Below are 56,367 nucleotides of genomic sequence, written 5' to 3' on the forward strand. Positions count from 1 at the left end.
TGTGCTGTTTTAGTCCCTTGTAAAATCAGGTCATACTAAAAGCATAAAAGAGCAGATTTTCCGCATAAATCAGTTTTAGTCCCTTGTAAAATCAGGTCATACTAAAAGGTTCTCCCTTGAAGTTTCGTAATGCAGGGTAACATTATACATATCAAAACCTTAAATCCCCATAAAATAATGATTTTAGGCATATATTCGCTGTGAGAGTGCGTGTTTTGCGCGGGTTTTGGGAATCGTATTTTTGAAAAAATTGCTGTTTTTGTGATTTTTGGTGGGGGGATTTTGAGGGTTTGGTAAGATTTTGGCAAGGAATTTGGGATAAAAATTGGACTAAAAAATGAGGCTGAAGTTTTGCATATTGAGGTATTTTGGCTTAAGAAAAGATTTTTAGATATTTTGCTAACGCTTAAATGACGGATATAATACCCACCCCCTTAATCCCCCTCGTGCTCCTTGCGTGAAATGCAATCGGAAGTGCGGAGGTAGGATTTACCCACCCCCTAGCCCCCTCCGCAGAGGGAGGGGGGAAAGAGAGAGGTAACTCCGCAGAGGGAGGGGGGAAAGAGAGAGGTAACTCCGCAGGGGGAGGGGGAAAAGAGAGAGACAACTCCGCAGGGGGAGGGGGAAAAGAGAGAGGTAACTCCGCAGGGGGAGGGGGAAAAGAGAGAGGTAACTCCGCAGGGGGGAGAACTACACATTATGCCTACCTGCAATGGAGGGTGGAAATAATTTGCTTGCTCTCACTCGCAATGGAGGGGAATCTTTATCGTCATTGCGAGAATCAAAAATAGATTGCCACGACTTGACTTCGTCAAGTCTCGCAATGACGGCGTGGTGGAGTTTCTTTGGTAATGACGAATTTTTCCGATTTTTGCTAAGCCAAAAAATACCCACCCCCTAGCCCCCTCCGCAAGGGAGGGGGAAAAGAGAGAGGTAACTCCGCAGGGGGAGAACTACACATTATGCCTACCTGCAAAGGAGGGGGAAATAATTTGCTTGCTCTCACTCGCAATGGAGGGGAATCTTTATCGTCATTGCGAGTAAGTCGCAAGACTTGCGTAGCAATCTGTGTATTTTTCTTTGAGTTATAGATTGCCACGCTTGCTTCGCTCACTCGCAATGACGAATAAAGGCGTGAATTTCTAAAGAAACTTCGCTTCGCTTGTTTTTGCGAGGCAGTGGCTTTGGGCATAATGAAGCAATCCATAAACTCGTCATTGCGAGCAAATGCCTTAGCATTTGCGTGGCAATCTATGTATTTTTCTTTGAGTTATAGATTGCCACGCTCGCTACGCTCGCTCGCAATGACGAATTGATGAACTTTTGGATTATAGGTTTTGACAAACCTATAATCTCGCAATGACGAAAATGGCAAATGATTATAATCCATTCCAATCATCATCGTCATCTTGGTGTAATCTATCGCGTATATTTTGCGAGTATCTATCATCTATTTTGCGCGTGGCTGGGGTGTAGCTGGCGGGTTTGTTTTGTGGTATTGTGCTTTGGGTGCTTTGGAGTTTGGAGACTTTGCGTAGAGATTCTATGCGCGATTCGACTTCAAAGTTAGCTTTTTTCAAAAGATTTTTATAGGCGTTTATGCACTCATTTTTTATCCCCTCATCTATGCCTTTTATCTCTATATGCGCATCGCCGTAGCCGTAGAACTTCGCCCCGCCAAATTTATAGCACTCGCCCTTGTCATCGCGCAGGGCTGTTAGACATAGCAAAAGTAAGCCTAGCTCGGATTTAGTGAGATTGAAATAGCGGAGTTTGCCTACAAAGACACTGCCTTCGCGAAGCGGAGAAATGGTGGATATGACTTTGTCGTTTTTGGCTTTGGCAGCGTTTGTGGGAGTGATTTTGCCTAGTGGAGCGTAAAATCTAAATCCGTTTTTGTCTTTTAGTCCCTTTGTGGTAGCGATGTTGGGCGACATTAGAATGTATTTGATATGTTTTTGTGTGGCGTGGCGAACTTCACTAGCGATAAAATGCGAAAAGCTAATGCGGGATTTTAGGGCTTGGACTTTGGCATTTTGAGAGACTATGCCAAAGATTCGCTCTACCATATCTAGCTTGGATTCGTTTTTGTCAAAATTGCTTCTAAATCGCTCTGTAACATTGCCTTTTTCATCTTTATAATCAGGGGCGTTTGTGTGAAATTTCGCATAGCTAAGCACCTCTGCAATCGTGCGAATCACTCCTCGCACACTTGAGCCACTAAGCGCGTAATTTTCCCCGATTTTAAAAAAATCTTTTGGTGTTTGTGTGTCGGCGTTTTTGCCTGTGAATGCGCCTGTGAAAATATCGCTTTTTGCAGTGATTTTTATCTCTAAAATCCCGCTTTGGAAATCACTAAAAGGCTTTTCAAAGCTGATTTTGTCATCGCTTACTTCGCCAAAATCTTGCGGATAAAATACGCGCTTATCTGGCTTTATGAAATTATATGGTGATGGGGCTTTGCGTGCTTTTGGTTTGGAATTATAATTATTGCGATAAAATTTACCCATTTTCGCCCCCTTTGTTATGATTTTCAAAATCTCGCACTTCTAAATCTTTGTCAAAATCTTGGCTAAATTCTCGCGATTCAAATCCTGCAAATATACTAAATTTATGTTTTAGCACGGGTAGATTTTCACAATTTTCATCTATCACTTCCTCCCAAATCTGCGCGATTTTGGCGACTTTATTATTGATAGTGATAAATCTCTCAAAATTTTTGTGCGGATAAGATTCAAGGCAAAATCGTTGCACCAAAAAGCTATCGTTAATTTGCCGAATGCAAATGCAAGTCTTGCGCTCTTTGCAAAAAAGTGCGGATTCTACGATGAAATTGCCTCCATTGTGAAGCGAATCAAAGTCGGGCAATGGCGCGGACTCTAAAATAATTGGCTCTTTGTCGCTTAAAAGTATATAGCCCTCAAAGTTATCTTTGCTCTCGCGTAGTGCGCTAAATTCTGCTTTTAACTCCTCAAAATTTTTCATAGTTTTGCTCCGTTTTTGTGAATTTTCTCGCCGTTTTTATGCAAATCTCCGCTAAAAAATCCGTGTCCTTTGCTACTCATCGCTCCAAGTGGCAACGCACCATTGCAAATATCAACTAGGGCTTTTTCAAAGGCGTTTGTGGCAGTGGCGAAATCTTGTGGATTGTGGCTGTTTGTGGTTGCCACAAAAATGTCTATACAAAGATTTGGTGTGGGGGCAAAAGTGGCTTTTTCTTGGAATAGTGCGCCATCAATCACACTCGCACTAAATCTATCAATGCTATTATGCACGAAAATTTGACTATTGCGCTTTTCGTCATAGTCCAAATACATATCACGCACTAAGATTCGCCCTTTTGTGGGCTGATTTGTTTGGCTATTTGCGCTACCAAAAAGTGTGGCGTGGATTTGGGCGGACTTCGTATCATTAGAATCACTTGTAGATTCTGCGCTGTCGATAAAATTCCTTAAATGCTGATTTATGTAGAATTTTGTCCTTTGGCTTATCGTGCCTTTTATGGAGCTAGCTGGGATTAGTAGCTTTGCTTCGCTTAAAGTGCCATTTGCATAATCCACCACCTTTTCGCTCACGGCTATACTATCGGCGTATTCATCGCCAAAGCCACTGTCAAACAAATCGCCAAAGCCACTGCCAAACAAAAAGACATTTTCTGGTGTAAGTGTAAGCGCGTAGTGTGTGAAGTGGGATTTTGGCGTAAAATCTTGGGGTGTAAAAATCTGTGATAGAGATTGATTTAGCGAGCTTGATTTGCTAAAAGGATTTTGCAAAATCTCATAGCGGATTTCTAGTGTTTTTATAACGCCAAAGCCCTTTGTGCTGCCTGCACCAAAGCGAATGTAGGGCGAGTAAAAAAGGCTTAGGACTTTAAAAAAATCCTCTTTATCACGCTCGTTTTCACACTTCATTTCCATAGCACATTTGAAACGAGTGCCTTTGTAGATAATTTCCTCATCAAACTTCGCGCCGTCTTTGCACACGCCTTGTGCGCCGATAGCGTTGTGCTGTCTTTGTGGGAGGTGCAAAAAATAGCTTAAAAATTTGGATTTTTTTAGTGCGCTAAAGGGAATAAGGGATTCATTAACTTGCATTTTTTCATCAAGCAAAAGTGCGTTTGAAAAGATGATTTTCGAGCTAGAATCCTCTCTGCCCTTAGAAAATCCAAAGAGATTTTCTATTTCACTTTGGCTAAAAATCTCTTTTGCATTTGCGCGAATCACACCACAAATGCTAGTGCCTAAAATGAGTGGCAAACCATTAAAATCCCTCTGAATCGGACTATCATAAAGCATATCAAAATCCCCACACCCAAAACGAAGTGCGGAATCTGCCTCAAAAATGATATGTGCTAAAATCCTCATTTGCCACCTCCGCTTGTGGATTTGCTAAAATCTAAATCCGCCTTTGGCATACGCGTAGCCAAAAGCGCGATAGAATCTCTGTCGTGTCGCTCAATAAAATCTTGCAAAATCTCTTTGCCCTCTTCCCATTTATCTTTTAATCGCTCTTCTTTTATATAGCAAATGATTCGATTTTTTAATGCCTTATCATCTACCATTTGTGCAAATGCGCGAATCGCTCCCCATTGTGCGTTGGTAACTTTGCTAAATTTGCCTTTGTGCGTAGCGATGAAATTATCTATGGCATTTGCGCTTTCTACTTCGCGCATTTGTAAATCGCGCAAATCTTTTGCGTAAGCGACTAAGTCATTATCTAGGTTATTTTGTGGCGTGGCAATCTCGCCTTTGGGGCTATCTATGTGGCTTTGATTTAGCGCAAAGGGCTTATTATCTTTGCCTTGCATTAAAAAGCTAGGATTTACCAAAATCTCTCCATAGCCCTCACTCAAAAATCCACCGCACAAAATCCTGCCACTTTTTAGCTTGTCTTTATCGCTTTGGCTTAGATTGTGTAGCGTAATCACACTGCCTTGCTCTATGATAAGCCTTGCGCTGTCTTTTGCTTTGCGCTTTTGGTTGTAGGGTGTGTGGATTTTGGTTTTGATATGTGTTTTCTCCCACAATATTTGGGCTGAATCTAATCCCAAATTTTTCGCATTTGGGATAAAAGTCGGCATAGTGTTATCAAACAGTGCAAGTGATGAGGCGACATAAAGTGCCACCTCACTAAAATCTTGGCTAAAATCTTGCGCGTTTAAATTTAAATCGTGCTTTACGGGGGCAAAATCCTCGCTAGATTGTATTAGCACTTCGCCATACTCGGCATTTTTGGATTTGCCTATGAAATGAGTCCCACACAAAATTTGCGTGATTTTTTCTATATCATCATTTGATACTGATTCATCAAACTCCACCACAAAGCCAAATACCACGCCTTCACAAATCGCTTCATAGCCAAACATTTGGTTGTCTTTGGTGGATTTATCTTTCCCGTTTTTGAGATTTACTTTTTGTGTGTAGCGATATTTTAATTCAGCCTTTTGCAAATCCTCATTGATATAGCCACTGCGGATTTGTCTTAACTGCAAATTTTGCAAAGATTTAGTAGCAAAATCACAAAATAGCGCGTTATAAACTTCTCTTAAATCTTTGGCTTCTTTTGGGGCGAAAAAGCAAAGCGGAATCTTATGGCTTATCTTGCCACTAATAAGTGGCTTTGCCTCGCCAAATCGCACCGCCCCGCTATGAAAGATAGCAAAAGGGTTGCTAAACTCATCATAATGCTTTGCCACAATGCCTAAAATCACGCTACCATTGATAAAATCCCTGCTTTCATTTTTGCCTTGCGTGTTTGAGCTTTTTTGCAAGACTATGTCGCTTAGAAGTGTGAGGCTAAAAAATTGTTGCTTCATTTGTGTCCCCTTTATTTGTTTAGATTTTGGGTATTTTCTAAAATCTCTATTTTTAGTCGCCCTAAGCCTCTGTTGCGATTTAGCCCCATTGACTTTAGGCTTTTTAGCGTGTTTGTCATCGTGTCTGCGTAGTTTGCGGGGACATTGTGTATCGTGCCATAGAGGCTAAGTGGCTTTGCTACTTCTATTTCTCGCAAAGAGCCTTCTTTGGCAGAGCCAAAGTTTTCATCAATGGCAGTGGAGGCTAGTTTGGCATAGAGAAAGTGCGTGAGGGTTTTTAGCGCGTCTTTGGTGGCTTGGTTTAGAGTGGCGTTGCTAAAATGGCATTTGCCCTCTTTTGGCACTCTATCTTTTTGGACTACTTCGCCAAAGCATTCATTTACAAAATCATTGCCAAAAGATTCAGCCACTTCTCTTAAAACGCCTTTTAGTGTTTTGGCAGGGACAAATGGGAATCCCTCGCTATCTTTTATCACGCTACTATCAAGCCTCGCGCCACTGCTTAAATGCCAAAAATCTAAAAATGTGATTTTATAATAAATAGTATTACTCATCTAAATCCCCCTTTTTGATTTCGCTTGTTTGCGCAGTGTTTGAGATAAGGCTAATAATGTCATAAATGGGCGTTTTGCTAAATCCGTCTTTTTGGATAATGAGATTTGATAAAGATAAATCTTTGTGGAGATTTCTAAACGCGCTATCGTGATTTGTAGCAAAATTGGCATAGATTTTAGCGATTTGTTTTAGCTCATTATCTGCTAGGTTTTTGCTAGAATCAAGCATACTTAGCCATTGCCGTAAGCGCGAAGTGGGCGCGTCAGTTTCTCTAAAAATCTGCACCAAAGAAAGCAAATGCTCTATCGTTGGGATTGTCGCTCTAGATTGACTATGCAAGAAATACGCTCCAAAATCTAATCGCACAATATGTTCTCTGCCTTGATTTTTGCCTAGTGATAATTCATCATCGATAAACGCACTAAAACTTTGCACCGCTGAACTTTGGATATTGTGAAACATAAGCGATGAGGGAGGATTTGTCAAATCTAGTGCTTTAGAGCGAATCTTTGCTTCTTTGCACAAATCTTTGGCAAGTTTCAAAGCGTAGTGAATGGGGTATTTGTGATTGAAAAATGCGATTCCAGCACAAGCGGTTAGATTTTGATTGTTATGGATATTTTGCGTGAGATTTTCAAAATGCTCTAAAAATGCTTTGGCAAAATCTAGCGCAATATCTGCACTACAAACCACGACTAAATCATCGCCACCGCATATCACTTCACGGATTTTGATTTCGCCATATTTATCTTTTATCTTCGTGCAGGATTTGGCAAAAGCATCTTTTGTAGCGTTATCTAGCGCGGTGGAAAAGGACTTCATCTCATCTTTGCTTAAATTGCGAACGATATTGCCTAGTGCGTTGCCATCGGCATAAATTAGGGCGATTTTGTTTTTGGCATTTTTTAGTTTTGAGAGTTCGTTTATGGAATTTGGATTAGATTTATCAAAGCTATCAAAGGCTTGGAGTTTTTGGAATGTAGATTTATCGATTTTGCGGTATTTATCATCGCTTTGTGTGTTTGGAGCTTGGGGTAGTGCGGTTTTTGGATTGTGCTTTAAGATGCAGTGAGAAAAATCAAGGGGAAAATCTAACTTATTTCGAGCGATTTTTAGCTTTTGTTCTAGTAAGCTAGTCGCACTTGCATAATCGCCATCATATTTTACTACCGCTTGTGCGATTCCTAGCCCGTAGGAATGCTGGGCGATGAGCTTAGGCAAGTGCAAAACGACTTTTTGTAAATCTGCTTCATCATCAAAAATCGCTCGGAGATTCCCCGCACTTGCCAAAATTATCTCTGGGTTTTTGTTTAAGCTAATGTCATTTTTGCGGAAAAAATCTTGCAAATCTTTGCCTAAATCATCAATGCTTTTGATAATCTCACTCGCACCGATGATTTCTTGCAAGACATTTGTCCTAAAGATAAAATCTTGCAACCCGACAGCACCAAATCCGTATAAAAACGCCATATTCTCCTCCTTAAAAGTAACCTCTTGCTTTATGGCGTTATTTTATCAAAAAAAAAAAAAACACTTAAATGTGGTTTGCTTTGTAAAAAATTTATTTTGTTGTCAATGGCTAGAAGTTTTGGTGGTGGATTATTTTTTAGATTTTTTCTCTTTTTGTGCTTTTAGCATTTGCTTAAACTCGCTTATGTCTTCTTGGGTAGCGATAAACTCGCCTTGTGAGTCGATGACTTGGCTGGATTTTGCTGTGAGTTTTTCTTTTTTGGTGGTATTTTCGCTCTTTTCTAGGAGGGATTCTTTGGATTCTTGTTTTTGGTTTTGTGTCGTATCCATTCCCTCTAGCATTAGCTCCGCATAAAAATCTCGCAGCTCAATACTAAGCCGTTTGTTTTCTAGCTCTAGCTCGGATAGCTGTGTTTTTAGTATGTGATTTTCTTTTAGCTCTACGCGGTATTTTTTGTAAATGTCTTCGCTAAAGAGTTTTTGGGCTGGCTTTGCTTTTGCCACAGAGCCGTCTTTTAGGTAGATTTGCACGCTTTTTAGGGCGGCAGGGAGGAGCTTTTGCCTAGATTCTAGGACTTTTTTTTGCTCTGCTTTGACGCCACTTTTTGCTTTTTCTACGATTAGGTCTTGGGTTAGTTGTGTGATTTCTTCTTGTAGCTTTTGCTTTTGGGACTCTAAATCCTCTATGGTGTTTTTGCCCTCTGTTAGTTCTTTTCGCAAGCCTTTTAGCTCGTCTTGGTAGGTTAGAATCTCTTGTTTGTAGCTTTTTATTTCTTCGGCGATTTCCTTTTTTTTGCGCCCGATGAAGCCACGCATATCCCAACTATCTTTTATGTCTTGTATGTTTTCATTTTCTGCGCGTCTTAGCACTTCTTTGATGATTTCTTTTTCTAGTTCCATTTTTGCTCCTTTAAGGATTAGCACTCTAGCATATTTAGTCGCATAAGCACTATATCGCGTCCTTTGATGATTTCTACTTCATCGCTTTGGCAGTGGGCGCATTGGCTGTATTTGAGATTTTGTGCGTTTGTTTGTTTGCCACATTTTTTGCACTCTAGGAGGACTTCTTGCCTTTCTATGATGAGTTTTGCCCCATTGCATATCGTGCTTTCTTCTGCAAACGCTTCAAATGCGCGTTTTAGTAGCTCTATTTCTACGCCACTTCGCTCGCCCACACTTAGCGTGATTTCATCGATTTTGGTGGCGTTGTTTTGCGCGGCTATGGACTCGCACTGCTCTATGAGTGCGGCGACTATGGAGTATTCGTGCATTTTGCTACCTTTTGGGGTTGTGCTTACTTGACTTTTATGAAATCTTGCTTTGCTTTTTGCACTTTTATCGCAAAAAATTGTAGCACATTTTCGCATAATTTCGTATTTAGAGATTTTGGCTACAATATCGGGGTTTGTTTATTTGCATAAAATCCAAAAACACCACATAAGGAATCATAACAATGCCAAAATCTAACAACACTTCCAAAGCTAACGATAAAAACCCAAAAACTTCCACAACAACGAAAAAGACTACAAAAAATAATGCAAAAAGTGCCACTTCTGCCACTCTGCCCCCTCGCTATCCTACCAAGCAGATATTTGTAGGCAAAGTCGCTATCGGTGGAGATGCGCCAATATCTGTGCAAAGTATGACTTTTTCTAAAACAAAAGACATACAAGCCACCAAAGAGCAAATCGATAGGCTTGCGCTAGCGGGTGCTGACATTGTCCGCGTAGCAGTGCACGACTTAAAGGATGCAAACGCACTAAAAGAGTTAAAATCCATATCCCCACTTCCACTTGTAGCAGATATTCATTTCCGCTATGAATACGCGCTTATCGCTGCGGAAAGTGTGGATTGTATCCGCATAAACCCCGGGAATATCGGTAGCAAAGAAAAAATCCAAGCCGTAGCAAAAGCCTGCAATGAGCGGGGAATCCCTATCCGCATAGGTGTGAATGGTGGGAGCTTGGAAAAGGAGTTTGACATAAAATACGGCGCGACACCCACAGGAATGGTGCAATCTGCGCTGTATAATATTAGATTGCTAGAGGATTTTGGATTTGACAATATTAAGGTATCGCTAAAAGCTAGCGATACAGAGCGCACAATGAGCGCGTATAGGCAGCTACGACCGCTTGTAAGCTATCCATTTCATCTAGGCGTTACAGAAGCTGGGACGATGTTTCACTCCACGATAAAATCCTCTATGGCACTAGGTGGGCTACTTATGGAGGGTATAGGCGATACGATGCGCTGCTCTATCACGGGCGAGCTAGAAAACGAAATCGCACTAGCACGAGCGATACTGCGATATAGCGGACGACAAAAGCAAGGAATCACTATCATTTCTTGCCCTACTTGTGGGCGTATAGAGGCAAATCTAGTCGAGGTGGTGCGTGCGGTGGAATCACGCATAAGCCATATCACTACTCCTATGCAGGTAAGCGTGATGGGCTGTGCGGTAAATGCGCTAGGCGAGGCAAAGCACGCAGATATAGCGATAGCATTTGGCAACAAAAGTGGAATGATAATCAAAAAAGGACAGATTCTAAAAAAGCTCCCCGAAGCGCAGTTGCTTGAAGAGTTTGTCGCTGAAGTGGAAAATCTAGCCCAAGAAATGCAAGAAGCACAATAAAGTGCAATAAGTGGATAACGCATAAATATTGATTTTGGATAGTTTTTGGGCATCTGCGTAGTGGTGGATTTATCTATGTCTAGCTAGAAAATCTGCAGATTGGCAAAAAAACTTAAAATAAAGATTTTGCTTTTTTGGTTGCTTGATAGATTATTTAGGAAGTGTTTGGTTTTGCTCTCTAGCAAGTATTTGTAGGCTTTTAGCTATTGTGGATTTGCTTGGCTATTGTTGGGTCGCTTGATTTTGTTGCTCGGCATTTGCTGGGTTTGGGACTCCTAGCTCTTTGTAGATTCTATCTATCCTAGTAGCTTCTTCTCTTTGGATTATCTCTTTTTCTGCCCGTTTGCTTGCGCTGATTGCTATTTCATTATCACGGAGTTTTAGTAGTAGGATTTTGCGCTCAATTTCTAGCTCGGAGCGAAAGTCGCGGATTTGCTGGACTTTGGCTGCTAGCTCTTTTTTCATAAGTTTGTTTAGCCTTAGGGCATTTATCTGTTTTTCTAGTTGCGCGCTAGCAAAGACTTCTGGGGGGATTCCTTTGATTTGTGTGGAATCTGCCGCTTTGGCAAAAATCCCACTTGGCAAAAGCGCGAAAATCAAAAAAGCTAGATTTTTCATACTCCATTCCTTGTATTAAATTTTTAGATTTCTACATTTTGCTTATTTTGCTTAAAAATTTCTATCACAAGCAATCTATGCAAAAATCTAAAACGAAAAATTACCACCCACTTTTAGACTAAGATAGCGCGGGAAAGAACCCCATTTTTGGGTTTGTGCTAGCTCTGTGCCACACTGCAAAGCAACATCTAAAAATCCCAAAATATTTACCCCTGCGGTAATGATAAGCCCATCGTCTTGACGAATGTCTTTCATAAGCCCCGCCCTTATGTCAAATGCACGCAAGTCAATCTTTATCCCTCCGCCTATCATTTGGCTATATGGCTTTTGATTGCTTTGGCTCATCATTTCATTTTGGTTCAAATCTGCATCTAGGGCTAGGACTAGGTTTTGTTGATTATAAGCAAGCCCTAATCGAAATTGTGGCTTTATATCCACTTCGCCATTTGAGTAGCGAAATCTAGGTGAGTTTATGTTTTTTGCGACAAATCCAAAGGTAAGGTAGCGAAAATCTGGCAAGTCAATCTCTAGCATAGCACCCGCGTCAATAGCAAAGTTTGCCTTTGTGTCAAAGTTGCCTTTGTTTGCGAAGTTTTTCGCTTCATTTCCTAGATTTGTTTTGCTTGAGAGTCCTACTGTGCTTTTGTTTAGAGAGCCACTTAGTAGCCTGCCACTTATTCCTAGATTGATATTGACATACTTGGTGTAGAAAGTGTAGGCATAGCCTATGGGAATCTCATTTAGCAAAAATCCTTGTGCGACTATGCTGTGGGCATCTCCTTGCTCTAGTGAATATTGTAGAGATGAGTTTTTGTAAGCCGCTTCATCGCTTGCGCTGCAGCCACCGCTAGAATCCACCTTGCAATACGCATCTCCTTGCATACCAGAATACTTCAAAATCAGCTCCATTCTGTTTGGGTCTGCCTTTATCGAAGAGCCACCATAAAATGAAGCAAAATATCCCACGCCAAATGTGCCTATGCTACCGCGCAAAAGTGCGGGTGCGAATTGGAAAGTTATGCCATTTTGGCTTATGAGGTTAAATGCGTTTTGACTAAGTGCACTTTTTAGCTTTTCTAGATTGCCTTGAATGGTTTTGAAGCCAGCTGAAGTCGTAGAAGTTTCTGCGCTAGAATTGCTTAACCCACCTAAGTTTATATCCACGATTTTATCGAGATTTTTCTCACGCACTTCAATCCCTAGTGAGTAGCCAAATCGCACGCGTTTTGTCTCCGCGCTAAGCAAGGCGGGATTGTAATAAAGCGCGAAAGGAGAGTTTTTTACCGCTACGCCTGCACCTCCCATACCTGCAGAGACATTGCCCATCGTGCCAAACTCTAGCCCAAAGCAGTAGGTAGCCATAAGTGCGACAGCACAAACGCTTGCAAAAAATGTTTTGACAAAATGTATAAAAGATTTTATCATTGCTTTGCCACCGTTATTTTACTCTATACTTTATATGACTACACTTTGCTACGCCACACTTTCTTTATGCTTGGGAATCGCTTTATTGATTTACAAACAAAACCTAGCTTAAAATGCCTTTTTGGATTACTTCGCTACTAGCACAGGGATAGGCGAAGAATTCACAATGCTGTTTTGATGGGAATTAAAGATTCTATGCAATAGAGAGGATTCGCTAGCACCTATGACTAACAAGTCGTATTTATCTGCGATTTCTAGCACGACATCGACAGGATTGCCTGTGCGCAAGATTTTGTTGCACGAGATTCCCTCGCTTTTGAATGTCAGCTCAAACTCCTCTAAAATCTCGTTTGATTTTTCTTTCTCGATGTTTTCTATCGTGCCATAATCCACAATCCCACTTTCTGCATACACAAGCACTTCAGGCGTAACATGCAATAGCGTTAGCTCTACTTCTTGTCTGTGTCCAAATAGTCGAATAATCGTCTTTATCGCTCGCCTGCATTCCTCTGTGTCGCTTACCCCAAATAGTAGCTTTGACATTTTGTCTCCTTAAAAGATTTAGAATCTACTTAATTGTAGCAAATCTTATTTTATTTTTGTTTGCTTATTTCAAAAATCGCTTATAGCTGTAAAAAATTTAGCCAAACTACCCAAAAACTCTGCTTAAGGCTTCGCTTTGCACCAACACCATATAACCCGCAGTCCCACCTATCACGCACAAAACACCTAGCCTGCTTACGACATATAGTAGCACCACAAGCGCGATTCCTGCTAGTTCATTTAGCCCAAAAGGCGATGAAGTAAAATCTGTATCTTTGAAGCAATACACAAGTAGCATTCCTATCATCGCAGGGGGCAAAGCCTCTCCTAGACTTAGCAGTCGTTTTGGGACATTGCCTTTGGCAAAGACAACAAATGGCGCAAATCTGCTAGCAATCGTAGCGACAAACACCACAAACAAAATCGCTAGGCTTTTTAGTATTAGTAAATTATCTTGTGTGAGGATAGATTTGGCACAATCGCTAAAGCCAAAAAATCCCAAAAAAGAATCTAGCCCCAAAAAACAACCCGCTGTGCTATTTAGAGAATTTTCCATAATGCCACCTCTATAAAATCTACAAAAAAGCAAAATATCGCAAAATGCAGGCGGTATTTTAACATAAGATTACCTTTTAGGGCTACAATAAAAATGCTTTAGGTTCTTTTCACAAACCAAATCAAAAAACAAAGGAGAAAACAATGAAAGAGAATACAAAAAGCAAAAAAACTAAAGTTATTGAGCAACTTCGCAAAATGCAAGCAGACAGCATTGTGCTTTATATGAAAGTGCATAATTATCATTGGAATGTGCGTGGAAGTGATTTTCCTCAAGCGCACAAAGCACTAGAAGAGATTTATGATGAGTTTGCTGATATGTTTGATGACTTGGCAGAGAGAGTGGCACAGCTTGGTGGCACACCTGTGGTTACACTTAGCGAAGCACTCAAACTATCAAAAGTCAAAGAAGAGACAAAGACTTCTTTCACTTCCAAAGAAACACTAAAAGAAGTGCTAAAAATCTATCAACAGCTTGAAGCAGACTTTGAAACTCTCGCTTCTCTTGCAGAAAAAGAAGATGATAGAGTAACTACTGCGTATTGCGATGATAAGCTGGGCGGACTACAAAAAGCTATCTGGATGGTAGAAGCACAGCTTGCGTAAGGACTGATTGGCTGATTTTAAGTTGATTTAAAATTGACTTTTGAATCACTTTGCTAGTTTTGTGTTTAACCCTAGATTTTGGCAAGCCTTTGGTTAAAAAGCCCAAAGGCTTGCTTTGAAATATTTAATATAAAAGTCGCGATGGGGAATCGCAAAAATCGCAGAAGTCATATTATGGTATTAAAATTATAAATGCTTAGGGTTTCGTGCTGATTTTTGCTACACCTTTTTTGTTTTGCCCTGATTTTTATTGTTTTTAGCTTCTTAAATTAGATTCTAGTATCTTGGTTGGTTTTCCTCTTAAATTTTTACTTTTTTAAAAATTGCTTTTTTAGACAATGATTGTGATAAAACATATTTCATAAAGTGTATAAGGCATAAGGTAGGGCAATGGAGTATATTTGGCTAAAAGAGGTGGATTCCACCCAAAAAGAGATTAAACGCATATTGAAAGAATCTAAAGAATCCGTTACAAAAACTAGAGCAGAATCCAAAAGAGCAAAATCACAAAAAGAAACAAAAACAAAATCCCAAATAGATTCTCAAGCGCAATGTAAAGAGAGTGGCACAACCCCCTCCCAAAAAATATCTCAAGCAAAATCTAAAGATATATGTGTCATCGCCCAAACTCAAATGGCTGGTGTAGGCTCTAGGGGTAGTTTGTGGGAAAACGCAAAAGATTCTCTTATGTTTTCATTTACTTTTTCTTATCCACCAAAAGATTTGCCAAAGCAGAGTTTGGCGATTTATTTGGGATTTGTTTTTAAAGAAGTGCTTAGCTCTCTAGGCTCGCGTGTGTGGCTAAAATACCCCAATGATTTGTATGTAGAAAATAGCAAAGTTGGTGGGGTTTTGGTAGAGATATATGATAGTCATATTATTTGTGGAATCGGGCTAAATTTCCAAAGTGTGAAGTTTGGTAGCTTAGATATTAGTCCCGATAAACACGAGGTTTTGGAAAAATATTTTAAAATTTTGCAAAAACCTCCAACTTGGAAGCAAATTTTTAGAAAATATAGGCTAGAATTTTACAGAAATTTTTCTTTCTGCTTTCATTTTCAAGGTGAGCAAGTCAGCTTAAAAGAAGCAATCTTGCGTGAGGACGGGGCTTTGGAAGTGGGGGGGAGGATAATTTATAACTTAGAAAGGTATGGAGTTTAGCAATGTGTGAAGTCATAACCATAGCAAACCAAAAAGGCGGAGTAGGCAAAACCACAACGGCTGTGAATCTTGCGGCGTGTTTGGCGGCAGCAGAAAAAAAGGTGCTTTTGATTGATTTTGATTCACAATCAAACGCGACAAGGAGCTTGGGGCTTCGCCGCACAAAGATAGAATCCAACATCTATCATGTCCTTATGGGAAGCAAGACAATCTCTGAAGTGATACAAAAAACGGATATAGAGTTTATGGATATAGTGCCTTCAGACATTGCGCTTGTGGGGATTGAAAAGAGCTTTTGGGCAAACAAAGAGGGGAGAGAGCTAATCTTAAAGAAAAAAATCGCCGAAGTGCAAGGGCAGTATGATTTTATCATCATTGATTCTCCGCCCGCTCTTGGACCGCTCACAGTAAATGCACTTGCAGCGGCTAACTCGGTGATTATACCTGTGCAGTGCGAGTATTATGCTTTGCAAGGTGTTACGCAACTGCTAAATACCATAAAACTTGTCAAAGAAAACGGAATCAATCCTACGCTAAAAGTGCGCGGACTTCTACCTACAATGTATGCAGCGCAAAATAACCTACATAAGCAGGTTTTAACAGAGCTAAGAGAGTATTTTGATAGCAATCTTTTCAAAAAAGATGAAGAGGCACAAAGCGAGGAAAGTCTTGAGCCTTATATCGTTATACCGCGAAATATCAAACTTGCAGAGTGTCCTAGCTTTGGCAAGCCTATCATAGAATACGATATAAAATCCAGCGGTAGTGTAGCCTACCAAGATTTGGCACAAGTCATTTTGCGAGGAGCGTGATTTGGCAAAGAAGCAAAAAAAGGCACTTGGTAGCGGACTAGCTGAACTGCTAGGCGATACTATGCGCGCCTATGAGGAGGACCTAAGCAATGCTAGGGTAGGTGGGCGTGTGTCTAGCCAGTTTGAGGTTGTAGAGCTAGAAGTGGAAAATATCCACCCAAATCCATATCAACCACGCAAAACATTTGATGAAGATTCTCTAAAAGAGCTAGCAAAATCTCTTGAGGAGGATGGACAGATACAGCCTGTCGTGGTGTATGAAGATGAGGGGAAATATTTTTTAGTTGCAGGTGAGCGGCGATTGAGAGCGAGCAAAATCGCAAAATTAGCCAGCCTAAGAGCAATCATAAACAATGCCCTAAAAGACAAGCTACGAGAAATAGCCCTTATAGAAAATATCCAACGAGAGGATTTGAACGCTATTGAGCTAGCAAACTCATATCAGTCTCTTATCGAAGAGCACAATATCACGCACGAGGAGCTTGCTAAAAAGCTAAAAAAATCTCGCACACAGATTACAAACACTTTGCGATTGCTTCAGCTTAGTGAGTATGCTCAAAATCTAATTTTGGAGGGCAAAATCACACAGGGGCACGCTAAGGTAATGGTGGGGCTTAGCGAAAAAGACCAAAAAGTGCTAGCGGACTCTATCATCGGACAGAAGCTATCTGTTAGCGACACCGAGGGGTTAGCTAAGAATCTAAAAAATTCAGCAGGGAATGTCAAGCAACCACAAAAGCAATCAAAAGAAAGTGGTGATGCTAAAGATTCTATCGCAGATGAGCTAAAAGAATTGCAAGAAGTTTTTATCTCGCTTGGGATAAGCACGCATATTTCTCACAAAAGTGTTACGATTCAACCCAAAAGGGATAAAATTTTGTGGTTAATTGAGAAATTAAAATCTTAATTTAAGATTGAGTTGCTATAATGTTTGGACATTGTAAAGAAAATCTTTAAGAAAGGACTAAGATGAGTATCACTATACCAGACCCCTACTTGATGTTGCTAGTGTTTGTCGTATTTTTGCTTACGATGGTTTTGCTAAATGTTTGGCTGTTTAAGCCGCTTATAGGTTTTATGGACGAGCGTGAAGCTACACTACGCAAGGATTTGGATTCGATAAGTAGTAGTGATACACAAGTCCAAGAAATCCAACAACAAATCCAAGATATACTCTCTGATGCGAGGGCTCGCTCAAGCGAAATCCTCCAAAAAGCTACTAGCGATGCAAAATCTCACTACGAAGCCAATCTCCAAAAAAAACAAGAAGAGCTAGCAAAAAAACTTCAGGATTTTCGAGCTAATCTTGAGAAGCAAAAAGAAGTCAGCAAAAAAGAGTTGCTTGCTCACTTGGGTGAGTTTGAAGACGCGCTTAAGCTTAAGATTAAGCAACTGTAAGTTGAAGGAGAGTATGATGAATGCGATGAAGTGGATAGCTAAGATTGCGTTTTTGTTTGGTGCGCTACATAGCACATCTTGCGCTTCTGGAGCGGTAGATATTTCACAGACTGATTTTACCGTGCGCATTATAAACTTTGCGATTTTTGTGGCGATTGTGTGGTATTTTGTCGTGCCATATTTAAAAGACATTTTAAACAATCGCAAGGCTTCTATTGCAAAGAGATTTGAGGAAGTCCAAGAAAAAATGAAATCTGCCAAAAAGTCCAAAGAGCAGGCAAAAAAACAGCTAGAGGAGGCAAAGAAAAGAGTCGAAGAAATCATCGCTTTTGCCAAGCAAGAGTCGGGCAATATCGCAAAGCGGTATGATGAGCTGTATAAAAGCGATGCGGAAAATCTCATCAAAGGTAGCCAAACGATTATGGAATTTGAGGAGCGAAAGATGAGAGAGGAAATCGTCCAAGCTGTGCTAAAAGAGTTGTTTAATGGCAAGGCAGGGGACATTAGCAGTGATGAGTATGTGAGAATCCTACAAAGTAAGGTGGCGTAATATGGAAGAGATTATCGCAAAAAAATACGCGCAAGCACTTATCAAAACCTATGATAATGCGACACTAAAAAAACTTAGCGATGTTTTGTGTAGTGTGTGCAAGGCGTTTGAGCTAGAGAAGTTTAGGGATATTATTCACTCTCCTTATGTGCAAAAAGCAAAGAAAAGAGAACTATTGATGTCTTTGCTAGAAAATCAAAAAGAGTTTGAGAATTTTATAGATTTGCTGATACAAAACAGTCGCATAGAGATTATGCCTTTTATCGCTGATGTTTTGCAAAAGCATTTGCGAAGTTTGCAAAATCAGCATAAGGCTGTTTTGTATGCAAATAAAAACCTTGATTCTGGCACGATTGATAGCATTGCTAAGAGCCTCTCAAACAGACTTGGCGCGAAACTTAGCATTGAGCAATCTCAAGCCAAAATCGATGGTATTCGGCTAGTAGTAGAGGATTTGGGAGTGGAGATTTCTTTCCTCAAAAAGAAATTCTTTGATGATTTGCAGTCCCATATTTTAAAGGCGATTTAGCCTAGTTATTTACCCCAAAGTAAAGGAGAAAAAGAAGTGGCACAGAAACTAAAATCTGAAGAAATTAGCTCAATAATCAAGGAAAAGATTAGTAGCTTTGATATAAATATCGACATATCCGAGACAGGTAAAGTCATCGCTTATGCCGACGGTGTGGCAAAAGTCTATGGGCTTAAGAATGTAATGTCCTATGAAATGGTGGAATTTGACACGGGCGATTTTGGCTTGGCGTCAAACCTTGAGGAAGGTAGCGTTGGTGTTGTTATCTTGGGTAATGGTAGTAAAATCAAAGAGGGTGCTTCCGTAAAAAGACTAAATAAACTTATGAAAGTTCCCGTTGGTGATGCTGTTGTCGGGCGTGTTATCAACACTATTGGCGAGCCAATCGATGGTAAAGGTGCTATTGAAGCAAGCGAATATCGTTTCGTTGAGGAAAAAGCACCGGGTATTATGGATAGGAAGTCTGTCCACGAGCCATTGCAAACAGGGCTAAAGGCTATTGACGCACTTGTGCCTATCGGACGAGGACAGCGTGAGCTTATCATCGGCGATAGACAGACAGGGAAGACAACCGTTGCGATAGATACGATTATCAACCAAAAAGGGCAAGATGTCATCTGTATCTATGTGGCTATCGGGCAAAAAGAATCCACTGTTGCCCAAGTGGTGCGCAAGCTTGAAGAGCACGGAGCTATGGAATACACAGTAATCGTAAATGCTCCTGCTTCCTCATCTGCCGCTATGCAGTATCTTGCTCCATACACAGGCGTAACTATCGGCGAATACTTTAGAGACAATGCACGACACGCGCTTATCATATACGATGATTTGAGTAAGCACGCGGTGGCTTATAGAGAGATGAGCTTGATCTTGCGTAGACCTCCGGGTCGTGAGGCTTTCCCCGGTGATGTATTCTATATTCACTCTCGTTTGCTAGAGCGAGCTGCAAAACTTTCTGATGAAAAAGGTGCTGGCTCGCTTACCGCACTTCCTATCATCGAAACTCAAGCGGGCGATGTCTCCGCATATATTCCTACCAATGTTATTTCTATCACTGATGGGCAGATTTTCTTGGAAACAGATTTGTTCTACTCTGGTGTTCGCCCTGCGATAAATGTGGGACTTTCTGTATCTCGTGTGGGTGGTGCAGCTCAAATCAAAGCCACGAAACAAGTTGCTGGGACATTGCGGCTTGACTTGGCGCAATATAGAGAACTTCAAGCGTTTTCACAATTTGCCTCCGACCTTGATGAAGTCAGCCGAAAGCAACTAGAGCGAGGACAAAGAATGGTGGAAGTTCTAAAACAGCCTCCTTATTCGCCATTGCCTATTGAGCGACAAGTGGTTGCTATTTTTGCTGGAGCGCACGGATTTTTAGATGATATTCCTGCAAATAAAGTAGGGCATTTTGAAAACGATTTGTATCCATTCTTGGAAGCAAAATATCCTAAGATTTTTGAGGGAATTCGTAGCAAAAAAGCATTGGATAAAGACTTAGAGGCAAGTCTCACAAAGGCGTTAGAAGAATACAAGCTAAGTTTTAGCTAGTGGAGTAGGAAATGGGAAATAATCTAAAAGAGATTAGGACAAAAATCAGCAGTGTCAAAAGCACCCAAAAGACAACACGAGCGATGAAACTTGTCTCCACCTCAAAACTCAAAAAAGCCGAAGAGATGGCGAAGCGTTCGAGAGCTTTCCACGATAGGTTAAATGAAGTTTTTGAAGATGTCATCTCAAAGATGAAAGTGCGCGGACTAGAAAACATCAATAGTCGTTTTTTTATCAACCTAAAAAACAAAGAAGTAAAAAAGGTTGATATTGTGTTTATTACCGCTGATAAGGGACTTTGTGGTGGGTTTAATGCAGCCACTATCAAAGAGGTGCTAAGACTGATTGCGGATTTTAAGTCAAAGGGTATTAAGGTAAGGCTTCGCGGTGTTGGCAAAAAAGGCATAGCGTATTTTACTTTTAATGAGATTGAGATTTTGGATAAGGTTACAGGGCTTAGTTCTTCGCCTGATTTTGAGAGAGCTAGTGAATTTATTATGCAGGTAACCAAAGATTATTTAGACGGCTTGACCGATGAAGTGATTTTGGTGCATAATGGATTTAAAAACAAAATCTCTCAAGAGCTAAAAGTCAAAAGTATCCTGCCGCTAGGCTATAAGCTAGAGCAAGTCATAGAGGAAATAAGTGAGGATACTACTCCGCAAGAATCCATAACCATTGAACCAGATGATGATGAGGACGCAGTGCTAGACCAAGCAGCTCAGAAGTATATTGAGTATAATATGTATTACGCGCTGATTGATTCTCTAGCAGCAGAGCATAGTGCGCGTATGCAGGCTATGGACACAGCTACTGAAAATGCAGGCGAGCTAGTGAGAGAGCTTACTATCTCTTATAACAAAGCGCGACAAGAGTCGATTACTACCGAGCTAGTAGAAATCAACGCAGGCGCGGAATCTATGAAATAAAGGAGACTTAAATGGAATCAAAAGAAGGAAAAATCGTCCAAGTCATAGGACCAGTTGTAGATGTGGATTTTGAGTCGTATCTGCCCTTTATCAATGAAGCACTAGATATTGTGTATGATTTTGATGGCAAAAAGAAAAATCTAGTCTTAGAGGTGGCAGCTCACCTAGGCGATAATCGTGTGCGTGCAATCGCTATGGATATGACAGAGGGGCTTACTCGCGGACAGGTTGTTATGGCAAGAGGCGAGATGATAAGCGTGCCTGTGGGCGAAGCTGTGCTAGGCAGAATCTTTAATGTTATAGGTGAAGTTGTCGATGGCGGTGCGCCTGTAAAAAGTGATTTGCGATGGGCTATCCATAGAGAAGCACCAAAGTTTGAGGAGCAAAGCACAAAGACAGAGATTTTTGAAACAGGGATTAAAGTCGTTGATTTGCTTGCACCATACTCAAAAGGTGGTAAGGTAGGATTGTTTGGTGGTGCGGGCGTTGGCAAGACGGTTGTTATTATGGAGCTTATCCACAATGTTGCTTATAAACACAGCGGATATTCTGTGTTTGCAGGTGTGGGCGAGCGCACAAGAGAAGGAAATGACCTTTATCACGAAATGAAAGAAGGTGGAGTAATAGACAAAGTCGCTCTTTGCTATGGGCAGATGAATGAACCACCGGGAGCGAGAAACAGAATTGCGTTTGCAGGGTTAACTATGGCGGAGTATTTCCGTGATGAGAAAGGGCTAGATGTGCTTATGTTTATTGACAATATTTTCCGCTATGCGCAATCGGGTTCTGAAATGTCTGCCTTGCTAGGTAGAATCCCATCAGCTGTGGGCTATCAGCCAACTTTGGCAAGTGAGATGGGCAAGCTCCAAGAGAGAATCACTTCTACTAAAAAAGGCTCTATCACTTCTGTCCAAGCGGTGTATGTGCCAGCTGATGACTTGACTGACCCTGCGCCTGCGAGTGTGTTTTCACACCTTGATGCACGAACCGTGCTAAACCGAAAAATCGCAGAAAAAGGAATCTATCCTGCGGTAGACCCACTTGATTCATCATCTCGTATGCTTGACCCACAAATCGTTGGCGAAGAGCATTATCAAATCGCCACAGGTATTCAGCAGATTTTGCAAAAATATAAAGACTTGCAAGACATTATCGCCATACTTGGTATGGACGAGCTATCCGAAGAGGACAAAAAAGTTGTTGAACGCGCTAGAAAGATTGAGAAATTTTTATCACAGCCTTTCTTTGTCGCAGAAGTGTTTACAGGAAGTGCGGGCAAATATGTCGCACTAGAGGATACACTTGAGGGATTTAAGGGAATCTTAGAGGGCAAATACGACCATATCCCTGAAAATGCTTTCTATATGGTAGGAAATATACAAGAAGCAGTCCAAAAAGCAGAGAGTATGAAAAAAGCATAAAGGTTGCTATATGGAAAAAATAAATCTAAGCATTGTAACGCCTTATGGTGAGATATTTGCTGGCGAAGTGGATTCTATCACTATGCCCGGGGTTGAGGGGGAGTTTGGCGTGTTTTATGGGCATAGCAATCTTTTGTCATTGCTAAAAGCAGGCGTGATAGAGATTATTAGTGACGGAAAGCACGAACTTGTAGCGATTGATTGGGGCTATGCAGATGTAAGCGCGACAAGAGTGAGTGTCATCGCAAATGGTGCGGTGGCAGTCGGTGGCGATGATGAGGGTGCTATCTCTGAGGGCATTGATAATGCTAGAAAACTTCTTGAGGAAGCTAGCGATGATAGAGTGGCTATTTCGTCAGTTGTCTCTCGTATAGAGCAAGTTGTAAAAAGCGGAATCTAGGGAATCAAAAGTATGAGTTCGCTGTTTATATTTTTTGAGGAGTCTAGTCCTATCACGCTTTTTACACTTGTATGGTTGTCATTTTATTTTGTTATTACTCTGTGGATTTTTTTCTACAAATACTTTTCTATATCTAGTATGTGCAAAGACGAGCAAGAATCGCTAGATGCGATTTTGCAAGGGCAGCAAAGATTCCCAAAGGACGCACTATTTTTTAATACCGAGCACGGACTTAAGCCTGGTATTTTTTCTATTTGGAAAAGTAAGACTATCAAAGAAGCAAGCACAGGACTTTCGTTTTTAAGCATAATTGCTTCTACTTCTCCATTTATAGGGCTGTTTGGCACGGTGGTTGAGATTTTGGACGCGTTTGGGAGGCTTGGTAGCACAGGACAGATTTCTTTTGATGTGATAGCTCCTGTCATATCAAAGGCACTTATCGCTACGGCTGCGGGGATTCTCACAGCGATTCCAGCATATACATTTTTTTTAAGCCTTAAGCGCAAGGTGTATGATTTGGGTGTGTATGTGCAGATGCAAATAGACTATATCGTTGTTCCACATAGTTTTAGATAGATTTACAAAAGATTGGACGCATAAAAACAATGGATGAGAATTTTTTGTGGGAGGATAAGCCAGAGCTAAATATCACTCCTCTTGTGGATATTATGCTTGTGCTACTTGCCATTCTTATGGTAACTACACCTACGATTGTCTACCAAGAGGACATAACCCTACCAAAAGGGACAAAAACCAACAAACGCGCACTAGATAATACTTTGGAAATCCGCATAGACAAAGACAAAAAAGTCTATATCAAAAATAACTCTTATGAATACAAGGCATTCCCTGATAGCTTCAATCTCCTAGCAAAGCAGTATGACAAAAAAGAAACACCTGTTTTTATACGCGGTGATGAACGACTAAACTATGAAACTATAATGTTTATCTTAAAATCCGTAAAAGAAGCAGGATTTCAAAAAATCTCCCTTGTAACAAGCGGGTAGCAAATGCTTCAAAAAAGTGAGATTCCATTCATTTATAGTGGCATTAGTGCTTTTTTGGTGTATTTTTTTGTGCTTTTTTTACTGCTTTTTAACTTCACACCGCTTTTTAAAACCAAATACATTCCACGCACAAGCACGATTTTGGAGCAGTCTATTGCTATTAGCATTAGCGAGCCCAAAAAACCTAAACAAAAGCAAGACAAAAAAAATGCAGGCACACCTGTGGAGGGTATGGGGATAAAAGAAATGTTTTCTAATATCGCCGATGCGCAGATAATGCCACCTGTGGAAAATACTGATGACAGAAGTCAGGTAGCAAAAAACACTCAAGACAAAACTGAAAAAAATGCCCTCCAAGCTCTCCAAGAAGAAATCGAAAAAATACGCGATGAAATAAAAGCTATGGACAATAAACAAATAGAAGCGCAATCCCAAACGATTTCACCAGATTTTGCTGATGGCAAGTATGACGAATGGTATGGCGAGATTTATGATATAATCTATCGAAAATGGAATCCGGGGTTTTATCAATCCTATCAAGGCGCGATAGTTACGACACTTGTGCAGATTAGCCCAAGTGGTGGGTTTAGTTATCGCATTGTGAGATTGTCTAAGTTTGATGGACTAAATGAGGGCGTGATTGAACTATTAGATTCTTTTAAAAATGAGAGTTTTCCTCCACACCCAGAGGGGAAATCCGTGCAGATTGATATGAATTTTCGCATAGATTCTCAATAGCGTTTGTGCTTTGTATTTGCAAGTGATATATAATACGCAATTTTTATAAAAGGAAATAAAGAAAGGAAAATAATATGAGAAAGTTTGTAGTTGCGTTTTTTGGTGGCGTAGGACTTTTGATGAGTTTGACATTTGGCGCGGATGCGACTATGGAAATCGTAAAAAGCGTCCAAAGAATGCCAAAAATAGAGGTGGGATATGTCCCAGCAGGAGAGTCTCTCACTGCAAAGAGGGCTTATAAAGTGCTTATGGGGGATTTGAGTGTATCGGGACATTTTGAGCCAAGTGATGGGGGAGCGTATAGCAAAGGAAGCATTGATTATAGTATTTACCAAGCAAAAAAAATTGATTTAGTAGCTATTATCCAAGTAAAAAAAGAAAACAAAAACTACAAAGCAACACTTCTACTTTATGACATAAACTCTTCTAATCTAAGCATAAACGAAACCTATCAAGTGTCAGATTCGCAGCTATATCCATTTGCAGCACACAAAATGGCTATTGATATAAACAAATACATAAAAGCTCCGCCGATTGATTGGATGAGTCGCTATGTGGTGTATTCTCAATATACGATTTCGGGGCTAGCAAATATCGTGCTTAGCGATTATACGCTTACTTATAACCAAACTATAATAACAGGTGGGCTTAATATTTTTCCTAAATGGGCTGATTCTGCACAAAAGGAAATTTACTTCACGCGCTATCTGCCATTGCCTACGATTATCCGCTACAATATCTACACAGGAGAGAGTGAAAGGCTCGTAGATAGTCAAGGTATGGCAGCGGTTTCAGATGTAAGCAAAGATGGCAAAAAGCTACTAATCACACTTGCTCCAAGAAAGCAGACAGATATTTATCTCTACGACACAAAAAGCAAAAAACTTAGTCAGCTTACCAAATATCCCGGAATCGATGTTTCAGGTGCGTTTATCAAAAACGACAATGAAATGGTGTTTATCTCCGATAGGCTAGGCACACCAAATGTCTACTCCAAGTCGTTAAATCTCAATGCTCCAGCCCAACAAGTCGTTTTTCACGGCAGGAATAACAACTCTGTGAGTTCGTTTGGCGACTATATCGCTTATGCAAGCCGAGAGAGCAATAACGAATTTGGTCCAAATATTTTCAATATTTATATCATTTCCACAAAGAGTGATTTTATCCGCAGACTAACTGCTGTTGGAAATAATCAAATGCCAAAATTCTCTCAAGACGGCGGAAGTGTAATGTTTTTGAAACATACTGCTGGGCAGTCTGCTATCGGCGTGATACGACTTGACTATAACAAAAGTTTTTTATTTCCACTTACAAATGCGGTGGGGATACAATCTTTTGATTGGTAATATTTTTTGACTGACAGAATTTGAGAATCTTGCAAAATGCTTACAAGATTTTTGTGGGTTTTTGTGGATTTGATATTGTGTCTTAAAAGGGTGGTATTAAGCGCATTAAATGGGCATTGCAAATTTGCTTGATTTTTGCCTAAAAGTTTTTTGATTTTTGAAATTTTGCAAAAATTAGCCACTATCATACAGAATCGAAAAAGATAAAATCCAAAATACTAAACCCCACAAAATCGCCCTAAAATACGCATAAAAACGCAAAAAATAACAAAATATTTGTTTTTGTTATGTTAAAATGGTGTTTTTATCCCAAGCTTAAAGGAGTATTCCTATGAAGAAGTTTATGTTGTTTGGTGCAGCTTTTGCACTTTTTTTGATGACAGGTTGTGCTGATAAGGGTGTCAATGTAGATTCTGATGAAGATGATGATACTGACACAGAAGTGTATCAAGGAGCTAGAGGCTCACGAGGAGGTAGTGGTGGCGGTGCAGGCGGCAGTGTCTTTGGTGAAGGTGGAGATGCAGGCGAAACCATAGGAAGCGTCTATTTTGATTTTGATAGATTTAATATCCGTGGCGATATGCAATCTGTCATAGACGAAGCTGCAAGAAGCATAAAAGGACAACAAAGCTATCAAGTAACTATTGAGGGCAATGCTGATGAAAGAGGGACAGATGAGTATAACTACGCTCTTGGCACAAAGCGTGCGATAGCGGTGCGAGATGCTCTATCTCTAAAGGGTGTAAATCCTGCAAATATCCGTGTAATCAGCTTTGGCGAAAGCAAACCTCTATGCACAGAGCAAACAGAGGAATGCTACCAGCAAAACCGCAGAGGCGATATTCGCGTGATAGGTGGTGGCACTTCTGCTACTCCTGCGCAGTAGTAGCCATAAGTGGCATTAGGTGCAGTGGTGCAAGTGCAGTGGAAAGAAGTGGATAAATAGGTAGCCAAACACGCTTCACAAAAGAATCTAAAAAGCCTAAGCAAGACAAAGCTAACAAAGACAATGAAATCATAAAAGCATAGAAAATGACAAAGGTAAAGATTTCTAGCGTTTTTGTATTTTTTACTGCTTTGCCTGCTTTGGCTTTTTTTTGTGTCCTTGTGGCTGAACCATCGGCGTTTGAGCTACAAAGTGGTGCTACCAAAAAAGAGCTAAAAAACCTCCAAACTACTAACAAAAACCTCGAAAATATTGCCATTGATTACAACACTAGAATCCAAACTTTAGAGCAATCCCAAGAGGGTTTGCAAAGTGTCATTGAGGGGCAGTCTTTGCGCATAAAAAATCTCTTGGACTTGGCAAATGGGCAAGAGATGAGGATAAAGACACTAGAATCTAATCTAGATTCTGCTAGTGCTACTATCAGTGAGCTACAAACGCAAGTGAAATCCCTCACAACTAAGCTAAACGAAATGAGTGCGCTAAATGCAAAAGCAAATAGTGAAATCCTAAAAAAGCTAGAATCCATAGATTCGACTGCCCAACCAAAAGCAAGCCAGCAAAAGGCAGGACAACCAAAGGCAGATGAAGCTAAAGTGGCTGATAGCAAAAGTGGCGAGCCAAGCACGGCAAAATCCGCAGATGATGCTCCTGCTAGCGAATTCCCAAAAGAGTTTAAGCATTTACCCAAAAAAGAAGTCTATGAACAAGCCCAAAAGCTATATAGACAAAAAGGCTTTGAAGCGGCAAGTGAGCGGTATAAGTGGCTAGCAGAGGGAGAGTATAAAAGCGCGTTTTGCTACTATATGCTTGGCGAAATAGCCTATAAACAAGCAAAATACAAAGAAGCAATCATATTTTTCAAACGAAGCGTAGCCATAGACAGCGAAGCAAGCTATATGCCTGTGGTGTTGTGGCATACGGCGTGGTCTTTCAAATACACCAAAGACACGCAAAACTATGAGAAATTTTTAGACCTTCTTATCGGCTCTTATCCTGACTCCGAGCAGGGCAAAAAAGCAAAAAATCTCAAAAACCAAACCAAAAAGGAAACAAAATGAGCAATATCTCACAAAATCAAGTCGTATCAATCCTCTATGAAGTGAAAGAATCACAGACAAATGAAGTCATTGATAGCAACCTAGAATCTAAACCGCTAGAGTTTTTACTCGGTGCGGGGCAAGTCATAAGTGGGCTTGAAAAAGCAGTAGCAAGCGCAAAAAAAGGCGATAAACTAAATCTATCTATCCCGCCAGAAGATGCTTATGGAATCTATCAGCAAGACTTTTTGCAAGAAGTGCCAAAAGAGCAGTTTGATGGCATTTCTTTGCAAAAAGGAATGACACTTTTTGGGCAAGCAGAGGATGGGCAGACAGTGCAAGTCATCGTAAAAGATTTTAATGATTCTATTGTGATGATTGACTATAATCACCCTTTGGCGGGCAAGACACTACTATTTAATGTCGAAATCACTGATGTGCGCGAAGCTACGCCCGATGAGATTTTGCAAGGTAGGGTAGGGGGAGGCTGCTGTGGTGGAGGCTGTGGCTGCGGGGACTTGGCGGAGTCAGCAGAATCTATGAGTGGAAATAGCCACGAGCATCATCACGGCGGAGGTGGCTGCTGTGGTGGTGGGGGCTGTGGCTGTCATTAGGCTTGCTTAGATTGCGTGATATTTGTATGCTATGTTTGCGATATTTTACAATCAGGGAAAATCTAAGGGCTAGGTATGCAGGGATTAAAAAACTATAAACACCGACAAGCAAAGAGATTTTTTCAAATATTTGTGGGATTTTTCTCGCTACATTTTGTCGCCTTTGGTATCGCGCTTGGGTTTGGCGAGGATATACGCACACTCAAAGCAGACTTTACCCAAAAGACACTTAGCCAAGAAAATACGCTCATATATAGTGGCACACTGCTTGCCAAAGCCCCTGCCAAAGCCAAGTGGATATATGAGAAGCCTACACCAAAAGAGATTTATATCAATGGTAAAAAAACCACGATATATGAGCCGTTTTTGGAGCAGGTAAGCATAGGTAGTGCCAAGCGCAAAATCGACTTTTTGCAAATCCTGCGACAAGCCAAGCTACAAAAAGACGGCAAATATCATAGTGTGTATGAGGATATAGACTACGCGCTTACACTGCAGGGTGGCAAGCCACAAAAGCTAGAATTTAGCGATGAATTTGACAATGCTGTGGAAATCGTATTTGAGCGAGTGCGGATAAATGAGGCGATTGATGATAAAGAGTTTGACTTTGCTATCCCACCAAATGTGGATATTATCAGGCAGTAGAATCTAAAACAGATTTTTGTATCAAAAAAGTTTGACAATAAAAAAAGACTAGTTTTTATGGCATTTTGTTTTTTTTGCTATGTATGCCTTCTGTAAGGCTTTTAAAAATAGTAAGCCAACTTCCATTTACTACTATGCAACCAATGCCGGCTAGACCACCATATGTAAATGCTCTAATCAATCTCCCATTTGAATCGTATTCGTATTTGATTTTTCCTTTTATCTGTTTGATATCACCCAATATTACTCTAGTTATGGTATGAGATAAACGATTTCCATCGTAATGGTGTTTTGCGTCAAACATTAAATCACCATCTGCAACACGGTATTCTTTTGATTCAACCAAGTTTTGCTCAGAATCATACGCGCATACGCTGAGTGTATCTGGATAATAGGAATCTCGAAAACTTGTGTACAGCCCTCGAATTATTTTCCCATTCTCATATTCATATTTGATTTTTTTTATTAGACTATTGTTTATGAAAAGATATTGATAAACTAAATTTCCGTATCTATTGTATTCGTATTTCTTTGCTGACCAACTTTTTCCTGCGCTTTCTATGGGTTCATATTTGATTATCCCACTTGTAGTAAACCGTTCTTCTGCTTCATATATTTTAATCAATTTTCCATTTGAGTATTCGTACGCAAATAGCTTTCCGTTTTTGTTGGTATCCTCATCAAATTCAATATGTTTAATCAATATTCCTTTATTATCGTAGTAGAAAAACACTTTTTCCCTTAATATCTCGTCTCCATCATAAAGATATATGGCGGATAATTCTCCTTTAAAGTTATATACATATTCATTTACTAGATTTAATGGTAGCTTATCATTTTCGTCTGCATATAACACATTAAACCACATAAACAATATTAAAGTTAATCTAAGTAATTTATTCATTCTCTATTCCTTTTTGCGTATTTTGCTTGCATTTTTTCATTGTAGTTTTTGTATTGTTTTATAGCACTTCTACAATCTTTTATAAAGCCTTGATTGTCCTCAAAAAACCTTTTGCCAAATGCAAAAATTTTGTCTATATCAGAGTTTTTACCACCAAAGCATAGTAAATCAAAATCTTTCGCATTAGAATTTTTGGCAACCATTTCACTAAACCTGCCAATATTAGATATATAACTGCTTGCAGAGTGATTTTTGTCTTTTGTATGCTTGCGAAAATCTATACCCTCATCTAGCAAAAATTGCTTAAAATTTTCTCTTTGATTTTCTATTTTTTCGTAATGAATTGTGATGAGTATGTCTATACTCGCTTGTTGTTTGTCTTTCATTTTGCTTCCTTAGCTTTATAATTTATGAAATCGTATTTTACCCCCCCCCCTTCTTAAGATTTGCTTAAGGTAAAGTATTTTCCAAAAATTTTTTTTGTTCATCGTGGATTTTTGATAAAAAATGTTGTGTGGATTTGTGGGGTGGGATTTGTGAAGGTGTGGGGGGAATGGCTAGGATATTTTGATAGAACTGCTTTGCAAAAAGCGTGGCAGTGTGTCTTAAAAAGAGAGAATCAAAAATAAAAAAACACAAAAAGAGAATCTAAATTGTGGCAAAAAATAATAAAAAAAAATATAGAAAAGATTATAGCAAGGTGGCAAGCGCGGAAGTGCAAATATCAAGCAAGCAGGAAGCGCAAATAATCAAAAGGATAAAATAGTAAAGTATGCAAATAGTCCAACAAAAACAAACAAAACAAACAAACCAAAAAGCAATCAAATCAAAAAGCAACAAAGCAAAGTAAGCAAAAGTGAAAAAATCTAAAAAAAACAAGAATCTAAAAATACCCCTCTACAAAAAACACAAAAAAGCACAAAAACTAAAATCTAAGAATCAATCAAACACAAATAAATCAAAACAAATCAAGTTAAACAAACAAATCTAACTCTAAGCAAATCAAAGCTACTTAAAGCCCTGCACAAGCGAGCCGATAAGGAGATTAAACCCATCGACAAGCACAAACACTAGCACTTTAAATGGTAGCGAAATCATCACAGGAGGCACCATCATCATACCCATAGCCATAAGTATGGAGCTTACCACCATATCGATAACCAAAAATGGCAAATACAGCAAAAATCCTATCATAAACGCCGTCTTTAGCTCACTAATCATAAAGGCAGGTATAGCGATAGTGAGTGGGACATCTGCGGTGGTTTGGGGGTTTGGCAAGGAGCGAATACGATAAAAAAGTGCCAAGTCTTTTTCTCGTGTGTTTTTTAGCATAAAGTTTTTAAACGGCTCACTAGCTCGCTCAAAGGCGACATCATAGCTGATTTTCTCATCGATATAGGGCTTTACGCCCTTTTCCCACGCCTCTTTTCCCACAGGCTCCATTATGAAAAATGTCAGCACAAGTGCCAAAGAAATGAGAATCTGCGTAGGTGGGGACTGCTGTGTGCCAAGTGCGGTGCGCAAGAATGAAAATACAATGGCAAGTCGCATAAAGCTAGTCATCACAAGCACAAGAGAGGGGGCTAGGATAAGTAGCGTTAGGACGACTACGACATTTAGCGAAGTAACAAGCTGTGCGGGCGTATCTGGTGCGCTCAAAGAGAGATTTACGCTTGGGATAGTGGTGGGCGCGGCTTCTGCTAGGCTAGGAAACGCACCAAAGGCAAAAGTGCCAAAAATAAGTGCGATAAAAATCCCTCTAGGAATGTGTAGATTTTGCCAAAAACACCACTTGAAACATTGCTTGAAATTCTGCCACTTAAAATACCGCTTAAGATTGTGCTTGAAATTCTGCCTAAAAGTTTGTCTAAAAATTTGCTTGAAAGTTTGCCAAAAATACTTGGCAGGCAAAAATGCCTTTGGTAAAAAACGCGCTAGCAAAATCTTCGTTTTGCTTTTTGCAAAGGCTTTTAAAGCAAAAAACTTTGATTCAAAAGAAGCTGAAGCAAAAGGCTTTATCGTAAAAAACTCTGACACAAAAAACTTTGCTAGATTTTGTGCCAAAATATGCTTTAGATTTTGCTCCGTTTTGTTTTTCATCGTTTTTCTTTATGTGATTTTTGCGTGTTTTATCGTTCGGTTAGGATTTGCATTTTGCCATTTTCATAAGATACATATAGGATTTTGTAGTGGTTTGATGAGTAGCTGATTTTGCCGTTTTTGTAGGCTTTGTAGTCTTGCTGGAAGCTCACGCGAAACATTACGCGCTTTTCGTCATTGGGGTAGGGGACGACAGAGATATTGCTAAGGATTATGTCTTTTTGCTCTTGCTTGGCAAAGACTTGCTTTTTTTGTGCCTTAAAGGCATTTAGCTTACTGCCATCGATACGCATAAAGTCCTTGTGATAGAATGCTAGATACGCGTTTAGATTGTTTTTTTTCCACGCTTCGCGCCACTGATATAGCGCGGCTAGAAGTGTGGCTAAGTCATCTTTGCTAGGCTTTGCTAGCTCGCCCTCATAAGTGATAAGCATAGCTTTTTTATAATCCACCATTTTGCCAAAATCGCTTAGCACCGCGTTGTCTATGGCTATACAGCCGCGCGTGTTTAGCTCCTCTCTGTTGCCATCAAGTGGCAAGCCGTGTATCCATATCCCTCCACCTGTGCGCTTTAGGGCTTTGTCGTAGTTGTTTGGGTAGTCTGTGGCGTAGGCTAGCGGTCCGTAGTATGGCGGTAGCCCTGTGAGCTTGCCTGTGAAGTCATACGCACCGATAGGGGTGGTTAGGTCGCCTTGCACGCGCTTGTCGCCTTTGCCCTTGCCGACAAGTGCGGATAGTTGTCTAATCAGCCTTAGATTTCCATTTGTGATTTTGTATAGTGATAGGTTTGGTGCGGATTTGTTTGAGACAAACAAATACTCATATCCCTCAAAATACCCAAAATCCGTATCTTTGTCTTGAAGCATAGAAGCCCAAAAATCTTTTCTTTGCAAGTATTGCTCTAGTAGGGTGGCGGTTTTTTCTATGCCTTGTGTGCGGTAGGTTTGGATAAGTCTAGTGGCGTCTTTATCAAGTGCCAAAGCAAAATCCCCAAACGCCAAAATCACTACCAAAAAGCACAAAACCTTGCGACACAGACTCGCCACACTTCCAAAACTAAAAACAGCTAGACAAAATCTAAATAATCCAAGCAAAGATGCGCAAAATCTAACAAACAATGCAAAGCTAAAAGAGGTAAAAAAAGTGTATAAAAAGCTAGCAAAAAAAGCACGAAAAAAAGTAGAAAATGTAGAAAAAATAGATAAATGGCAAGACAAATGATAAGGTGTATTTTTTGATATTTTGTTTGATATTTTTTGTGGCATTTTTGTCCTTTGTTTGCCTAGTGTTTTGCTTAGATTTGTGCGTGATTTTCGCACAATCGCTTAGGTAAGGTTCGCAAAAATCATAAGTCGAAATTATAGCCTAATCTTTGTAAATCTTTTTTGCTTTTTGCCCACTCTTTGCGGACGATGACACTTAGATTCAAAAAGATTTTTTGGGCTAGGATTTCTTCTATTTTGTGGCGTGCGTATGTGCTTATGCGTTTTATAGAGTTGCCATTTTTGCCTACTACGATTAGCTTTTGGCTTTGTTTGGATACGAGTATGCTGGCGTTTATGTGGGTTATGGGTGTGGCTTTGTGTGCGTTTTGCGCGTTTGTAGGCGATTCTACAAAAGAGAGAATCTCTACTTCACTCTCATAAGGAATCTCATCACTACATAGGCTAAATATCGCTTCTCTTATCGCTTCTTTTGCGATTTGCCTACTTGTATGGGTGGTAAGCATATCCTCATCATATAGTGCTGGAGAGTGTGGCAAATGCGTGCAAATAGATTCTAGTAGATTCTCTAAGTTTATGTTTTTTTTGACACTTATTGGCACGAGGGCATAAAATCTATCGCTAAAAGGGCTAAATCTAGCGAGATATTTGGCTAGTTTTTCATTGCTTGCATAGTCTATCTTGCTAATGATGATAATGTGCTTTTGTGGATAAATCTCCAAAAACTCCTCATAGTGCTTCAAGTCATCACCAAAAGCACACATAAAAGCGCAAATATCGCACTCCTCCATTGCTTTTAGCGCGGATTTTAGCATAAACTGATTTAGTAGTTTTTCGCGCTTGTGTATGCCCGGGGTGTCTATAAATACGATTTGGCAGTTTTGTCCCTGCTTCGTGGTGTGGGGGATAATAAAGTGCATAGTGCTTCTAGTGGCGTTTGCTTTGTGAGAGACTAGGGCTAGTTTCTCGCCACTTAGGGCGTTTAGCAGGCTTGATTTTCCTGCATTTGGTCGTCCTATGAGTGCGACAAACCCCGCTTTTGTTACTTGATTTTGCTCTTTAGTCTCTGCTGTTACTTGATTTTGCGTTTCTAGCTTTTGCAGATTTAGCGATTTTGTGGTTTGCTGATTTTGCATTGTGGATTTTGGTGCTTCTTTCATTTTTTGTAGGCGGTTTTGGATTGAGCCAAAAATCTATTCTTCTAAAAATCCATATTCATAGATTTTGCTCTCTAGCTTTTTTGCTAGATTTTGTAGGGCTTGGTTTAGTGAAGCCATAAGCGAGTTGAAGTGCTCATCTTTGCTCTTTAGATTTAGGGTGTTTTTTTCATTCCGCCCTTTGAAAAACTCCTTTATGTCATAAAGGCTTGCATTTGCATTGTAGGGGGAGTATGGGTTTGCAAGGCTTTGTGGGGAGGATTTATCACTTGCTACTTCGTGGTAGTATCGCCATAGCTCACGCCCTGCGCTTAGCACTTCTTGTGCTTGTGGGCTAAAATCTAGTGGCTTTGTGGGGATAAAATTCTGCTTTTCTACGCACAAGTCTTTGAAGCATTCTTTTTGCTTTATTTCACTCTCTATTTTTATTTTGCCATTGATAAAGTCATTCATAAAGTGCGAGGTAAAGCTAGATTTTGCATTTACTTCTTTTTCACTAAAAGGGATAAAGTGGTTTGTGCCATTTTTGATTGTGATTCTGTTTTGTCCGTGAAAAAGCGCGAACGCTATGCAGTCATTTTGAAACTCGCTATCTTGTTGCCATTTATCATTTGGAGATATGAATTGGTCTCTATTGTTTATCCACGAGGATTTTATAGCTAGGCGCACAGAAAAATACACACAAAAAGGAATCAAATTTTGCGGAATTATTTTTTTATAGAGCAAGTGCGCTATGCCAATTTCATTTATGAAAGCTATGTGGTTATTGTTTTGAAAATCTGGGGCATCTGCCATTAAAACCCCGATTTGCTCATCTTTGTCGCTAAAGAATTTTGCTAGCCATTTATTTATGCTTGCCTTTTTGCTTGCGTAAAATCTTTTTTTGCATATTATTTTGTTGCTAGATTCAAATGTGTCTAGTTTTACTTGTTTGATAGGTATCTTTTGTGCCAAATCCCATATCAAAAAGCCGATAGGAAACTGCCCTTTGACATTATCAAACGAATCCGCTGGGCACATAAAACCTTTTAAAAACTTTGCTTGGAAACTCTCTCTAAACTTTATAAAATTCGTGGAATTTACATATTTTAGCGTTGAAAAACTTGCCAAAATGCAGTTTGGAATTTCTTTGTAAATTCTTATAAAAAATTGTGCGAAAAGCTCATTATTTGCTTTGCCTAATTCTTTTTTGTAGATTTCACTGATTTTGTTATCTCTTGCTACTCTTTCTTTGGTTGTGCCTGTTTTTGTCGCTTGCTTTCTACTGCCCGCTTCCGCATACGGAGGATTGATAAAAATCACTAGCCTTTGTCTTTTGGACTCATCGCGCAAAATCTCTTGCAGGGATTTTGGCAGCTTTGATTGTGCTAAAACATTGCCTTTTTCATCGACTTTGTCAAATAGCTCATCATTTAGAAAATCAAAGGCAAAAATATGCTCCTCACATAGATTTGCGCCGTTTTTTATCCTCTCTTTGATTATCTCTACATCGCTTTTATCTAGCGTGCTAGCAAATATATGATATTTGTTGCTAAGGTTTGCTAGGAGATTCCCTGTGCCTGCTGCACAATCCCAAATGTAATACTCCTCTTGCCAATCCTCCCCTAGCGCGTCTGCTAGGTAGTCTTGGGCTTTTTCCACCCAAATGCTTGGCGTGAAAAACGCCCCCTTGCGCTCGCGTATGTCTTGGGGGACTAGCAAATCTCTGCGCTCTATGATATAGCCCCAAAACTCCTCTTTGGGTGGTCGCTCATAGAGATTCCAAAACTTGCTATGCGCTTTTTGGGTGTCTTTGAAAAACACTTCGCTAATGTTTAGCCTGCCACTTCGTAGCTTCTCCAAAGCGATTCTATAATGGTCTTTATCTAGCAGGATTCTAAGATTTTCAAAAATCTCTTTGGTGGTGTTTTGATAGCTTAGCAAATCTGCTAGATAAAAATCAGAGTCCAAAATCTCTGGCTTTTCTGCTTCCCAATCAATGCTTATGCTGGGCTTTACACAAGTTAGCCATTTGATATAGATTCGTATGAAGTTGTTTTTGGTAATTGGGATTTTGGATAGATTTTTGTTGCTAAGGGTGAAGTTTTGCGCGATGAAGTTTTTTAGCTCTGTTTTGTCTTTTGCGTAGTCAAAAACAAGGCTTTTTGATTCTAGCAAATGCTTGATTTTGGCGTATAGCTCTTTAAATTCTTTGGTGGTGTAATCACTTGGAGCGACATTCCAATTAAAATCACTTTGGGAAAAAACGCTCATAATCTCGTGGTATTCTACAAATGCGATTTTGGCGCAATCAAACGCGCCCAAAAACGCAGGTGGCAAAAGATTTTCATACAAATCTGCCTTGCCAATGGTTAAAATTAGCTGGACAAAGGACTCATAAATATCGCTTTTATCCCCTGCTTTTGCCTCTGCCCAAAGGAATTGTAGCGACTCAAAAAGCGTGGCATTGCGATAGCTTATGCAAAAATCCACTTTGCCAAATGGCTCGCACGAAAACTCCGCAAAAAACTCTTTTGCTACGCGGGATTTTAGTGCTTCCTCGCTAAGATTTGTAGAGAAATATGAGCGCATTTGCTTCCTTAAGTTTTGTGATTTTGACTTTGCTTTTTGATTTTTGCCTGCTTTAGAATCGTTTGCCTTTGCTATATTTTTCCTCTATCTTTGCCATTGCTACCTTGCTTTTATCTGCCTTTATATGCCTACGCAAAAATCACTTGCCAAAATCTTAAATTCGCAAAATCTTAGATTTGTAATAGCTCATCTGTGAGAATCCAAAATTTACTTACAATGCCTAGCAACGCCTGCACAATGCCTACAAAATATAGCGCGACATATCAGCGTTTTCTACGAGGTTTGATAGTTTTTGCTCGATTAGGGCTTTAGTGATTTTTACTTTTGGATTTTCTTTGGCATACTCATCTGCGCTAAAGCTTATGTCCTCTAGCACGCGCTCTAGCACGGTGTGTAGCCGTCTAGCTCCTATGTCCTCTGTTTTCTGGTTTGCTAGGTAGGCAAAGTGTGCTAGGGCTTGCAAGGCTTGCTTGTCAAACTCTAGCTCCACTCCCTCTACGCTTAGTAGGTGTTGGTATTGAGTGATTAGGGAGTTTTTGGGCTGGGTTAGGATTTTTAGCATTGCTTCTTCGTTTAGGGCGTCTAGCTCCACGCGTATGGGAAATCTCCCCTGAAGCTCTGGAATCAAATCGCTTGGCTTACTTAGATGAAACGCTCCCGCTGCGACAAACAAAATATAATCTGTTTTTATGTTGCCAAATTTTGTGCCGACATTGCTCCCCTCAATGATAGGTAGCAAGTCGCGTTGCACGCCCTCTTTGCTTGGGTCGGTTTTTGAGTCTTTGCTAGAGGTAGCGATTTTGTCGATTTCATCGATAAATATCACACCGCTAGATTCTGCCCTTTTTAGCCCCTCTTGTTTGATTGCTTCCATATCAAGTGAGTTTTCCTCCGCTTCGGCTTTTAGGGCTTCTTTTGCTTCTTTTATGGTGAGTGTTTTTTTGATACTTTCGCTTCGGTTTAGCACTTTGATTATGGATTCTTGCACTTTGATTATGTCTGGGGGCATACCATTTTCTAAGTCGTTTAGCTCGCCTCTTTTGGTGATTTCTATGTCGATTTTTAGATGGTCATTTTCGCCTTTGATGACTTTTTGGCGCATTTTTGCGAAACTTATCTCATACTCGCGCTTTTTGTCCTCGCTTACGCTACTAGGGAGTGGTGGGAGGAGTGAGCGCGTGATTTTATCCACGATATAATCAGCGATTTGTTGCTCATTTTTGCTTTGGTATTCTTTTTGGACAAGTGCGACACTAGCATTTACCAAATCCCGCACCATAGATTCTACATCGCGCCCTACAAAGCCCACTTCGGTGTATTTGCTTGCTTCTACTTTGACAAATGGCAAGTGCATTACCTTTGCCATTCGCCGTGCGATTTCTGTTTTGCCTACACCTGTTGAGCCTATCATTAGGATATTTTTGGGCGTGATTTCTTCTTGGATTTCTTTTGGGAGTTTCATTCGGCGGTAGCGATTTCTTAGCGCGATAGCTATTGCCTTTTTTGCTTCACTTTGCCCGATTATGTATTCATCTAGAAAATCTACTATTTGCTTAGGTGTCATTTGCTTGATATGTTCGTTGTTTGTGTTGTTTGTTTGAGTTGATTCATTTGTCATTTTCTAGCTCCAAAATCTTAATATTATCATTTGTGTAGATACACAGCTCGCTAGCGATTTTTAGGGATTCTTGCACTAGGAGCTTTGGCTCTATGCTGGCGTGTCTATCAAGTGCTCTAGCCGCGCTTAGCGCGTAGTTGCCACCGCTACCGATAGCTGCGATTTTGTTATCTTGTGGCTCTAGCACATCGCCACTACCGCTTAGGATATAGATTTTTTGTGTGTTTAGCACTATCATCATCGCTTCAAGTTTGCGCAAGTATTTATCGCTTCGCCATAGCTTTGCAAACTCCACCACAGAGCGCACCAAATCCCCCTTTTTGCCCTCCAAGATTCTCTCAAAGCTCTCAAATAGGCTAAACGCATCGGCTGTGCTTCCTGCAAATCCGCTCAAAATCTGCCCATTATAAAGCGTGCGGATTTTGGTGGCATTGCCTTTTAGCACGCAGTTGCCAAAGCTCACTTGCCCATCGCCACCGATGATTGCGTGGATTTTGCCATTATACTCGCCAAGATAGCCTAGTATTGTTGTCGCGCGAAACATTTTATTCCTTTTGTTTTTAGATTTTGGTTTGTGCTTTTTGCACCACTACATTACTTGTATCATTTTGTGCTTGTGCTATTGCTCTATGATTTGGAGTTTTAGCTTTGCATTTACGCCCTCTCCTAGCTTGACTTCCACGACAAAATCCCCGACTTGCTTTAAGGGGTTTTTGATTTCTATGTGTTTTTTGTCTATTTCTATGCGGTGCTGTTTTGCTAGGGTTTGGGCGATTTCATCTTTTGTGATAGAGCCAAAGAGTGCGCCATTATTTGCCTTTTTGGCTATGGTGAGTTTGACTTCTTCTAGGGCGTTTGCTAGCTGCTTTCGCTCGGCAGATTCTAGGGCTTTTGCTTCGGCTAGGTTTTTTTGCTCGGCTTTGTATTTGTTTATCACTTCGTTTGTGGCGGGCTTTGCTTTGCCTTTTGCGATTAGGAAGTTTTGTCCATAGCCGTCTTTGACTTCGTGGATTTCGCCTTTTTTGCCAAGTCCTTTTATGTCTTCTAGGAGTAGGATTTTCATTTTTGTCCTTTATGGTGTTAGGTTTTGGTGGCTAGATTTGCAAAAGGTGTTTTTGCAGTGCTTTTGTTTGTCTAGTGTTGGGATTTGGAGTTGATAATTTTACCAAAAGTCTTATAAATAGAAGCCTTAAGATTTTGCAAACAAACGCAATAACGCACAATAGCACAAAGAGGTTTTATGCTGTTTAATAAAAAACTAAATCTACTTAACTACAACGAGCGCAATCTATTTAGTGTCGATTCTAATGGGGAGTTTGATTCTAGAGAGAGTGAGGAGTTTTTAATCTTTGATGGATACAAAATCCACCTCAAAAAAAAGCCCAAATCACAAAATTTGCGTATTTGTATCGGGCTGCCAAGTAAGAAAAAATGGCAAAAAAGCGTGATAAAAATAGAGGTAAGCCACCCACCAAAAGCAAAGCCAAAAGACATAATGGACTTTTGCCAAAAGCACAAAGAATGGATAGCTAAAACTTGTGCGAGATATGAAGCCCAGATAGCAAAGACAGATGAGCTACTTCACTCACACGGAGGCAAAATCTTGCTTTTTGGGGAATGGATAGAGGAGCAAAGCCTAGCACCAATAGCACAAGACTTTTTAGCCCAAATGCACAAAAGCGATTTCGCTTCAAATCCTACTCTAAATCTCGCTCCAAGTCCTGCCACAAAGCCACCCAAACTAAAAACCACAAAACAAATGCTTAGCTTTATCCTGCTGTGTCATATAAAAGAGCGCGCACAAGCACTTGCTAGGCAAATGCAGCTAGAATATAGCAAAGTCGCTGTGAGAGAGACATTTACGCGCTTTGGGAGCTGCACGCAAAATCGCCTAAGTTTCTCGCTTTTGCTTATCTGTGCTAGCAAGCCACAGATAGACTATGTGATAATTCACGAGCTAGCTCATATCGTTCATAAAAACCACTCGCACAGGTTTTGGAATCTAGTAGAAAAGCACTGCAAAGAGTGGAGGGCTTTGCGAAAATCACTGCAAAATGAATACTCTTTGTTTCGCTTGGTGCTTGAAAATCTGTAAAAATCTGTAAAAAAAATCCGTGAGAAATCTTGCGGAAATTTTTACGCAAAAATTTTTTCGCAAAAATCACACCAAAATTTTGCAAAAAAGTTTAAAAAATTGCGCAAAATCAAATCGCATTTTTGTAGAAATTAGAATCTGCATAAATCTATGTAGAAGTAAAATCAATGTTTATGGTAAAATTTTAGTGCAAGCGATTTTTAGGCATTTGGTTACGATTTTGCACATTTGGGTAGAAAACTTCACAAAAAGTTAAACAAAAATTTACTTAAATAGCAAAATCGTGTTATTCTAGCTTATGCAGAATGAAGCTAGATTCTGTAAATTTACTTGAAAAAGGATACAAAATGGGAACAATCACTCTCACCAACAACGAAACCAAGCAAAGCTATGATTTTGACCTCATAGAGTGCACTCGCGGACCAAAAGCGATAAATTTCTCCAAACTTTTTGAGACTACGGGGATATTTTCTTATGACCCGGGCTATGGTAGCACAGCGGGCTGCACCTCTACTATCAGCTATGTAAATGGCAAGGACGGCGAGCTACTTTATCGTGGGCAAGCCATACAAGACTTGGTAGAAAAATACAAATTCACCGACATTTGCAAGCTACTCATCAGTGGCGAGCTACCCAAAGACAAAGCACAATCAGCAGAGTTTGACTTGGAGCTAAGGCATAGGAGCTTTTTGCACGAGCGACTAAAGGGAATCTTTAGCGTATTTCCAGATGCTGCACACCCTATGGCGACACTTTGCGCGCTTGTCTCTGTGCTAGCTACGCTATATCACGACCACAAAGAAATGGACGATGAGGACGACTACCAAACAATGGCAAATCGCATAATCGCCAAAATCCCAACGATGATAGCGTTTTGCTATCGCAATTCTGTGGGTGCGCCTTTTATCGACCCAGATGTGAGTAAAAGCTATGTGGAGAATTTCTTATATATGCTTAGGGCGTATCCACACGGCAGGTTTAAGCACACCACAAAAGGCGAGCTAGAAACTACACCGCTTGAGGTAGAAGCCCTAGATAAAATCCTTATCTTGCACGCTGACCACGGGCAAAACGCTTCTACCACTACCGTGCGCAATGTCGCTTCCACAGGTGTGCATCCTTATGCGGCTATCGCTTCAGGGATAAACGCGCTATGGGGACCAGCACACGGTGGGGCAAACGAAGCAGTGCTAACCCAGCTAGCCCAAATCGGCGATGTCAAAAATGTCGAAAAATTTGTCGCAAAAGCAAAGGACAAAAACGACCCATTTAGGCTAATGGGCTTTGGGCATCGTGTCTATAAAAGCTATGACCCACGCGCAAAAGCGATAAAAAGCCTAAAAAATGAGCTTGACAAAAAGGGCATAAAAATGAATGCAAAACTTAGTGATATAGCCGAGCGTCTAGAGGAAGTCGCGCTAAGTGATGACTACTTCAAAGAGCGCGGATTGTATCCAAATGTGGATTTTTATAGTGGAATCATTCTAACCGCGCTAAAAATCCCCACAACGCTATTTACACCGATATTTGTGCTAGGGAGAATGCCGGGGTGGTGTGCACAGCTAATTGAGCATATCAAAAACCCACACGCTAGAATCACTCGCCCAAGACAAGTCTATCAAGGCAAATAAATCTAGGGTAAAATCAGTGGCGAGTAAATCAATAGGGTGGCGTGAGTTTAGGGCGATTTTGGCAAAATCTAAAAAGTCAAGAATCGCCAAGAATCGCCAAGAATCGTTAGGCAAAGATTGCCAAACAAAAATCGCCAAATGAAAATCCTAAAAGCCTTATAAGAATCGTGAGCTAAAAATCGTAGATTCTAAAATCGCTAGCTTGAAAACGCTAGGCTAAAAGGTGCTAAGCCAAAATCCAAAACTTATTTGAGTTTGGATTTTGGCTTTTTTTGTGCATTTTTGTATCGTGGTGATTTGCTATGGTTGGTTTTTTTCTGTTTTTGAGAGATTTTCTAAAGAAACTGCGCTTTGTTTGTTTTGCCAAAAAAAACAGAAAGGCTTTTTAAAGAACTTCGGCTTTGCCTTGCTTCTAAAGAAGCTTTCGTTATTTTGAGGTTTAGTATGGGTTGATTCCCGTCATTGCGAACAAATGCGTTAGCATTTGCGTAGCAATCCATATCTTTTTCTTTGAGTTATAGATTGCCACGCTCGTTTCGCTCGCAATGATGGGAATCAACACGCCCCCAAACCCCCCTCCGCAGAGGGAGGGGGCTTTAAGAGAGTCAAACACGGTTACTCTAAGGGAGGGAGCTTTTAAAGTCGCAAACACCTCCGCTAGAATTTTATCATTTGGGGAGTGGGTTTTTGAAATAGCAAACCAAATTAGTTTGTCATACTTAAGGTTTGGCACAAACCTTAAGTATGACAAATAACTTTCAAATAGATTTTTACAAATCTATGCCTTTTTCTATGCTTTTTGCAATCTTGTATGATTCTTTGAGATATTTTGCTTGTCCTCAATATGACAACAGAAAAAGAGTAGGCAAAATCTGGTATTTGTTATCTTAAGCGTAGCCAAGTATCTAAAGCAAAAATCAAGTAGATATATTTTGGTTTCTTACGAAGCCTCAATATAACAAACTTAACCTTAGCTAATTACTTCAAGCATTGCTTCAAACAACCAAACAAAATCATCACAAAATAATTTTAAAATATTTTGAAACACAACGCAAAATATAAAAAAGCAAAATCATCTAAAGCCACAAAAACCACAAAAATCAAAACTCTCTAAATGTGGTATTCATTGCTCTCATCATCTATTTCTATCTTCTTTTTGTGTGGTAGTCTATCTTCGGCATAGGCTATGATTTTGCCTGCGATATTTTGCAGTGCGACTACTTCATCGACTGCGCCTGCTTCGATTGCTTGCTTTGGCATACCAAACACCGTGCAAGTGGCTTCATCTTGGGCGATTGTATATGCGCCGTTTTTGTGTAGCTCTTTTATGCCGATAGAGCCATCATCGCCCATACCTGTGAGGATTATCCCTAGTGCGCTTCTCCCTGCAGCGTTATTAGCTGCGCGGAAAAGTATATCCACGCTTGGCAGATGACGAGAGATTCTAGGACCTTCACAAGGGCTAGCATAGTATTTGCCCGCTTCACAGCCGATTTTTAGCTGCATACCTGCTTTGGCGATATAAGCACAATCGTGCTTTAGAATCTCTTTTTTGTCTAGCTCGCTTACTGTGATTTTGGATTTGGTATCTAGGCGAAGTGCGAGGGACTTTGAAAACCCCTCTTGTGTATGCTGGACGATGAGTATAGGTGGCAAGTTTGCGCCTGCTGGGAGTGCGCTAAGCACTACTTCTAGGGCTTGGGGGCCGCCTGTGGAAGAGCCTATGACTACGAGCTTTTCTCGTCCTATGGGCGAGGGCTGGGACTTCAAAAACGCATCGGGGTGGAGCTTTTCTTGCAAGTTTTTTATCTTTGGACTCTCTATCATATCACTCTCTTTTGTTGAAGTCGTTATTCTTTTATCTTTATGTAGGTTTTGTTGCCTAGTCGCTCGACTTTGTCCTTTAGCCCTAGCAAGTCTTCAGCGTGTCCTAGATAAAATGTCCCACCCATCTTTAGATGCGCAAAAAGTTTGTGAAGTATTTTTTCTTGGTCGGCGATTTTGAAATAAATCAAAATATTGCGACAAAAAATTATATCAAAGTCGTTTTTGCCAAAGGGATATTTCTCATCAAAAAGATTTAGGTTTTGAAATTTTAGCATAGATTTTAGCTCTGGTTTTGCTTGGATTTGTAGCGTGCCGTTTGGATTTTCACATATAGTGTCAAAGTATTTTTCCATATTTACCCAATTTGGCAAGTGTAGCTTTGGATTGAAAGTGAAAATCCCTTCTTTTGCAAGCTGCAAGACTTTGGTGTCAATATCTGTGGCGATAATTTCTATATCGCTTGATGAGCGGTAGATTTCTTTGGCATAAAGTGCGGTGGCTGCAATAGAGTATGGCTCTTCGCCTGTGGAGGAAGCAGCACAATAGATTTTGATACGAAAATGGCTATTAAATAGCTGTGGCATCGCTCTATCAAGCATATCTTGGAAATGCACTTTTTCGCGGAAAAAGTCGGTTTTGTTTGTGGTAAAAGCATTGATAAAAAGCTGTCTAGCTTGAGCGTTTTGGCTAGCGATGTCTAAAATATCTTGCACACTTTGGGCGTGGCTAAAGATAGGATTGCGAGTGAGGGAATCTAGGCGATTTTTCATCATCGTTTGTTTAGAGTTGTTCTCTAGGTGGATTCCTGTTAGCTCATAGAGATAGCTTTGGATTTTCCTAAAGGATTTTACTATGTCATCGGGTTGCAAAATCTCTCCTTAAAGTTGTCTTTGGCTTTGATTCTTTTGCTTTAGAGTTGTCTTTGCTTTGTCAATTCTTTGTTGGTTTTTGTCAAACAAAGTTTTATATTGTAGCAAGAATTTTGCAATATTTTTTTCACATTGCTTTCACTTTAGCAAACTATAATGCAAATTTTACTAAGATTCTTTCTTTATTTCACACTTAACTCTAAAGGAGAATCTATGCCGTTATTAGATAGTTTTAAGGTAGACCACACCATTATGCCAGCCCCTGCTGTGCGGCTTGCTAAGACTATGGAAACGCCAAAGGGCGACAAAGTTTGCGTGTTTGACTTGCGTTTTTGCAAGCCAAATGAAGAGATTTTGAGCGAGCGCGGGATTCACACGCTAGAGCACCTTTTTGCAGGGTTTATGCGAGAGCATTTAAACACACCAAATGTCGAAATCATCGATATTTCGCCTATGGGTTGTCGCACGGGATTTTATATGAGCGTGATTGGCACACCTAGTGATGAGAGCGTCAAAGAAGCGTGGGAGGCGAGTATGAAAGATATTTTGCGAACCGATAAAATTCCAGAGGCAAATAAATTTCAATGTGGCACATATCAAATGCACTCACTCAAAGAAGCCCAAGACATCGCTAATGACACGCTAAATAAGGGGATAGGCATAATGGATACCCAAAAGCTTTTGTTAAAAGAGTTTGCGTAAAAAGTTTATGCTAGGAATCTAGCTAGATTTTGGCGGCAAGAATCTTTTAGCTTTTTTAGCATTCTTTTGCTTTTGGGTGTTTTGGCTTTGCTTTTGACTTTTGGTGTGCCAAATAATAGTGTGCCAAATAATAGTGTGCGAAGTAAAATCAAAATGTGATTTCCAAAATGGATTTAAGGAATGTGTAAAATGAGGTTTTTAGGATTCTTGCGATTTTGTAGTGCGCTAGGCGAGATGCTTTTAGCACTAGCTGTGCTAGGATTTGTCGCATTGGAGTTTGGGGCTTGTGCAAAGCCATACAATAGCGAGCGCGTAGGCAAAGAAATATCACTTGGAGAAAATCTACGCAACACCCTAAAAGGCGAAGTGGCACTCCCACATACCAATGCCAAAAAAGATAGCACCAAACAAGACGTAAGCGCACAAAAAAGCGATAATGGCTTAGACTATGTCGAAAGCCTGCTTTTCCTCATCAATGATAATAGACTAAAATCCTTGCTCCAAACCGCACTACAAAACAACACAAATATCCTAACGCTTACTTCTCAAATCGCCCAAGCAAGGGAATCTCTAGGGCTTGCAAATGCAAATATGCTACCTAAGCTATCATTTAATATGGGGCATAATTTTTCAAGCGGAAATTACAGCAGATACCAAATAAACTACAATCAAAACACACTAAATGCCAATCTATCGCTATCGTGGGAGATTGATTTGTTTGGCAAACTAAACTCACTGCGCAAATCTCAAAAATATCAATACCTTGCCACTATCTCAAACCTAGAAGCCGCAAAGGTAAGCCTAATAGGCGAAATAGCTACCAACTACTACACGCTTATAAAAACACACAATGCGCGACTTCGAGCCGAGCAAATCCTGCAAAATAATGAGAGAATCCTATCTCTTTCAAGGGAAAAATACGAGCTAGGCTTGCTAGATATTTCTACCCTTAGCCCGCTTGTAAGCTCACTCTCTACTGCCAAATCCAATCTAAACGCCCTAAAGCTACAAGAAGAGCAGACAAGAAACGCTCTTTTGGTGCTACTAAATAGCTTAGATTCTGCGATTTTAGATGAAATAATCCAAAGTGAGGAGGTGGTGGAATTTAGCGAAGCAAAAATCCCTATTATATCAGAGCTTCCTCAAGAGATTTTGTTAAATAGAGAAGATGTAAAATCAAGCATTGCCACGCTAAATGCGCAAATTATGCTAAAAGATTCCAAAAAAGCCGCGCTTTTCCCCACTATCTCGCTTGGTGGGAGTTTGGGACAGATTTTATATTCTACAAGGGGGGCGGGCAGTCTTATTTGGCAGATTACAAGCTCGCTTACTGCCCCGCTACTAAACCGCGCAACGCTTACCAAAGACTACAAAATCCAAAAAGAATCTACAAAACAAGCCTACTACACGCTAGAAAACACTCTCCGCACTGCACTAGGCGAAGTCGAAAACGCACTAACACAAGTAAATACCGCAAAAGATTCCTTAAAAGCACAAATGCAAAGTTTTGCTATCTCAAAAGAGCTAATCGACACTGCACACAATAGCTACACGCTGGGAATGCAAAATGAGGACACTTACCTTAGCCAAGAAAACACATTTCTAAACGCATATCAAAGCCTTGATGAAGCAAAATTTGCCCAAGTAAATGCCATAATCGTGCTGTATAAGGCATTTGGTGGGAAGCTAACCTCGCCAAATATACCAAACGCGCTATCATCAAATGAGGTTGTCCAAAATACACAATAACTCACTATTGCAAAAGTAATTAAATAGACTAAAGCAAAAGCACAAAAATAAAACCACAAGCAATAGTGCAAAAATATACACAAAAATGCAAAATTGGTATTTTTGTGTATATTTTTGCGTTTTTCTCATTATGTGCTGGATTTTAAGAGATTGTGAAAATTATTTGCATTTTTTGTGAAAATTTATAAATTTTTAAGCTAGAAAACATAATAATTCGCGCTTTATATCTTTATGCTTTTGCATAAATTTAAGGATACCAAATGTCTCTCCTCACAAATAATAGCACCCAAAAAACTTCTCTCAAAAAGACTTCACAAAGCACAAAACAAGCCCCAAACATCACAAAACTTATGAGTTCTGCTATGTTTGTAGCGATTTTTTCTACCGCACTTACTGCAAATAACCTACTCGCAAGCAATTTAGTTGCGGGGGGGGGGGGGGCGATAATTCTCTAATCCCACAAAAATCTAAGCAAGATTTTATGCAGGATTTTACACAAAATAATTCTGCCAAAAACGACTCAACTAAGAATGATTCCACAAAAGAAGTGGATAAAGAAGTAGATTTGGCAGATTCTGCTCTAGGGCAAACTACCACCGATACAAACCACAACCTACAAAATCCACACCTTAGCGATGACTTCATAAGAGCACCCAAAAACGACTCAAAAAATGACAACATAGAAACGCACACTTTAGAAAGAGTAACCACTTATAGCACAGCAAAATCTCAAAGAGAGATTTTTGATGAAAATAACAATATCGCTTCTGTCAGCGGGGAAGCACTCCAAAAGCTAAATATCCAAAATTCAAAAGATTTAAGCCAAGTGTTCTCTGGACTTTATATCACAAATTCAGGCGGTAGCGCGTATCCAAGTATCACTTTTAGGGGATTGCATACAAGCTATTATTATAGTCCTAGTATGCGGCTATATGTCGATGGTGTCCCACAAGATATTTTCTTTATCAATCAAGAATTGCTAGATGTAGAAAATGTCGAAATTTTTAAAGGAATGAGTGGCACACTCTATGGCGAAAATGCCCAAGCAGGAATAATATCTATAAATTCAAACTTCATTAGCAACAAAACCAAAGCAACGCTAAGCACAACTTTTGGCAATCTTGATAGAACCGTTATGGGTAGCGCAAGCGGGAGTATCATAAAGGACAAATTATATGCCAAGCTAAGTTTTAAGCATAGCGATTTTTTAGGACAAGTAAAAGACTCACAAACAGGGGCAAAAGCCGATACTTCTAGCTCAAATCTAGCTCGCGCTTCGCTTTCTTATGATGATGGCAAATATTATGCGGGTTTAGATTATTTTTTTGACAAAAGCACAAATCACGACTTTTTCTACCTAAGCGATAGCGAGCTAACAAGCAAAGATAATCTTACGCATAATTTTGGCACTTATGGTGTGCCAAGTATTTATCGCACTATCCAAACCTACGCCCTAAAGGCAGGCTACCAAAGCGAAAATATCAATCTAAGAAATGTCTTTAGCGTGCAAGATAGACAAATGCCAATCACAAACTTTGGTAGCACTTGGGAAGAAAACCAAATGCAGTTTAGTGATGAGCTAAAAATCACCCAAACTTATGCAAATAACTCAACCTCTCTTTATGGAGCGTTTTTTTCAATATAGTGATTTTAGACATCATTTTGTCAAAGATAGCACTAGGCTAGGCGATAATAACGCGCTAAAAAACTTTGCGTTAGCAATTTTTAGCGACCACAAAATCATTTTGCCAGCAAACTTTGAGATAAGTCTAGGTGTGCGCTACCAATACAACAATAACCACATAAACTACACAAAAGGCGCGACAAGCACCAATAGCGTAAATAGCTTCTCTAGCAAAGTAGATTTTCACAATTACAGCCTAAGAAGTGCACTGTCATACAATCTCTTTAATGACCATAAATTTTACATTTCTGCTTCGCGTGGGTTTAAAACAGGTGGATTCCCAAATGCGATTTTTTCTCAAGGTTATAGCAATTATTTTAAGCCAGAGACAAACTACACCGCAGAAATCGGCTACAAGGGATTTTTTTGGCAAGATAGAATCTATATAAATGCGGATTATTTTTTACTCTACACGAAAAATCAACAATGGAATGTGTTAATCAATGATACCCCACCTCTTAGTGCGATAGGAAATCTAGGCAATCAAATCTCGCACGGATTTGAGTTTGAGGGGAAATTATACTTTTTGCGTGATAGCTTTTTTATGCTAAATTTTGCCTACATTGATGCAAGATATGCCAAAGGCACACGCGTGCCACGCACAGGGCAAAATTTGGGCGGAATGCAAGTGCAGTTTTTGCCAAAATTTAGCCTAAATGCAAACATAGATACGATTATTTGGCGTAGCAAAATAGCAAATATTTTTCTAAATGCCTCTCTATCGTTTTATTCTCGTATATATTTTTCTGAAACGCATAAATATTCTCAAGCACCTTACGCGCTGTTTAATTTCGGTGCAAGGGCAGAATTTAGCAAGTATCTAACACTCTCACTAAGCGTGATGAATGCGACAAATACATTGTATGATTCCTATGGATACCTCACAACAGCAGGAGCGCGACAACACCAAATAGGAAAGCTAAGAAGCATAAGTGCAACACTTAGTGCGAAGTTTTAGCTACTTTAATATTTGCAAAAAACGACAAAACACAACGCAAAATGAAAAAGCTAAAAAATATTGTCAAAAAACACCGCTCCAAACTTTTGGCATTGCATATTTATATTAGTTTATTTTTTATTCCATTGGCACTAATGTATAAAATCACGGGAATCGTGTGTATATTTGGGTATTTTGGTGGAGTAGATAGGCAAGTGGTGGTATTAGATGAATTACAAAGGGCATATTTGCAAGGATTTGACTTCCCGCTTGGGATACAATCTAAACCTAGCCAAAGAGAATCCGCTAGGGCGCAGATTTTGGCACTTTTGGCACAATCCCAAAACATAAACCAAAATCTAGCTATTCCATTTAGCACCCAAATCAAAGATTCTAGGGATAAAAATAGCTTCATACTTGGTGGGACAAATCATAGCATTGAGATTGTAAAATCTAATCCTAGCGAAATCATCATCTATCGTAATGATTTTTTGGCAAATCTTATGGCATTGCATTTTAATCGCGCTGGATTTTGGTTTGGTGCGCTATCGTTTTGCTTTGTAGTGTTTATGGGGATTACTTACATTACAGGGCTTTTAATGTGCGATTTTAAGCACAATGGCAAAAAATATACACTTACTATGCTGCTAGGTTTTGTCATAAGTGCGACACTAGGAGTGTATGGATTGGTATAATGCACCACCACAAAGGCAATGACAATTAAGGCAGAACAAGGGCAAAGGATAAAGCAAAATCTAAAAACGCTTGGCACAAATTTGTAAGCGTTTTTAGATTTTGTGAAAAAATAGTGTAAAATACAGCTTTTTTAAGATTTAATTTCAAAGCAAAATAACTAAGCAAAAAAAATAAAAGCAATAGGGCGAAAAGCACTCAAAATGCAAAATAAGGACTTGGTATGCAAAACAAAAATCACCCACAAACCAAAAAAGAAGCGATGATAAGCAAAATCAAGCAAGCAAAGGGATTAAAGAAATTTTGGCTTTTTATCGTGTTTGGGGCATTGCTTTTTCTAAGCGGTAACTCTATGGCAAATCCACCCAAATGGTTTCTAACCCCAAAAAGTGCTAGCGACACACTCTATGGACTAGGAATGGGAGATAGCCTAGCAAAAGCAAAAGCGCAAGCTGCAAATGATTTGGCTCAAAGCGTGCAAACCCAAGTAAAATCAAACATAAACATAACAAATAGTGCGATAAATGATAGCTTTGATTCTAGTATGGAGCAAAATATCTCTCTTAGCACAGCGATGCTAGATTTGCAAAATCTAAAAATCACGCAAAAATCTCACTCAAAAGGCACATACTATGTCGAAGTCGCTATCGCCAAAAAAGACATAGCAATGCCGATAAAAGCGCGACTAGAGCAAGGGCTAGATAGGCTAGAATCTCTGCCAAAAACTTGTGCTAGTCTAAGCCTAAAAGATTTTGCTTCCTTGCAAAAAGAGCTAAAAAACGCTAGAGAATCTAGTGCTATTTTGCGGGCTTTGGGCTTTGTGGGAGCGGATTTTGAGGCGTTTGAGGAGCTACAAAAAGCAAATGCACCAAAGCCAAAGCTAAAAGTAGAGATAAACTCTCAAGGCGAAAAATCTTTGCAAAGCGATAAGTCTGTATTTTTAGGAGAGATAGCGAAATTTGCTCGTATCACAGATGAGCCAAATACTCACAAACTAGAGATTGAAGCTACTCTATCAGGTGAGGGCAAAAGCACGAGGATAGAGCTAAAAACTGTGATGAAAGATTGCGCAGACAATGTGGTGTGGGAAACAAATTTTAGCGAAACCCAAGCAAATAAAAATCAAGCTATAAAACGCGCGGGTATCGTGCTGTATAAGAGGCTTTTAGATTTTAGTGGTGGCACACAAAGCGGGATTCCTAAAATCTAGCCAAAATCTAAAACTTGATTTTGCTTTTTTTCCTTAGGCGTTGGCTTGATTTTGTAAAGTGCAGGTTTAAATGCGGGTTTTAAAAGCGTGCAAAAACACACAAAATCACACCAAAATACACAAAAGACAAAGCACAATCAAAAAATATGCAAATTTTTTATTAGAATTTTGCAAAGATTTTTCAAAACCGCTCTATATCGGCAAAAATTACCACAAATTTGCCACAAAGTGCATATTTTGCAAATGTTTTTATTTCTTTGTGCTATAATTTTCACATTTTCCAAAAACTAATGTTTTGGATTCTTGCGGATTCCTGCGTGGCTTTTTCGCAGGGTTTCTATCCAAAGATTCCCAAAAGATTTTTTGAATGCAAAGGATTTTAGATGGGTTTTGCAAAATATTTCATCGTTGGACTTTTGGCAATCGGGCTTTTTGTCGGTGGCGCGTTTTTCGTGCGATTGGTAGAGCAAAAAGACAGCTTTCTTGGCAACAAAGAAAAATCCCACTTCTCACAAACTCTCACTTCACAAAAACAACTTCCTATTGAACTTTATGTCGGTGCATTTGGCTTCAAAGCGCAAAAAAAGGAGCTAAGCACACAAGAAAAACAACTCATCAAGAGCACACTCTCAAGTGTGCTAGAGCGAGTGAGAAAAGAGCAAAACTGCAATGGAGGGGAGTTTGATTTGCAAAATGAAAATCAAGGTAATGCCGATAAAGAACCAGATTTGCGCGGTGTGATAGAGTGTAAATTTGACAAAGAAGAGTTTAAAAACTATCAAGCGATGATAAAAGACATTGATTATCTTGCGCTAAAAAGTGGCGTGGTATCCCTCGCAAACTACGGCATTGAGCCTATCATCACTAGCGAGCAGCTATCTATCTCAAGCAAAGAAGCATACGCAAATCTATCCCAAGAGATAAAAAAACAAAAAAGTGCCATAGAGGGTGGGTTTGGCGTGAAGTGTAGCGTGGAGCGTGTGGAATTTTTTGATGATAGCTATCGGCAAAATCTACAAGGTCATCATAGTGCTGTGCTGAGCGATATGGGGGCAAATGCCATAAATGGTGCAAATGCAGGTGGCAAAAGAGAATCTAGTCTAGATGATTTTACGCTTCCTTTGCAAAGCAGCAAAAATGTCGAGTTTAAGTCTTTCATCTCGTTTCAATGCAAGTAATTTTGGCAGATGATTTAATATTAAGATTTTGCAAAATGATTTGCCAAAGTCTATATAAAAAAATCTAGGGGTAGTGAGGCAATGCGCTTTAACACAGAGCTAGAACATATCGCCACTTATCAAGCGGGCAAACCCATAGAAGAGGTGGTGCGAAATTTTGGCTTAAAAGAGAGTGATATTATCAAGCTAGCTAGCAATGAAAATCCTTTCTCTAGCTCGCCACGCGTGATAGAAGCACTGCAAGCAAATGCCAAAAAAGCTCATCTCTACCCTGATGATTCTATGCTAGCACTAAAAGAAGCATTAGCACAGCGATTTGGCGTGGGAGTAGAAAATCTAATCATAGGCTCTGGCAGCGACCAAGTCATCGAAATGTGCGTGAGGGCAAAAGAAAACGCACACGATAAATCAGACAAAGCCAAAAGTGAAGCACACAAAAGCCAAGAAAACACGCAAAAGCCAGCCGTCCTTATGTCTGGCGTTACATTTGCTATGTATGAGATATATGCCAAAATCGCGGGCTTTAGGATTCTCCGCACACAGAGCAACTCGCATAATCTAGCCGAATTTGAAGCCAAGCTAGAATCTAACCCTGAAATTATTTTCCTATGCGTGCCAAACAACCCACTAGGAGAGTGTCTAGATGCAAAGCAAGTCTATGAGTTCTTAGAGTGTGCTAAAAGCAAATCCCCTCAAAGCCTTGTGCTTATTGATGGGGCGTATCAAGAGTTTGCTTCTTTTAAAGACTCTGCCAAAGCTATCTCTCCGCAAAAAATCACTCAACACTTTCCAAATGCTATCTATCTAGGGACTTTTTCTAAGGCTTATGGACTAGGTGGTATGCGCGTGGGATATGGCATAGCAAGTGCGGAGATTATCGCTACGCTACACAAAGTGCGCCCACCTTTTAATATCACTACTCTTAGCCTTATCGCCGCTATTGAAGCACTTAAAGATGATGATTTTATAAAAAGCTGTATAAAAGAGAATTTTAATCAAATGAAGCGGTATGAGGATTTTGCAGTGTCTAAAAATATAGAATATATCCCATCTTTTACAAATTTTATCACTTTTGTTTTGCCAAAAGAGATAGATTCTAGCGAAGTGTGTGAGCGACTTTTGAGGGAGGGCATAATTATCCGCAATCTTGCAAGCTACAAAATGAATGCTTGCAGAATCACTATCGGGCTAGATTCTCAAAACACACGAGTGTTGCAGTGCCTAGATAGAGTATTATCAAGCGTGCAAAAAGCATAAAATAGCAAAAACAACAAAAAGGATAGCAAGTGGATGCAAAAGTATTTTTAGAGAGTGTGCACAAAATTTATAGCAAACTCAACAAAAAACAGCGCATTGTCATTGCCACTACGCTAGTGATTTTAATCGCGTTTTTTGTGTTTTTGGTGGTGTTTTCGGGCAAAAAGACCCAAAGTGAATACGGCGTGCTATTTGATAAGCTCGATTCTGCGGATAATGCGCTGATTTTGGACTATCTAAAAGAAAAGCAGATTCCTTATAGAATCCCGCGCAATGATGTTATTGAGATTCCTTCAGAGCGCGTGGCAGAGGAGCGCATCGAGCTAGCCGCACGGGGAATCCCAAAGACCTCAAAAGTAGGTTTTGAAGTCTTTGATACCAATGACATTGCTGCGACAGATTTTACCCAGCAAGTGAAATTTTTGCGCGCCACAGAGGGCGAGCTAACGCGCACGATTGAGGCACTAGAGCCGATTTTTAAAGCAAGCGTGCAAATTGCAAATCCAAAAGAAAGTCTTTTTGTCTCTACTTCTGTGCCACCCACAGCCGCAGTTATGGTGCAAATAAAGCCGGGGGCACAGCTTTCATCATTTCAAATCACAGGGATAAAAAACCTCGTATCTGCTGCTATCCCCAAGCTCACTCCCGAAAATGTCAAAATCGTAGATAGCAATGGTATGCCTCTAGGCGAGGATAATGAGCTACTTGGGCTAAATGAAGTGCTAAAGCAACAATATGCTTTCGTGCATAAAGAGGAGCAAAAAAAGGCAGATGATATTGTGCGCTTGCTAAGCCCGCTTGCAGGTGGTGCTAGCAAGGTAGTGGCTATCGTGCATTTGCAATATGACTTTAGCCAGAGAGAATCTGTAAAGCAGACTTTTGACCCTACCCAAGTCCTCCCACGCGCACAGAGGGACTACGAAAAGCACAAAGTAGGACCGGGAGAGAAGCGCATAGGCGGAATCCCGGGCGTAGAATCAAACATAGGACCTGTGCAGGATTTGGATAATGAAAATGGACTCACAAAAGAAGATGAAAGCGAAACAATCGTAAATAACGAGATAGGCAATGAAACCATAAAGACGAAGTTTTCGCCCGGTGAGCCTATTCGTATGACTGCTTCTGTGCTGATAAATGGCGAACAACAGCTAACCACTAATGAAAATGGCGATGAAGTGCTAGAATATGTGCCTTTTACCCCAGAGCGCATAGCAAAGCTAGAAAAACAAGTCCAAGATGCTATCGGCTATAATGCAAATAGAGGGGATTCTGTAACGGTTTCTGATTGGGATTTTTCTAAAAATGAGCGGCTAAAAGCCCCACAAACTTTTGTAGAAAAAGCTACCGCGCTTATTGCTCAATACATTCCGTTGCTAAAATATGTCATTATCGCTGTGATTATTTTCATATTCTACAAAAAAGTCATCGCTCCATTTGCAGAGAGAATGCTAGAAATGCAAGATGCAGAGGAGGACAAAGTCGAGTCGCTATTTGAAGTCGATGATGATGATGATGAGCTTACTTCGCGCTTTGGCGATATGAAAAAGCGCATAGAAGACCAGCTTGGGCTTAGCGGTGCAGGATTTAGCGAAGATGAAGTCAAATACGAAGTATTGCTAGAAAAAATCCGCGCCCTTATCCAAGAAAAGCCCGAAGAGG

62 protein-coding genes (1 of these 62 only partly in view) are annotated in these 56,367 nt (G+C 40.0%); 34 read left to right on the plus strand and 28 right to left on the minus strand.

What is annotated here, in order from left to right; translation table 11 throughout:
- Positions 1–500: 500 nt before the first annotated feature.
- The 12 genes from HMPREF2086_RS11445 to hypA form a co-directional block, all read right to left on the minus strand.
- Positions 501–698 (minus strand): hypothetical protein, encoded by a 198-nt coding sequence (locus HMPREF2086_RS11445; RefSeq protein ID WP_148374464.1) that lies wholly within the window; start codon positions 696–698, stop codon positions 501–503.
- Positions 691–894 carry a hypothetical protein gene (locus tag HMPREF2086_RS11450; protein ID WP_148374465.1) on the minus strand — a complete coding sequence of 68 codons (204 nt, stop codon included), beginning with the start codon at positions 892–894 and terminating at the stop codon, positions 691–693. Before HMPREF2086_RS11450 ends, HMPREF2086_RS11445 begins: the two co-directional genes overlap by 8 nt.
- Positions 875–1,207, minus strand: coding sequence for a hypothetical protein (locus tag HMPREF2086_RS03175; protein WP_034560296.1), 333 nt, complete (start codon positions 1,205–1,207; stop codon positions 875–877). The genes HMPREF2086_RS11450 and HMPREF2086_RS03175 overlap by 20 nt, the downstream gene beginning before the upstream one ends.
- 63 nt (positions 1,208–1,270) lie before the next feature.
- On the minus strand, positions 1,271–1,399 hold the full coding sequence (locus tag HMPREF2086_RS12315; RefSeq protein ID WP_267902067.1) for a hypothetical protein: 129 nt from the start codon (positions 1,397–1,399) through the stop codon (positions 1,271–1,273).
- Positions 1,380–2,510 (minus strand): RAMP superfamily CRISPR-associated protein, encoded by a 1,131-nt coding sequence (locus tag HMPREF2086_RS03180; protein WP_023927333.1) that lies wholly within the window; start codon positions 2,508–2,510, stop codon positions 1,380–1,382. Before HMPREF2086_RS03180 ends, HMPREF2086_RS12315 begins: the two co-directional genes overlap by 20 nt.
- Complete coding sequence (locus HMPREF2086_RS03185; protein WP_023927334.1) at positions 2,503–2,985, minus strand: TIGR04423 family type III CRISPR-associated protein; 483 nt, start codon at positions 2,983–2,985, stop codon at positions 2,503–2,505. Before HMPREF2086_RS03185 ends, HMPREF2086_RS03180 begins: the two co-directional genes overlap by 8 nt.
- The gene (locus HMPREF2086_RS03190; protein WP_023927335.1) at positions 2,982–4,364 is read right to left on the minus strand and encodes an RAMP superfamily CRISPR-associated protein; all 1,383 of its coding nucleotides are present in this window, start codon (positions 4,362–4,364) and stop codon (positions 2,982–2,984) included. Before HMPREF2086_RS03190 ends, HMPREF2086_RS03185 begins: the two co-directional genes overlap by 4 nt.
- A complete protein-coding gene (locus HMPREF2086_RS03195; RefSeq protein WP_023927336.1) occupies positions 4,361–5,815 on the minus strand; it encodes a hypothetical protein in 1,455 nt (484 codons plus the stop codon). Before HMPREF2086_RS03195 ends, HMPREF2086_RS03190 begins: the two co-directional genes overlap by 4 nt.
- Positions 5,816–5,826: 11 nt before the next feature.
- Entirely contained in the window at positions 5,827–6,369 is a 543-nt protein-coding gene (locus tag HMPREF2086_RS03200) for an RAMP superfamily CRISPR-associated protein (RefSeq protein WP_023927337.1), read from the minus strand.
- Positions 6,362–7,840: a Cas10/Cmr2 second palm domain-containing protein gene (locus HMPREF2086_RS03205; RefSeq protein ID WP_023927338.1), complete on the minus strand. Its 1,479-nt coding sequence runs from the start codon at positions 7,838–7,840 to the stop codon at positions 6,362–6,364. The genes HMPREF2086_RS03200 and HMPREF2086_RS03205 overlap by 8 nt, the downstream gene beginning before the upstream one ends.
- A 129-nt stretch (positions 7,841–7,969) precedes the next feature.
- Positions 7,970–8,740, minus strand: a complete 771-nt coding sequence (gene mua / locus HMPREF2086_RS03210; protein ID WP_023927339.1) for a nickel-binding protein Mua — start codon at positions 8,738–8,740, stop codon at positions 7,970–7,972.
- 17 nt (positions 8,741–8,757) lie between these two features.
- Entirely contained in the window at positions 8,758–9,111 is a 354-nt protein-coding gene (gene hypA, locus HMPREF2086_RS03215) for a hydrogenase/urease nickel incorporation protein HypA (RefSeq protein WP_023927340.1), read from the minus strand.
- A gap of 182 nt (positions 9,112–9,293) precedes the next feature.
- On the opposite strand from hypA, the gene ispG reads away from it, so the two are divergent.
- Positions 9,294–10,472 carry a flavodoxin-dependent (E)-4-hydroxy-3-methylbut-2-enyl-diphosphate synthase gene (gene ispG / locus HMPREF2086_RS03220; RefSeq protein ID WP_023927341.1) on the plus strand — a complete coding sequence of 393 codons (1,179 nt, stop codon included), beginning with the start codon at positions 9,294–9,296 and terminating at the stop codon, positions 10,470–10,472.
- 222 nt (positions 10,473–10,694) lie between these two features.
- Here ispG and HMPREF2086_RS03225 read toward each other — a convergent pair whose 3' ends face one another.
- From HMPREF2086_RS03225 to HMPREF2086_RS03240, 4 genes are all read right to left on the minus strand, one after another.
- Positions 10,695–11,090: a hypothetical protein gene (locus HMPREF2086_RS03225; RefSeq protein WP_023927342.1), complete on the minus strand. Its 396-nt coding sequence runs from the start codon at positions 11,088–11,090 to the stop codon at positions 10,695–10,697.
- 87 nt (positions 11,091–11,177) lie between these two features.
- Positions 11,178–12,515: a conjugal transfer protein TraF gene (gene traF / locus HMPREF2086_RS03230; RefSeq protein ID WP_023927343.1), complete on the minus strand. Its 1,338-nt coding sequence runs from the start codon at positions 12,513–12,515 to the stop codon at positions 11,178–11,180.
- Between the two features lie 126 nt (positions 12,516–12,641).
- Entirely contained in the window at positions 12,642–13,058 is a 417-nt protein-coding gene (locus tag HMPREF2086_RS03235) for a universal stress protein (protein ID WP_023927344.1), read from the minus strand.
- Positions 13,059–13,164: 106 nt separating this feature from the next.
- Positions 13,165–13,614 carry a branched-chain amino acid transporter permease gene (locus HMPREF2086_RS03240; RefSeq protein WP_023927345.1) on the minus strand — a complete coding sequence of 150 codons (450 nt, stop codon included), beginning with the start codon at positions 13,612–13,614 and terminating at the stop codon, positions 13,165–13,167.
- 143 nt (positions 13,615–13,757) lie between these two features.
- Here HMPREF2086_RS03240 and HMPREF2086_RS03245 point away from each other — a divergent pair, with 143 nt between their 5' ends.
- From HMPREF2086_RS03245 to lolA, 19 genes are all read left to right on the plus strand, one after another.
- Positions 13,758–14,219, plus strand: a complete 462-nt coding sequence (locus HMPREF2086_RS03245) for a Dps family protein (RefSeq protein WP_023927346.1) — start codon at positions 13,758–13,760, stop codon at positions 14,217–14,219.
- A gap of 390 nt (positions 14,220–14,609) precedes the next feature.
- Positions 14,610–15,380 (plus strand): biotin--[acetyl-CoA-carboxylase] ligase, encoded by a 771-nt coding sequence (locus HMPREF2086_RS03250; protein ID WP_023927347.1) that lies wholly within the window; start codon positions 14,610–14,612, stop codon positions 15,378–15,380.
- A gap of 2 nt (positions 15,381–15,382) precedes the next feature.
- Complete coding sequence (locus HMPREF2086_RS03255) at positions 15,383–16,192, plus strand: ParA family protein (protein WP_023927348.1); 810 nt, start codon at positions 15,383–15,385, stop codon at positions 16,190–16,192.
- A 1-nt stretch (position 16,193) separates the two neighbouring features.
- On the plus strand, positions 16,194–17,099 hold the full coding sequence (locus tag HMPREF2086_RS03260) for a ParB/RepB/Spo0J family partition protein (protein ID WP_023927349.1): 906 nt from the start codon (positions 16,194–16,196) through the stop codon (positions 17,097–17,099).
- Between the two features lie 62 nt (positions 17,100–17,161).
- On the plus strand, positions 17,162–17,590 hold the full coding sequence (locus HMPREF2086_RS03265; protein ID WP_023927350.1) for a F0F1 ATP synthase subunit B family protein: 429 nt from the start codon (positions 17,162–17,164) through the stop codon (positions 17,588–17,590).
- 16 nt (positions 17,591–17,606) lie between these two features.
- Complete coding sequence (locus HMPREF2086_RS03270) at positions 17,607–18,140, plus strand: F0F1 ATP synthase subunit B family protein (RefSeq protein WP_023927351.1); 534 nt, start codon at positions 17,607–17,609, stop codon at positions 18,138–18,140.
- 1 nt (position 18,141) lies between these two features.
- Positions 18,142–18,669, plus strand: coding sequence for a F0F1 ATP synthase subunit delta (locus tag HMPREF2086_RS03275; RefSeq protein WP_023927352.1), 528 nt, complete (start codon positions 18,142–18,144; stop codon positions 18,667–18,669).
- Positions 18,670–18,705: 36 nt separating this feature from the next.
- A complete protein-coding gene (gene atpA, locus HMPREF2086_RS03280; RefSeq protein WP_023927353.1) occupies positions 18,706–20,217 on the plus strand; it encodes a F0F1 ATP synthase subunit alpha in 1,512 nt (503 codons plus the stop codon).
- An 11-nt stretch (positions 20,218–20,228) separates the two neighbouring features.
- Positions 20,229–21,146 carry an ATP synthase F1 subunit gamma gene (gene atpG / locus HMPREF2086_RS03285; protein ID WP_023927354.1) on the plus strand — a complete coding sequence of 306 codons (918 nt, stop codon included), beginning with the start codon at positions 20,229–20,231 and terminating at the stop codon, positions 21,144–21,146.
- A gap of 11 nt (positions 21,147–21,157) precedes the next feature.
- Positions 21,158–22,567 carry a F0F1 ATP synthase subunit beta gene (atpD, locus tag HMPREF2086_RS03290; protein WP_023927355.1) on the plus strand — a complete coding sequence of 470 codons (1,410 nt, stop codon included), beginning with the start codon at positions 21,158–21,160 and terminating at the stop codon, positions 22,565–22,567.
- Positions 22,568–22,577: 10 nt separating this feature from the next.
- Complete coding sequence (gene atpC / locus HMPREF2086_RS03295) at positions 22,578–22,967, plus strand: ATP synthase F1 subunit epsilon (protein ID WP_023927356.1); 390 nt, start codon at positions 22,578–22,580, stop codon at positions 22,965–22,967.
- Positions 22,968–22,979: 12 nt separating this feature from the next.
- Positions 22,980–23,543, plus strand: coding sequence for a MotA/TolQ/ExbB proton channel family protein (locus tag HMPREF2086_RS03300; protein WP_023927357.1), 564 nt, complete (start codon positions 22,980–22,982; stop codon positions 23,541–23,543).
- A gap of 29 nt (positions 23,544–23,572) precedes the next feature.
- Positions 23,573–23,974: a biopolymer transporter ExbD gene (locus tag HMPREF2086_RS03305; RefSeq protein ID WP_023927358.1), complete on the plus strand. Its 402-nt coding sequence runs from the start codon at positions 23,573–23,575 to the stop codon at positions 23,972–23,974.
- A gap of 3 nt (positions 23,975–23,977) precedes the next feature.
- Complete coding sequence (locus HMPREF2086_RS03310) at positions 23,978–24,712, plus strand: TonB C-terminal domain-containing protein (protein ID WP_023927359.1); 735 nt, start codon at positions 23,978–23,980, stop codon at positions 24,710–24,712.
- Positions 24,713–24,786: 74 nt separating this feature from the next.
- The gene (tolB, locus tag HMPREF2086_RS03315; RefSeq protein ID WP_023927360.1) at positions 24,787–26,058 is read left to right on the plus strand and encodes a Tol-Pal system protein TolB; all 1,272 of its coding nucleotides are present in this window, start codon (positions 24,787–24,789) and stop codon (positions 26,056–26,058) included.
- A 331-nt stretch (positions 26,059–26,389) separates the two neighbouring features.
- Complete coding sequence (gene pal, locus HMPREF2086_RS03320; RefSeq protein WP_023927361.1) at positions 26,390–26,944, plus strand: peptidoglycan-associated lipoprotein Pal; 555 nt, start codon at positions 26,390–26,392, stop codon at positions 26,942–26,944.
- Between the two features lie 146 nt (positions 26,945–27,090).
- Entirely contained in the window at positions 27,091–28,065 is a 975-nt protein-coding gene (locus HMPREF2086_RS03325; protein WP_023927362.1) for a tetratricopeptide repeat protein, read from the plus strand.
- Complete coding sequence (locus HMPREF2086_RS03330; protein WP_023927363.1) at positions 28,062–28,658, plus strand: FKBP-type peptidyl-prolyl cis-trans isomerase; 597 nt, start codon at positions 28,062–28,064, stop codon at positions 28,656–28,658. The genes HMPREF2086_RS03325 and HMPREF2086_RS03330 overlap by 4 nt, the downstream gene beginning before the upstream one ends.
- Before the next feature lie 75 nt (positions 28,659–28,733).
- The gene (lolA, locus tag HMPREF2086_RS03335) at positions 28,734–29,303 is read left to right on the plus strand and encodes a LolA-like outer membrane lipoprotein chaperone (protein ID WP_023927364.1); all 570 of its coding nucleotides are present in this window, start codon (positions 28,734–28,736) and stop codon (positions 29,301–29,303) included.
- Positions 29,304–29,358: 55 nt separating this feature from the next.
- Here lolA and HMPREF2086_RS03340 read toward each other — a convergent pair whose 3' ends face one another.
- From HMPREF2086_RS03340 to HMPREF2086_RS03360, 4 genes are all read right to left on the minus strand, one after another.
- Positions 29,359–30,207, minus strand: coding sequence for a hypothetical protein (locus HMPREF2086_RS03340; protein ID WP_023927365.1), 849 nt, complete (start codon positions 30,205–30,207; stop codon positions 29,359–29,361).
- Positions 30,204–30,593 (minus strand): hypothetical protein, encoded by a 390-nt coding sequence (locus tag HMPREF2086_RS03345; protein WP_023927366.1) that lies wholly within the window; start codon positions 30,591–30,593, stop codon positions 30,204–30,206. Before HMPREF2086_RS03345 ends, HMPREF2086_RS03340 begins: the two co-directional genes overlap by 4 nt.
- 622 nt (positions 30,594–31,215) lie before the next feature.
- Complete coding sequence (gene fliP / locus HMPREF2086_RS03355) at positions 31,216–31,947, minus strand: flagellar type III secretion system pore protein FliP (protein WP_034560868.1); 732 nt, start codon at positions 31,945–31,947, stop codon at positions 31,216–31,218.
- Positions 31,948–32,336: 389 nt separating this feature from the next.
- Positions 32,337–33,287: a L,D-transpeptidase family protein gene (locus HMPREF2086_RS03360; RefSeq protein ID WP_051397640.1), complete on the minus strand. Its 951-nt coding sequence runs from the start codon at positions 33,285–33,287 to the stop codon at positions 32,337–32,339.
- Between HMPREF2086_RS03360 and HMPREF2086_RS11460 the strand changes: the two genes are divergently transcribed.
- The gene (locus HMPREF2086_RS11460; RefSeq protein WP_148374466.1) at positions 33,265–33,528 is read left to right on the plus strand and encodes a hypothetical protein; all 264 of its coding nucleotides are present in this window, start codon (positions 33,265–33,267) and stop codon (positions 33,526–33,528) included. The two genes, HMPREF2086_RS03360 and HMPREF2086_RS11460, sit on opposite strands and share 23 nt — an antisense overlap.
- A gap of 124 nt (positions 33,529–33,652) precedes the next feature.
- On the opposite strand, the gene era is transcribed toward HMPREF2086_RS11460, so the two are convergent.
- The 5 genes from era to rplI form a co-directional block, all read right to left on the minus strand.
- Entirely contained in the window at positions 33,653–34,690 is a 1,038-nt protein-coding gene (gene era / locus HMPREF2086_RS03365; protein ID WP_023927369.1) for a GTPase Era, read from the minus strand.
- Between the two features lie 33 nt (positions 34,691–34,723).
- Positions 34,724–37,258, minus strand: coding sequence for a hypothetical protein (locus tag HMPREF2086_RS03370; protein WP_023927370.1), 2,535 nt, complete (start codon positions 37,256–37,258; stop codon positions 34,724–34,726).
- Positions 37,259–37,499: 241 nt separating this feature from the next.
- A complete protein-coding gene (gene hslU, locus HMPREF2086_RS03375; RefSeq protein WP_034560874.1) occupies positions 37,500–38,822 on the minus strand; it encodes an HslU--HslV peptidase ATPase subunit in 1,323 nt (440 codons plus the stop codon).
- A 43-nt stretch (positions 38,823–38,865) separates the two neighbouring features.
- On the minus strand, positions 38,866–39,420 hold the full coding sequence (gene hslV, locus HMPREF2086_RS03380) for an ATP-dependent protease subunit HslV (protein ID WP_023927372.1): 555 nt from the start codon (positions 39,418–39,420) through the stop codon (positions 38,866–38,868).
- 75 nt (positions 39,421–39,495) lie between these two features.
- Positions 39,496–39,939: a 50S ribosomal protein L9 gene (gene rplI, locus HMPREF2086_RS03385; RefSeq protein WP_023927373.1), complete on the minus strand. Its 444-nt coding sequence runs from the start codon at positions 39,937–39,939 to the stop codon at positions 39,496–39,498.
- 177 nt (positions 39,940–40,116) lie between these two features.
- Here rplI and HMPREF2086_RS10685 point away from each other — a divergent pair, with 177 nt between their 5' ends.
- From HMPREF2086_RS10685 to HMPREF2086_RS12320, 3 genes are all read left to right on the plus strand, one after another.
- On the plus strand, positions 40,117–40,971 hold the full coding sequence (locus HMPREF2086_RS10685; protein ID WP_023927374.1) for a M48 family metallopeptidase: 855 nt from the start codon (positions 40,117–40,119) through the stop codon (positions 40,969–40,971).
- 347 nt (positions 40,972–41,318) lie between these two features.
- Complete coding sequence (locus tag HMPREF2086_RS03400) at positions 41,319–42,602, plus strand: citrate synthase (RefSeq protein ID WP_023927375.1); 1,284 nt, start codon at positions 41,319–41,321, stop codon at positions 42,600–42,602.
- Between the two features lie 16 nt (positions 42,603–42,618).
- A complete protein-coding gene (locus tag HMPREF2086_RS12320) occupies positions 42,619–42,744 on the plus strand; it encodes a hypothetical protein (RefSeq protein WP_267902070.1) in 126 nt (41 codons plus the stop codon).
- A gap of 297 nt (positions 42,745–43,041) precedes the next feature.
- Here the strand turns inward: HMPREF2086_RS12320 and HMPREF2086_RS03405 are convergent, their stop codons facing one another.
- The 3 genes from HMPREF2086_RS03405 to HMPREF2086_RS03415 all read right to left on the minus strand — a co-directional run bounded on the left by HMPREF2086_RS03405 (position 43,042) and on the right by HMPREF2086_RS03415 (position 45,298).
- On the minus strand, positions 43,042–43,335 hold the full coding sequence (locus HMPREF2086_RS03405) for a hypothetical protein (protein ID WP_034560304.1): 294 nt from the start codon (positions 43,333–43,335) through the stop codon (positions 43,042–43,044).
- A gap of 377 nt (positions 43,336–43,712) precedes the next feature.
- Positions 43,713–44,429, minus strand: coding sequence for a CheB methylesterase domain-containing protein (locus HMPREF2086_RS03410; RefSeq protein WP_023927376.1), 717 nt, complete (start codon positions 44,427–44,429; stop codon positions 43,713–43,715).
- A 23-nt stretch (positions 44,430–44,452) separates the two neighbouring features.
- Positions 44,453–45,298, minus strand: a complete 846-nt coding sequence (locus tag HMPREF2086_RS03415; protein WP_023927377.1) for a CheR family methyltransferase — start codon at positions 45,296–45,298, stop codon at positions 44,453–44,455.
- Positions 45,299–45,511: 213 nt separating this feature from the next.
- On the opposite strand from HMPREF2086_RS03415, the gene luxS reads away from it, so the two are divergent.
- The 10 genes from luxS to fliF all read left to right on the plus strand — a co-directional run.
- A complete protein-coding gene (gene luxS / locus HMPREF2086_RS03420) occupies positions 45,512–46,000 on the plus strand; it encodes an S-ribosylhomocysteine lyase (RefSeq protein ID WP_023927378.1) in 489 nt (162 codons plus the stop codon).
- A 189-nt stretch (positions 46,001–46,189) separates the two neighbouring features.
- Positions 46,190–47,749 carry a TolC family protein gene (locus tag HMPREF2086_RS03425; RefSeq protein WP_023927379.1) on the plus strand — a complete coding sequence of 520 codons (1,560 nt, stop codon included), beginning with the start codon at positions 46,190–46,192 and terminating at the stop codon, positions 47,747–47,749.
- A 260-nt stretch (positions 47,750–48,009) separates the two neighbouring features.
- On the plus strand, positions 48,010–48,204 hold the full coding sequence (locus HMPREF2086_RS03430; protein ID WP_023927380.1) for a hypothetical protein: 195 nt from the start codon (positions 48,010–48,012) through the stop codon (positions 48,202–48,204).
- Between the two features lie 26 nt (positions 48,205–48,230).
- Positions 48,231–49,394 carry a TonB-dependent receptor plug domain-containing protein gene (locus HMPREF2086_RS03435; RefSeq protein WP_023927381.1) on the plus strand — a complete coding sequence of 388 codons (1,164 nt, stop codon included), beginning with the start codon at positions 48,231–48,233 and terminating at the stop codon, positions 49,392–49,394.
- Complete coding sequence (locus HMPREF2086_RS03440) at positions 49,372–50,391, plus strand: TonB-dependent receptor domain-containing protein (RefSeq protein ID WP_023927382.1); 1,020 nt, start codon at positions 49,372–49,374, stop codon at positions 50,389–50,391. Before HMPREF2086_RS03435 ends, HMPREF2086_RS03440 begins: the two co-directional genes overlap by 23 nt.
- Positions 50,392–50,432: 41 nt before the next feature.
- Positions 50,433–51,065, plus strand: coding sequence for a hypothetical protein (locus HMPREF2086_RS03445; RefSeq protein WP_023927383.1), 633 nt, complete (start codon positions 50,433–50,435; stop codon positions 51,063–51,065).
- A gap of 221 nt (positions 51,066–51,286) precedes the next feature.
- On the plus strand, positions 51,287–52,273 hold the full coding sequence (locus HMPREF2086_RS03450; RefSeq protein WP_023927384.1) for an LPP20 family lipoprotein: 987 nt from the start codon (positions 51,287–51,289) through the stop codon (positions 52,271–52,273).
- A gap of 383 nt (positions 52,274–52,656) precedes the next feature.
- Entirely contained in the window at positions 52,657–53,451 is a 795-nt protein-coding gene (locus tag HMPREF2086_RS03460; protein ID WP_023927385.1) for a hypothetical protein, read from the plus strand.
- Between the two features lie 81 nt (positions 53,452–53,532).
- Positions 53,533–54,708, plus strand: coding sequence for an aminotransferase class I/II-fold pyridoxal phosphate-dependent enzyme (locus HMPREF2086_RS03465; RefSeq protein ID WP_023927386.1), 1,176 nt, complete (start codon positions 53,533–53,535; stop codon positions 54,706–54,708).
- Between the two features lie 29 nt (positions 54,709–54,737).
- Positions 54,738–56,367, plus strand: the 5' portion of a protein-coding gene (gene fliF, locus HMPREF2086_RS03470) for a flagellar basal-body MS-ring/collar protein FliF (protein ID WP_023927387.1). Its footprint extends 65 nt past the window's final position; the window shows 1,630 of its 1,695 coding nt (coding positions 1–1,630); the start codon lies at positions 54,738–54,740; its stop codon lies beyond the right edge, outside the window.

This window comes from Helicobacter macacae MIT 99-5501, assembly GCF_000507845.1.
Lineage (GTDB): Bacteria > Campylobacterota > Campylobacteria > Campylobacterales > Helicobacteraceae > Helicobacter_B > Helicobacter_B macacae.

Coding starts and splice junctions, on each gene's coding strand:
- HMPREF2086_RS03310 (WP_023927359.1), top strand. CDS start 23,978: ATGCTTCAAAAAAGTGAGATTCCATTCATTTATAGTGGCATTAGTGCT.
- hslV (WP_023927372.1), bottom strand. CDS start 39,420: ATGTTTCGCGCGACAACAATACTAGGCTATCTTGGCGAGTATAATGGC.
- HMPREF2086_RS03445 (WP_023927383.1), top strand. CDS start 50,433: ATGAAAAAGCTAAAAAATATTGTCAAAAAACACCGCTCCAAACTTTTG.
- HMPREF2086_RS03300 (WP_023927357.1), top strand. CDS start 22,980: ATGAGTTCGCTGTTTATATTTTTTGAGGAGTCTAGTCCTATCACGCTT.
- hypA (WP_023927340.1), bottom strand. CDS start 9,111: ATGCACGAATACTCCATAGTCGCCGCACTCATAGAGCAGTGCGAGTCC.
- HMPREF2086_RS03440 (WP_023927382.1), top strand. CDS start 49,372: ATGGAGCGTTTTTTTCAATATAGTGATTTTAGACATCATTTTGTCAAA.
- HMPREF2086_RS03240 (WP_023927345.1), bottom strand. CDS start 13,614: ATGGAAAATTCTCTAAATAGCACAGCGGGTTGTTTTTTGGGGCTAGAT.
- HMPREF2086_RS03435 (WP_023927381.1), top strand. CDS start 48,231: ATGCAGGATTTTACACAAAATAATTCTGCCAAAAACGACTCAACTAAG.
- HMPREF2086_RS03235 (WP_023927344.1), bottom strand. CDS start 13,058: ATGTCAAAGCTACTATTTGGGGTAAGCGACACAGAGGAATGCAGGCGA.
- atpC (WP_023927356.1), top strand. CDS start 22,578: ATGGAAAAAATAAATCTAAGCATTGTAACGCCTTATGGTGAGATATTT.
- lolA (WP_023927364.1), top strand. CDS start 28,734: ATGCAGGGATTAAAAAACTATAAACACCGACAAGCAAAGAGATTTTTT.
- HMPREF2086_RS03345 (WP_023927366.1), bottom strand. CDS start 30,593: ATGAAAGACAAACAACAAGCGAGTATAGACATACTCATCACAATTCAT.
- HMPREF2086_RS11445 (WP_148374464.1), bottom strand. CDS start 698: ATGTGTAGTTCTCCCCCCTGCGGAGTTACCTCTCTCTTTTCCCCCTCC.
- HMPREF2086_RS03265 (WP_023927350.1), top strand. CDS start 17,162: ATGAGTATCACTATACCAGACCCCTACTTGATGTTGCTAGTGTTTGTC.
- HMPREF2086_RS03225 (WP_023927342.1), bottom strand. CDS start 11,090: ATGAAAAATCTAGCTTTTTTGATTTTCGCGCTTTTGCCAAGTGGGATT.
- era (WP_023927369.1), bottom strand. CDS start 34,690: ATGAAAGAAGCACCAAAATCCACAATGCAAAATCAGCAAACCACAAAA.
- HMPREF2086_RS03410 (WP_023927376.1), bottom strand. CDS start 44,429: ATGATAGAGAGTCCAAAGATAAAAAACTTGCAAGAAAAGCTCCACCCC.
- HMPREF2086_RS03465 (WP_023927386.1), top strand. CDS start 53,533: ATGCGCTTTAACACAGAGCTAGAACATATCGCCACTTATCAAGCGGGC.
- ispG (WP_023927341.1), top strand. CDS start 9,294: ATGCCAAAATCTAACAACACTTCCAAAGCTAACGATAAAAACCCAAAA.
- atpG (WP_023927354.1), top strand. CDS start 20,229: ATGGGAAATAATCTAAAAGAGATTAGGACAAAAATCAGCAGTGTCAAA.
- HMPREF2086_RS03305 (WP_023927358.1), top strand. CDS start 23,573: ATGGATGAGAATTTTTTGTGGGAGGATAAGCCAGAGCTAAATATCACT.
- HMPREF2086_RS03325 (WP_023927362.1), top strand. CDS start 27,091: ATGACAAAGGTAAAGATTTCTAGCGTTTTTGTATTTTTTACTGCTTTG.
- atpD (WP_023927355.1), top strand. CDS start 21,158: ATGGAATCAAAAGAAGGAAAAATCGTCCAAGTCATAGGACCAGTTGTA.
- HMPREF2086_RS03460 (WP_023927385.1), top strand. CDS start 52,657: ATGGGTTTTGCAAAATATTTCATCGTTGGACTTTTGGCAATCGGGCTT.
- HMPREF2086_RS03250 (WP_023927347.1), top strand. CDS start 14,610: ATGGAGTATATTTGGCTAAAAGAGGTGGATTCCACCCAAAAAGAGATT.
- tolB (WP_023927360.1), top strand. CDS start 24,787: ATGAGAAAGTTTGTAGTTGCGTTTTTTGGTGGCGTAGGACTTTTGATG.
- traF (WP_023927343.1), bottom strand. CDS start 12,515: ATGATAAAATCTTTTATACATTTTGTCAAAACATTTTTTGCAAGCGTT.
- HMPREF2086_RS03190 (WP_023927335.1), bottom strand. CDS start 4,364: ATGAGGATTTTAGCACATATCATTTTTGAGGCAGATTCCGCACTTCGT.
- HMPREF2086_RS03275 (WP_023927352.1), top strand. CDS start 18,142: ATGGAAGAGATTATCGCAAAAAAATACGCGCAAGCACTTATCAAAACC.
- HMPREF2086_RS03175 (WP_034560296.1), bottom strand. CDS start 1,207: ATGGATTGCTTCATTATGCCCAAAGCCACTGCCTCGCAAAAACAAGCG.
- HMPREF2086_RS03450 (WP_023927384.1), top strand. CDS start 51,287: ATGCAAAACAAAAATCACCCACAAACCAAAAAAGAAGCGATGATAAGC.
- HMPREF2086_RS03200 (WP_023927337.1), bottom strand. CDS start 6,369: ATGAGTAATACTATTTATTATAAAATCACATTTTTAGATTTTTGGCAT.
- rplI (WP_023927373.1), bottom strand. CDS start 39,939: ATGAAAATCCTACTCCTAGAAGACATAAAAGGACTTGGCAAAAAAGGC.
- HMPREF2086_RS03205 (WP_023927338.1), bottom strand. CDS start 7,840: ATGGCGTTTTTATACGGATTTGGTGCTGTCGGGTTGCAAGATTTTATC.
- mua (WP_023927339.1), bottom strand. CDS start 8,740: ATGGAACTAGAAAAAGAAATCATCAAAGAAGTGCTAAGACGCGCAGAA.
- HMPREF2086_RS10685 (WP_023927374.1), top strand. CDS start 40,117: ATGCTGTTTAATAAAAAACTAAATCTACTTAACTACAACGAGCGCAAT.
- HMPREF2086_RS03180 (WP_023927333.1), bottom strand. CDS start 2,510: ATGGGTAAATTTTATCGCAATAATTATAATTCCAAACCAAAAGCACGC.
- luxS (WP_023927378.1), top strand. CDS start 45,512: ATGCCGTTATTAGATAGTTTTAAGGTAGACCACACCATTATGCCAGCC.
- pal (WP_023927361.1), top strand. CDS start 26,390: ATGAAGAAGTTTATGTTGTTTGGTGCAGCTTTTGCACTTTTTTTGATG.
- HMPREF2086_RS03185 (WP_023927334.1), bottom strand. CDS start 2,985: ATGAAAAATTTTGAGGAGTTAAAAGCAGAATTTAGCGCACTACGCGAG.
- HMPREF2086_RS03430 (WP_023927380.1), top strand. CDS start 48,010: ATGTCTCTCCTCACAAATAATAGCACCCAAAAAACTTCTCTCAAAAAG.
- HMPREF2086_RS03340 (WP_023927365.1), bottom strand. CDS start 30,207: ATGAATAAATTACTTAGATTAACTTTAATATTGTTTATGTGGTTTAAT.
- HMPREF2086_RS03330 (WP_023927363.1), top strand. CDS start 28,062: ATGAGCAATATCTCACAAAATCAAGTCGTATCAATCCTCTATGAAGTG.
- HMPREF2086_RS03270 (WP_023927351.1), top strand. CDS start 17,607: ATGAATGCGATGAAGTGGATAGCTAAGATTGCGTTTTTGTTTGGTGCG.
- HMPREF2086_RS12315 (WP_267902067.1), bottom strand. CDS start 1,399: ATGATTGGAATGGATTATAATCATTTGCCATTTTCGTCATTGCGAGAT.
- HMPREF2086_RS03425 (WP_023927379.1), top strand. CDS start 46,190: ATGAGGTTTTTAGGATTCTTGCGATTTTGTAGTGCGCTAGGCGAGATG.
- hslU (WP_034560874.1), bottom strand. CDS start 38,822: ATGACACCTAAGCAAATAGTAGATTTTCTAGATGAATACATAATCGGG.
- HMPREF2086_RS03370 (WP_023927370.1), bottom strand. CDS start 37,258: ATGCGCTCATATTTCTCTACAAATCTTAGCGAGGAAGCACTAAAATCC.
- HMPREF2086_RS03245 (WP_023927346.1), top strand. CDS start 13,758: ATGAAAGAGAATACAAAAAGCAAAAAAACTAAAGTTATTGAGCAACTT.
- HMPREF2086_RS03400 (WP_023927375.1), top strand. CDS start 41,319: ATGGGAACAATCACTCTCACCAACAACGAAACCAAGCAAAGCTATGAT.
- HMPREF2086_RS03195 (WP_023927336.1), bottom strand. CDS start 5,815: ATGAAGCAACAATTTTTTAGCCTCACACTTCTAAGCGACATAGTCTTG.
- HMPREF2086_RS03255 (WP_023927348.1), top strand. CDS start 15,383: ATGTGTGAAGTCATAACCATAGCAAACCAAAAAGGCGGAGTAGGCAAA.